Consider the following 57671-nt stretch of genomic DNA (forward strand, 5'->3'; position numbering starts at 1 on the left):
GATGTGGTGCTGGCAGTAAACTCCATCAGACTACGCTATAAAAACGTGAACTGAGCGGATTTTGTCTGACTCAGGATTATGATGATTATACTGATTAATTTGATTGATCATTTGGATTTTAAAGGATTTGGAGAGATAGGAGCGAATCCCTGATCCTTAAAATCTTTTAAAATCAAAAAAATAAAATCCAGTTAATCAGTATAATCATCATAATCCTGAGTCAGACAAAATCCGCTCAGTTCACGTTTTTATAGCGTAGTCTGATGGAGTTTACTGCCAGCACCACATCTGAGATGGCCATTACACCAGCGCCAACAATAGGGTTCAGGAAGCCAAGGGCGGCTACCGGTATCGCCACTACGTTGTAAATAAATGCCCAGAAAAGATTCTGTCTGATGGTGAGATAGGTATGTTTGCCAAGTCCCAGCGCCAGCGGCAGGGAGCCCAGGTTGTTATTAAGCAGTACCACGTTGGCGCTTTGCATGGCTACCTGTGTGGCATCGCTGAGAGAAATACCGATGGTAGCTTTTGCCAGCGCCGGCGCATCATTGATACCATCGCCCACCATAGCTGTCGGTGCGGCTTTCATAAGCGCGTCTATTTTCTGCAGCTTCTGTTCCGGCGACTGCTCCGCGTATACTTCCGTGATACCCAGTTTGGCAGCCAGTTCCCGGCATTTACGGGTAGTATCGCCACTCAGCAGAACGGGCTTAATGCCGGATTGCTGCAGCTGTGTGATCACCTGGGCAGCTTCCGGCCTTACCTCATCGGTAAAATCGATCCATCCTGCCAGTTGCCCGTTCTTTATTAGGTACAGGTTATGGCTGTCATCTTCCGTAGCTCCGCCCGCCATACGGAAAGAGCCTAACTGCCATTCATTACCTGCTTTATCGCTGGCGCGCATACCCAGTCCTTTGTGTTCCCGGACCTGCTGCAACGGCACTTCCCCGGCAGATTTCCAGAGCGCGGCTATGGAACGTGCAATAGGGTGCGAAGAATATTTTTCCAGGCTGTATACCACCTGTTTAAAATCTTCTTCCAGCATATCAAAAAAACGGTATTCGCCCAGCTGAAGCTTACCTGTAGTGAGGGTGCCTGTTTTATCGAATACTACCTGCCGGATGTCTTTAAACATTTCCAGGGTGTGCCCTCCCTTAATGAGGATACCATTGCGGGCGGCACGACCAAGTCCTACCATTACAGCCGCCGGTGTGGCCAGTCCCATCGCACAGGGGCAGGAAATAACCAGCACGGCTACACTGCGCATCATGGCCGTTGCCAGGGTAGTATGCCCTATAAAATACCAGCCCAGGAAGGTAACCAGGGCAATGCCTAATACCAGGGGTACAAATATGGCGCTGATCCGGTCGGCCAGCTTCTGCATGGGTGGTTTATCGGACTGCGCCTGCTTCACCAGCTCAATGATGTATGACAGCACGGTGTCTTTACCGGTGGCGGTGATGTATACTTTGATGGTCCCGTCTTCCAGTATAGTACCTCCTATCACTTTATCTTTTTCTTTTTTGCCGACAGGGGCGCTTTCGCCGGTGATCATGGATTCGTTGGCGTGGCCACTTCCCCAGTAGATGGTGCCATCCATTGGTATTTTATCGCCGGTATTCACCAATACGCAATCGCCTGTACGCAGGGTGCGGTTATCTACTTCACGGATGTGCTCATGGCCATGGCTGTCGTCGATAAGCCGGGCAGTGGTGATCTGCATGCGGGCCAGTTCAGCAATAGCGGTGGTGGTTTGCTTTACGGATCTTTCTTCCAGCAGGTTGCCCAGGAACACCAGGGTAATAATAGCTGCCGCGGTTTCATAAAACATGTAATCCGGATTGCCATACACCAGGGTGCCTACAAAGCTGTATACAAAAGCAGCAGTGGCGCCCAGTGATACCAGCACGTCCATATTGGCCATGCGGTTAATGATGGAGCGTATTGCGCTGCGGCCAAAGTGCCACATTCCCGTCAGATACACAGGCAGGGTAAGACCAAACTGTACCCATGGCTCATGTAACCAAGGCCAGCTAACCCACATATGCAGCAGCAGGGGCAATGTAAATATGAAACAAAAAATAAATTTGAATGTAAGTGTAGAATAGATCTTCTTTTCTGCAGGTTTATCTTCAGGCATCACCACGCGGTATCCCATTTGCGTGATCCCGTTGAGGATCTCCGTAGAGTTGGCGCCTTCCGGTGCCGTGAAGCTCACTTCTTCAGTGGCAAAGCTGACATTAACATCCTGCATTCCTTTTTTCTCCAGGTATTTGGAAACGCCGAGGGCACAACTGGTGCAATGCATTCCTTCTACCTTGCAATTAATGGCTATCATCTGACATCTCTCCGTTTTTTACAAAGGTAGCAGCGGATAAAATAGGCAGGGAAAATATTAATGCAACCAAGCGGCAGAACAGGCAGAGGAGTACCCGGAAACAGGCCAGACAAGGGCTTCAGCCTATTTTTGACGCATTGCTGCAACTTTTGCGATCTATTGCTTTCTCCTTATTTTTGGGGATGCAATGGACATTTACGCTGGATCAGTTGCCGGAAACCGCCCGGCAGTTCTGGGATCAATTCGCTGATAAACAGGTTTTCACGCTCGATGGCCCTATGGGAGCAGGGAAAACCACCCTGGTAAAGGCTTTATGCAGCGCCAAAGGCGTGCAGGACGCTACTGCCAGTCCCACGTTTTCGATCATTAATGAATATGCCTACACGGATACCCAGGGAAGGCCCCGCCGTATTTTCCACCTGGACCTGTACCGGCTCCGGGACGAAGACGACGCTATCAGCGCCGGCGTGGAAGATACCCTTTACCAGGATGCTATCTGCTTTGTGGAATGGCCTGCATTAGTAGCCCATATGCTGCCACCGGATACCGTTCACCTGCGGCTGGAAGTTCAGCCGGATCAAAAAAGGATACTGCGTGAAATCGCTTCATCTCTCAAATGATGTATCTTTGAATACTTCGATTTAAAAAAACTGAACACGCATATGGAGCAGAGGCAAAAACCTGTAGTAAGTGCCGGGTTTACCTATTCACCACTGGAAGAAACGCTGGATATTCCGCAGAAAAATTCCCGTTTGTTTATAGGTATCCCGAAAGAAACATCCTTCCAGGAAAACCGGATTGCCCTTACGCCCGATGCAGTGAGCATTCTAGCGGCACATGGACATCATATAGTAGTTGAGCATAAAGCCGGAGACGGCTCCCATTATTACGATACCGACTATTCAGAAGCCGGGGCAGAAATCGTATACGATAAAAAAGAGGTCTTTAAAGCAGAGATCATTGTAAAATCCGCGCCGCTGAACGATGAGGAGATAGAACTGCTGCACCCGCACCAGATCGTTATTTCCCCTATCCACCTGGCTGCCCTGAAAGCGCCACAGGTGCAGAAAATGATGGATAAACGCATCACGCTGCTGTCGTTCGAGAACCTGAAAGACGATGCAGGCACCTACCCTATTGTAAGGGCGATGAGCGAAATAGCAGGTGGGGCCTGTATGCTGATTGCCGGACAGTACCTGAGCAACGATAACAAAGGAAAAGGAATACTCCTGGGCGGTGTTACCGGCATCCCGCCTACGAAAGTAGTGATCATAGGCGCCGGCATCGTGGGTGAGTTTGCAGCCCGTACCGCACTGGCATTGGGATCTTCCGTAAAAGTATTTGATAATAACATTTACAAGCTGAAAAGGCTGCAAAACAACATCGGGGTACGTGTATTCACGTCCGTTATCCAGCCAAAGGTGCTGGCAGAGCAGCTTCGCAATGCCGATGTAGCCGTAGGAGCACTGTCATCACAAAGCGGCCGCACGCCTGTTGTGGTCAGCGAATCGATGGTGAGCAATATGAAAGCAGGTTCTGTAATTGTAGATGTAAGCATCGACCGGGGCGGCTGTTTTGAAACTTCGGAGATCACTACACATGAAAACCCGGTATTTAAAAAGTACGATGTAGTGCATTATTGCGTACCCAATATCCCTTCGGGGTTTGCCCGCACCGCTTCCGAAGCAATCAGCAACGTGCTGATGCCTTTACTGGTGGAAGCCGCCGACGACGGCGGGTTTGAAAACCTGGTATGGATCAAGCGGGGTGTACGCAATGGCATCTATTTGTACAAAGGCGCATTGACCAATTACCATCTCAGCGAAAAATTCAAACTGAAATACACCGATCTGGAGTTGTTGCTGGCGGTAAAAGGTTAATGCGGATGGGCATCGCCTTCGGCGATGAAATTGTCTTAGAGCAGGATTATGCTGATTTTTTGGATTAGATTGATTTTGATTTTTTGGATTTAAAAAGATTTAGAGAGGCTATTTATAATAGTTAGGGGAGATATAAGCGGATATGCTTGTATCTCCCCTAACTATTAAAATTTAAAATCTAAAAGTAAAAATCAATCTAATCCAAAAAATCAGCGTAATCCTGCTCCAAGACAATTTCATCGCCGAAGGCGATCTATACTTCGAGCTGATAACCCATCAGTATGGCTGCAATGATGATGATCCCCACCACGATACGATAGTAGCCCCACATTTTGAAACCGTATTTTTTTACAGCGCCAATAAAGAATTTGATGGCGCCCAGAGCTACCACAAATGCTACGACATTGCCAATGAGCAACAGTTTCAGGTTTTCCGGGTGCGCGGTTAGTAACTCCTTCCCTTTCAGGAGCTTATAGCCTGTTGCCGCAGCCATGGTAGGCACTGCCAGGAAAAAAGAGAATTCGGCCGATACATTGCGGGACAGCTTCTGCTGCATACCGCCAATAATAGAGGCAGCACTGCGGCTGGTACCGGGAATAAGCGCCAGGCACTGGTAGAATCCAATACGTAAGGCTGTGAAAATATCTATTTTTTCTTCTGTGAGAATAGTGGGCTCTTTAAACCAGTTATCTACAAACAGGAGGATAATACCACCTACCAGCAGGGTGATACCTACCGTAAGCGGGCTTTCCAACATGGCATCGATCTTTTTGCTGAACAGGAACCCGAGGATCAATGCCGGGATCACCGCTATGGCCAGTTTCAGGTAAAAGCTGAAGCGGTTTTTATCAAAAACCAGAAATTTTCTCCAATAAAACACCACTACTGCCAGGATTGCCCCCAGCTGGATCACTACTTCAAATAGTTTGGTGAACTCATCTTTACCAATACCCAACAACGCGCTCACAATAATCATATGCCCGGTGGAGGAAACCGGCAGAAATTCCGTTAAACCTTCCACGATGGCAATAATGATAGCCTGAAAAACATTCATCGAATTTAATATGGTTAAAAGTTAAAAAAAAAGCGATGAGGGATCATCGCTGTTAAAATACTTTTATAGTAGCCATTATGCCTTTGGTTTAGGACGGTGCATAATAGCATACACTTCTATCACCAGGCCCAGCACAATAACAATAGGCGCCAGGGTGATCCTGCGGAAGCTATACACCTGTTCCGGTTTGAAGCTGTTGGGATCGCTGGAATCGCCCCCCATCATAAGAAGGAAGCCCAGGATGATCACCACAATACCGGCCAGCATGAATTTGTAGTTTTCTTTCGGAAAAATAGGGCGGCTATCGGCCAACGCGTTTTCTGCCTCCTTATTTAAAGCTGTTTTAGCCATAGTGTTTGGTATTATATCTTCATTAAAGATGTTAAAATTAATACAGATCGTCCAGTTTCAGGCGCAGGTATTTCATTACAGAGCGGTGTGTGCTCACCAGTGAAATACTGATTCCTATCAGGATCATCCCTACGAAAAGAAGCGCTATCATCACGTTATCACGCAGCCCCGCCAGTTCAGGCAACAGCTTATCGGCTACAGACATAATGCCTATCAGGCCGGCTATAGCTATAACTGCAGCAATGGCGCCATTGGCAATACTGCGCAGGTCGAACGGTTTGGCGATAAACCAGCGGGTAGCCCCCACCATCTGCATGGTTTTGATCAGGAAACGGTTACTGAACATGGCCAGGCGGATGGTATTATCTATCAGGAATATCACCACCAGGCAAAGCAACCCGCTGATGATCAGGATAATTAATCCTATCCTGTTTACGTTTTCATTCAGTTTGCTCACCAACATGCGCTGATAGGATATTTCCCGCACAATGCTTTGCTGTGAGAGTTTATTTTCAATGATCTTCAGGCTGTCGTTGTTCACATAGTTGGCGTTCGCCTTTATGTTGATACTACTGTACAGCGGGTTATACTGCAGGAGGGTAATAAAATCTTCCCCGAAATCCTTTCTGAACCGTTGTGCAGCCATATCTTTAGACACATACTCAATGGACTTAATATATGGTTTGTGCGCCATGGAATCGCGCAGGGCTATGGCCTGTGCTTCCTTTACGTTATCCCTGAGGATCACCTGTATCTCTATGCTTTCCTTAAAGTACACACTCAGCTTATTCGCATGTATTACCACAAGGCCCAGTGTGCCCAGTAAAAACAATACCAACGCTACCCCAATGATGGAGTACAGGTAGGATGGTTTCGACTTCTTTGCTGATGATTTCCCGGATTGCGCCATTAATCTGCAGTTTATCGGCGAAAATAATAAAAATTAGTAGTTATGTGTTTAATTTTGCCAACCCGGTCAGGTAATACAGCTTTTCCGGGCAATAGAACAGCAATATAGAGAGATGTTGGGGAATGACATTGGAGTATTAATGAATTTAACATTATTTTGCTGAACAGGCATTATACAACTTTTTAAATTATAACTGATAACGCCTTAATGACCGGACGTATTGTTTATATCCGGACAATTAAGGTTCATCTACAACCGATATGGAATACAATTTCAGGGCAATCGAAAAAAAATGGCAACAACAATGGGAGCAATCGCATGCTTACCGGGTGAGTAACGACAGTCCAAAGCCCAAATGTTATGTACTGGACATGTTCCCCTATCCTTCCGGGGCCGGCTTACATGTGGGCCATCCGCTGGGATACATTGCAACAGATATCTATTCGCGCTATAAAAGACTAAAAGGCTTTAACGTGCTCCACGCAATGGGATACGATGCATTTGGTTTGCCCACAGAACAATATGCCCTTGAAACAGGTCAGCATCCCGCGGTGACCACCGAACAGAATATCAAAGCGTTCCGTGAGCAGCTGGATAATATTGGTTTTTGCTACGACTGGGACCGGCAGGTAACTACCAGCGATCCCTCTTACTATAAATGGACCCAATGGATTTTCCTGCAGATCTTTGAAAGCTGGTACAACCGCAGCACGAAGAAAGCGGAACCTATTGCTTCCCTGATAGCTATTTTTGAGAAAGATGGCAATGCCGGCCATATCTGTCCCGGCGACCGGAGCATACAATTCACAGCCGCCGACTGGAAAAGCTATAGTGAGAAAGAACAGCGCGACATACTGATGCAGTATCGCCTGGCCTACCTGGCGCATGCGGAAGTAAACTGGTGCGCGGCCCTGGGCACTGTACTCGCCAACGATGAGGTAGTGAACGGAGTGAGTGAGCGCGGCGGATACCCCGTGGTAAAAAAGAAAATGAGCCAGTGGTTCCTGCGTATCACAGAATACGCCAACCGCCTGCTGGAAGGCCTGGAAACAGTAGCCTTCAGCGATGCCATGAAAGAAATGCAGCGTAACTGGATCGGTAAAAGCCAGGGAGCGGAAATTAAGTTCGCCCTGAAAAATTCCACCGAACAGGTAGAAGTATATACTACCCGTCCTGATACTATTTTCGGCGTGGATTTCATGGTGCTGGCGCCTGAGCATGACCTGGTGGCGAAGATCACCACCCCGGAACAACAAGCTGAGATCGATAAATACCTCGAATATGTGCAAAGCCGTTCCGAACGGGAACGTATGGCCGATGTAAAACAAATTACCGGCTGCTTTACCGGCGCCTATGCCATTAACCCGTTTGATGGCCGCGAAATACCCGTGTGGATCGCGGAATACGTGCTGGCCGGCTACGGTACCGGCGCGATTATGGCGGTGCCCTGCGGCGATCAGCGCGACTATGGCTTTGCCAAACATTTCAACATCCCCATCACCAATATCATTGGCGACGCCTTTAACGGGCAGGAAGCCAATCCCACAAAGGACGCCAAACTGCAGCACAGCGGCTTCCTCGATGGCATGGACATGAAACCCGCTATGGATGTGGTGATCAGCAAACTGGAGGAAATGGGTATAGGCAAACGCCAGATCAATTATAAAATGCGCGACGCCGGCTTTAGCCGCCAACGCTACTGGGGCGAACCTTTCCCGATCGTTTACAAAAACGGGGTTCCATACGCAATGGACGAAAAAGACCTGCCGCTGGAATTACCACATGTGGAAAACTATAAACCCGGGGAAGAAGGTGAAGGCCCCCTGGCCAATATCACCGACTGGGTAAACGTAGCCCCCGGCGTGAAACGGGAAACCAACACCATGCCTGGCTATGCCGGCAGCAGCTGGTATTTCCTGCGCTATATGGATCCGCACAATGATAAAACCTTTGCAGACCGTAAAGCCACCGACTACTGGAACCAGGTAGATGTATACGTAGGCGGTACCGAACACGCCGTGGGCCACCTGCTTTATTCCCGTATGTGGACCAAGGTATTATACGACCTGGGACATATTGGTTTTGACGAACCGTTTAAATCGCTGATCAACCAGGGTATGATTGGTGGCAGCTCCCGGTTAGTGTACCGTGTCCGCGGAACACATCAGTATGTGTCACATGGTTTAAAAGACCAGTACGAAACAGATGAACTGCACGTAGATGTAAACATCGTAGATGGAGTGGAACTGGATACAGAAGCATTTAAAAAATGGAAGCCGGATTTCGCAGATGCCACATTTATACTGGAAGATGGCAAATATATCTGCGGCGTACAGCTGGAAAAGATGAGCAAGCGTTTATTCAATACCGTTAATCCAAATGACCTGGTAGAAAAATACGGCGCCGATACTTTCCGCATGTATGAAATGTTCCTGGGCCCGGTGGAACAATCCAAACCCTGGGATACCAAAGGTATTGAAGGCGTGCACCGCTTCCTGAAAAAGCTGTGGCGCCTGTTTGCCGATGAGCAGAAAGGCATCCTGGTGAATGAGCAACCTGCTACACCAGAGGAGCTGAAAATACTGCACAAAACCATACAGAAAATAGATCATGATACTTCCAGCTTTTCCTACAATACAGCGGTAAGCCAGTTTATGATCTGTGTAAATGAGCTTGCTACCCTGCGTTGTCACAAACGGAGCATCCTGCAACCATTGCTGATCCTGCTCACCCCATATGCGCCTCACCTGTGCGAAGAGCTGTGGCAGTATATGGGCAACAATGAAAGCATCCTGAATGCGCCTTATCCCGTATTTGAGGAGCAGTATACCAAAGAAAGCGCATTCAATTACCCGATTGCCATCAATGGTAAAACCCGCTCTGAAATGGGATTCCCATTGGATGCCGCTATCCCTGACATCGAGAAGGAAGTTCTGGCCAGTGAAATAGTACAGAAATGGCTGGAAGGGAAAACGCCTAAAAAGGTGATTATCGTAAAAGGGAAGATGATCAATGTAGTGATATAAGTATCATTGAATGATAAACAGGCTGTTATGCTCATTGCATAACAGCCTGTTTTATGTTAAGCCGGTGTATGTAATTAAAAATACCAATTAGAATGCAGGCACTACTTTAATAATATTAATTCCCGGGCGATCATTGCAAACAGGAAGATCATTCCAACAGACACCATAAAAACTTTGCCCAGGTGAACATTTATGAAGTAAAGAATGAGTGCTGCAATAAAATAAATTGTTGCCAGTAACAACGTATACATTTCCATGGCAAATATATCATGCCTGGTTCCTGCACTAAAAGCATACACATAAAAACCAAATGGAAGCAGCGATGCCGGTACCGCATGTTTTATAACGCTCTTCATAAATACATCTTACCTGATAACACTTATCCCGCTTAAAGCAATCCCGCATATAGATAGCCCTACCAGCAAAATAATCCCTGAAGAAAGCAACATTGCCTTTCCAACAAGGTTTTTATTGGCAATGATCAGGATTAGCCCGATTATAAAATAACCAGCCACCACTGCCAGGGCCAGGAGCCCCGCCATGAGCATGCCTTCATCACTGGTAACACACATCAACAGGAAAATACCAAGCGGAATGAGTGTAAACAGCAGTACATTTTTAAAAAACTCGTTCATACATCATCATTTAAATAATGGGAGTAAATGTCCGTTCTTCCTGGAGTTGCTTCAGATATGTTTCCTTATCATCGCGGTAAAACAGGTTCATGGTTTCAAACGGGATGATGCGGCCATCTTTATGAACAATATGCACGCAGGATTTCTTAATGGCCCGTACATCAAAATCGTATGCATCCAAAAAGCGCATGATCACGATGCGGAACAGGTTCGTATAGTCGAGGCCGGGTGCCTGCACCTGTGGCAGGCAACAAAGCAGCGACTGCATATCATTCACGGCGGCATCCGTAGAAATACCGGTACTGAATATTTTCAAAATGTGCTGATGCAGTCTTTCATCCTGCTCATACACAATGGTATTTTTTGAGTTGTTCAGTAGTATGGCCGGGTCTACATAGCGGGTAAGCGGGTACACCCGCCCGTCAATTTTGAGTGCATAGGCCATAGCAAGGGCATCAGGATTGCAGGGAACGGGAATAATATCATGATCATTCCAGATCGGTGATTGCTCCAGGATGCGCTGTCTTACTTCCGTTAACGTGATCCTGTCGGTGGCGGGATCAAAACCATCTGTACGACCGGCCACCTGTACCGGTTGGAAGGTAACGCCGCGGACACAACGCTGCTTCAGGGCATAATCAACGATAGCTCCCATTTCATCTTCATTCACACCGCGTTGCAGCGTAACTACCAGTGTGGTACTGAGATTCACCTCATTGAGATTTTCCAGCGCCTGTTTCCTCACATCCGTAAGGTCCTTGCCACGCATACGTTCCAGCGCCTCCGGCTTAAAGCTGTCGAACTGAAGATACACTTCAAAATCGGGCATATAGGTAGCCAGGCGGGCAGTAAATTCTTTGTCTTTCGCAATACGCACACCGTTGGTATTGATCATAAGATGCCTTATAGGCTTGCGTTTGGCGATATCCAGTATCTCAAAGAACTGGGGATGGATGGTAGGCTCTCCCCCGCTGAGCTGCACCACATCCGGTTGTCCTTCATTTTCCACGATGATATCCAGCATCTGTTCTATTTCTTCCAGGGTGCGGTGCCGGCCGTAATGCGGCGACGACATGGCGTAACAGGTAGGACAGGTAAGATTACAGCGGTCGGTTACCTCAATTACGCTCAGGCAGGAATGCTGTTCATGATCTTTACAGAGGCCACAATCATATGGGCAGCCATAATGTGTGCTGGTATTGGTTTTAAGCGGCGCTTCGGATGGTTTGTTATAGTTACGGGTGTTTTTGTAATAATTGATATCAGTGGCGATCAACACTTTTTCCATCCCATGATGCGGGCAATGTTTTATCATAAAAACCTTCTCATCTTCAAATATCACCTTGGCGTCTACACGACGTAAACAGGTACTACAGATACTGAGCGTAAAATCGTAGTAGGTGTAATTTTTTTCAGGCATATTGTTTTTGTGTTAGTCGTGATGGAAAAATGATTACCGGCGAATAATAAAGCAACCCGGCCAAACAGGCCAGCTGTATAGATCCCAGGCCGAAAGCAAAACGGTACCCGGGCTTGATAAAATCGAGCCCGAAACGGAACAGCAGGTAGCAGATCATGAAAAGTTTAAACCTTGCGCCGTTTACTAGGGGATAACGCCGGCTGGCAGTTCTTAACATCTGCCATAATAATATCAGGAAAATAATTTCGTAGAGAGATACAGGATGCCGGGGGATGCCATCGCCCAGATCAAGGCCCCAGGGCAATGAGGTGGGCAGGCCGTAGGTTTCTTCATAAACACCCATGGTAAAACAGCCTATACGGCCTATGATCATGGCCAGAATCAGCGGATATACAAAAAGGTCGCCGGTGGAATGCCGCTCTCCTACCGCTTTCTTGATCAGTTCCACCCCAATCAGGCCACCCAGCAACCCTCCTACAATGGTTTTATTCTGGTAGATGTAAAGCAGCAGGTTATCTGCCCGGTACAGGCCCGGGGGATTTTCCAGCGCCCCTAATAACCGGCTTCCCAGCAAAGCGCCAAAAATCGCCCCTATAATGGCCCAGAGGCGGTTATTGTTCTCTACCTGGTCGCCTTGCCGCTTGCGCAGGTACAAAAAATAGCGGAAGCCGATAAACATGCCCAGGGTTTCCGTTACCGCGTGCAGCGGAAGGTGTAAGGAAAACAAATTGATATAAACGGGGAACTGCAAAGGACCAGCATTATTTAATACACAAATTAATATTTATATTTAGACGAAAGTCAAGCTTTACAAAATATGTTACAGGAGGTTTTAAAGAAACACCAGTCCGCCTTCAAGCCGGTAATCCCGCTTTTGGGAGATCATGAATCCCTGCTGGTAATGGATTTCACCGCCAATAACACTACGCTTACAAAAAACATACTCCAGGATATCAACCGGTTTAGCAGGTATATCAACAATACGCTGGAACAGAGTGGCTGCCGGCTGGGTATTGGGGGTTATGCAGAACACCGTACCATTTACGCGGTAAGCCCTCATTTTGACGCGGGGGAAGAACCACGCCGCCTACACCTGGGCATCGATGTTTGGGGAGAAACCGGTACCAGGATTTACGCACCGATGAATGCACATGTACATAGCTTCCGTTTCAATGACCATTTCGGGGATTACGGCGCCACCATTATTCTACAACATCAACTCGACGGATACACTTTTCATACATTGTATGGTCACCTGAGTATTTCCAACCTGCAGGGATTGTATGAAAATATGCCTGTTACAGCAGGCCAGCCACTGGCATATTTCGGTACCCCGGCCGAAAACGGCGGATGGCCGCCACACCTGCATTTCCAGGTTATTGAAGATATGCAGGGATTCCGTGGAGATTATCCCGGTGTATGCCGCTACAGTGAAAAAGAAAAATACCTGCAAAACTGCCCCGACCCTGATGTGATCCTCCAGCTGAATCAATACACCCATTAGTAAGTAATTTCCGCGATATCATCTTATTGATAAATTATTCCTGCGCTATTAGGATTTATCCGTCCCGGTACTATTTTTACAGGCTAAAATTGAATTTGTATGAGAAGATTATGGCTGACGGCTTTTTGCGGCCTGCTGATGAATGCCCTTGCAGCACAGGTTCCATTGAAGGTAATGACTTTCAATATACGCTATAATAACCCGGGCGACAGTGCCAACGCCTGGCCTAACAGGAAAGATAAAGTAGCCTCCGAAATCCTGTTCCTCGGTGCAAATACACTGGGCGTACAGGAGGCGCTGAATGACCAGGTGCAGGACCTTCAGCAAAGGTTGCCACAGTACAAAATGATTGGCGTGGGCAGGGATGACGGAAAAACAAAAGGAGAATACTCCGCTATATTTTATGATACCGCCCGTTTACAATTATTAAAGAGCGAAACTTTCTGGTTGTCGGAAACACCAACAGTAGCAGGTCACATAGGATGGGATGGCGCCTGTACCCGCATTGTAACCTGGGGAAAATTCAGGGATAAGAAAACGAACAAAGTGTTTTATCATTTCAATACCCATTTTGATCATATGGGAAAAATTGCGCGCAGGGAAAGTGCGAAATTGCTGTTGCAGAAAGTACATCAGATCACGGGGAAAGATGCGGTTGTTATCACCGGCGATTTCAACGCCGTTCCTTCTGATGAGCCTATTCAGATTATTATGAATCCTGATAACCCGCTGCATTTAACAGACAGCAAAGCTATCAGTAAAACGCCACACTTCGGGCCTGCCGGTACTTTCAACGGATGGGATATTGCAGAAAAGGATGACCAGCCCATTGATTATATCTTTCTCAAAGGAAAGTATGATGTTTTAAAACATGCCAGTATCTCTGAAACCTGGGGAGGAAGATATGCTTCCGATCATTTTGCCGTATACGCGGAGATCAATATCAGGTAGTAAAATAAATAACGGATCTGCAGGGAGATGCTTACAGTTTATCTCTCCACAGATCCGTTATTAAAGGTTTTTGCTGATTAGTCGTGGGTATGTTCCACCGACATGCTGTTTTCCAGGGCGTCTACCACTTTGTTGTGGAGATTGCCGTTAATGTCTACACTGATCTGTAACTTACCATTGGCAAAGGAGCCGGTAAAGTCGCCGATCTGCAGTTTGGTGAGGATGAGGTCCATAGAAATTTTGAGGGAACCTTTCCAATCGATCTTGGTATCAGTTACCACTACATCTTTTCCTTTGGCCTGCAATTCAATTCTACCGGAGAGAAGGATTTCCACCGGTATTTTCTTGCTGTCCCAGGTAATAAATCCTTTCAGTCTTACAGCAGGATCTTTCTTATCTCCTTCCACTCTTGCATACACTCTTACCTGCTGGTAAGTTCCTTTGGGAATTTTAATAGCGCCAATGATAGCAGGCACCTGTTTAAGGTCAATCTGCCTGTCTGTTTTCAGTTTGAATTCCACTTCGTCTTTACCGCGTTTGGCGTCGAAGCGGATTTCCCTTAAGCGTGCGGTAGCGGTGTCCCAGGTGATGTCGAAACCACCAGACGCTGCTTTAGCCATGGATGCGTCGCCGGTGATCGCCGACAGGCGTCCGGAGGCATCAGGTGATAAAGTAGCGGTTGGGTTGATCGCTGAGATTTCGTAGTTCACGCTGGCAGCGTCCGCGTCGTCAATTGGTTGATTAGTATCTGGTTTCGCCATGTCCGTATTGGCGCACGAGGATAACAAGATACTCGCAATGCCTATGGCACCACAGAGGTGTAAGATTCCGGTTTTCATATCGATATGGTTTTAATGACTAAGGGGAAAAATCGTGGGCTAAATTTAACAAAGAATTTGGAGAAAAAAATAAGTTCACTGTTAATTAATAAAGAATGATCCGGCTGAGCTTCATTCAACCGGATCAATATATGATGTCATTTCTTTAGTTGCTCCTTTTCAATTCGTGTAGGCGTATCCGTTCCATTCACGATAGAACCTGCGCTGATGGCTATTGCCTTAATAATATCCGTAATATTCCTGATATCCAGTGTTGCCAGTTCATCTCTTACGGTATGATAATAGGTGTCTTTATCTATCTGGGTGGTGGAAATGGTATGCGCCGGAACTCCCTGCCTGGCGAGGGTTGCATTATCTGACCGGTAAAACAGGTCCTGCTCCGGATACGGGTCCGGATGGAAACTGAAGGTAGATCCTTTAAGGTTGCGCTGGAGGATAGGGCCAAAATCGGACCGTTCAAACCCGGTAATAAAGGCGCTGTTCTTGCCAAATTTGGACTCCTTACCAATCATCTCGATATTAAACATGGCCATTACTTTCTCAGGATCCTGGTGCTCAGAGAAATAACGGGATCCATGCCCGCCGGATTCCTCTGCGGTGAAGGCAACAAAGATCACCGACCGTGCCGGCGGATGCTTGCTGAAATACTTCGACAGCATGATCACAGCAGTGGTACCGGAGGCATCATCATCTGCGCCGTTGGCGATACTGTCGCCCGCCTCCGGAGGCAATATGCCCAGGTGATCGTAGTGACCGGAGAAGATCACGAACTCATCCGGTTTTGTTTTCCCCCTGATCATGCCAGCCACATTGGCAAAATGCCGGGCCGTAATTTCCCTGCGGATATGGATGCTCCAGGAAGCAGTATCGGGCACATCCCTGGGGGCAAATACAAGTATGACCTGCTTTCCGGCTACAGGTACAGCTTCCAGTTCATCTTTTGTATCGTAGCTATGTTCGGAAAAGGAAGCAGTAATGCCGCTGAGGTAACCATTCATAGCTGCTCCCACCCAAATGAGTGTATTTTTCTCCACCGCGGCGGGGTTACGCAATATCTTCATCAGCTCAGCGGGGTCGTTGGCATGCACAACATCGAAGCTGCTGTCTTTTTCCCAGTCGAAACTCCGGCCGGTGCCCACCGGAACAACGGGCCAGTCTTTCGCCTCCCCACTAACGGTAAAGGATACACTGGTCGTTTTCAGGTTAAACTTACTGAATTCCTGCAGGAAGCTTTTTTCGCCGGGTAGCGGCTGAAGCGCTGCTTTGGCAAATTCGCTGCTGATAAACTGTGCGGCTTTTTCAATACCGGGCGTCCCCGGGAAGCGGCCCTGCATATCATCTGCGGCCAGGGTGCTGATAATGCGGGCTACTTCTTTTTCTTTAATTTCCTGTGCAAAGCCGGTAACAGAAAGGCTGCCGGCAGCCAGTAATAATAACAATGATTTCTTCATATAAGCAGTTAGTCCTTTTTCTTGTTGTCTATTCTGATGGGTGGTTGATGCCCTTTTTCATTTACAAAATAAGCTTTACTATATGTTTGCAGGATGGCAGCATAGTCTGCTCCAAACTGCAAGTCTAACATTTTCCCGTCAGGTGAAACTAACACTTTGGTAGGATAACCTCTTATTTTATATGATTCTTCTATCCGGGTATTGGAATGGGCTGCAGGAAAAACGTATTTATTGGCAGCTATAAAATCGCGGGCCGTTTCCAGCGGCTCGTGGCAGGAAATAGCCAGGATGGCGTTCTGCGGGCGTTTTCCTTCATTTATTTCTACTGCCAGTTTATTGAGATGTGGCAGGTCTTCCCGGCAAGGTGCGCACCAGGTGCCCCAGAAGTCGAGCAACAGCCATTTTCCCCGGTAATCCGCCAGGCGGATGTCTTCATTATTCATGCCTTTCAGGGTAAAATCCGGTGCGTCTTCCCATTCTTTCAGCAATACGTTCCTGAAATAATCATTAAAGGATTTACCTGGAAAGTGTGCATTAAAAAAAGCTCTTGTGCTGTCAAGCATATCCGGCTGCACGGCCAGCTGCTTCGACAACACCTTCATGGCTTCTTCAGGCTGGCCTAAAGCTTCCAGCTCTTTGGCGAAGCGGGTACTGTAATTTTCTTCAGACTGAAGAAATGACCGGTCGTAGAAGCTTTCGTATGTTTTATCTGCATTGCTTTTTGGTGCTGTGGCTGCCGCCATGGCCAAATAGTTTAGCGCTGCTTTCTTGTCGCTTGATTTTGTGGTTTCGTATTTGAGATAATAAGCGTGCGACAGCAGGTATTTATTAGCCCCCCTTTTTTCTTTCAGTTCCGGGTGCGCTGTCCAGAAAGCAGTATCTGCCTGGTTTATTTTAAGATCATTCAAAGCCTTATCCAGCAAGGCGTTTGCGGCAGCGGGCATATTAGCCTTCCGGAGTATATCCTGAACCAGCAGCTCATACCTGGCAGCTTTCCCCAACGTCATTTCAGCGGCGCCAGGGTTACCAAAGTCTGCTGCGATGCTTTTTAATATAGCCGTATCCGTTGTATACATGGCTTTGTTCCATAAGGACATGGGCCTTACGGACGCCTGTAATACACTGTCTTTTTCCGCCAGCAGCCGGTTCATCAGCAGCTGTGCGCCGGCTGGTGCTATCCTGCTTTCTTCAAAAATCTCCGCAATACGGGCTTCGGAAACGCCGTTGTCCCGGAACTCCTTTCCCGCCGCTGTTGTATCAAATTCATGCCTGGGCAGGTATTGTGCAAAAGACTGATCCAGCCAGGAATTGAGCGATGATTGGTTGGCGGATAATAGTTTGATCAATAGCATTGCGCTATCCACGTTTCTATAGTAGGTTGCCTGCAGTTTATTAAACAAGTGTGAGAATGACCCGGCCAGCGCTGTTATAGGCACATCTTTCAGTGCTTTCCCGTATTCTTCGTACATATATTCAGAACCATGGCCGTAAATATCGAGTTTTGCCAGTTTAAAGGTCTGCCGGTCTCCATACCGGGGTGTATTCACTGCCAGGAATTGTGCAATTTTTGCAGAATCAGCTTCGCTATTCACCATCAACCAGTTGCTGTAGCGGCTCATACGCACCAGTGTATTGAACCAGGCGGTATCGGCGGGTAAAGGCTTTGAGGTAACAGGCATCACGGTCACATCTTTCTCCACCAGGGCAGTACCATCCGGTCGCAACAACAGGCTCCGTAATTCCAATGTGTGTACATTGTGCTTATTACGGGATCGGCTATACGAAAAACTGCCTGTGACCCGTATACTGTCTTTATTATTTTTTTCCGGTACACCGGTAACCCTTACCAGGTCTTTATCTGCCCCGGTAATACGGAAATTCCAGGGATGTTCAGTCCATGTTCCGTTTATAGCAGTTTGTGTTGGCCTGGCCGGGAAAAAATACTTCAATTCAGCCTGCATGAATGGCCAGGTATATGTAAGCACCCCCTTTATGTTATCTGTGATTGCCACTGAAGCGGCGGCGGCTTCAGCATTGGCCATGGCATTAACAGGAGCACTGATACTGTCGTTGGGAAATATTTTAAACACTAACGGCCGGTGCAGTAACAGCATGAACTCCAGCATATACAGGTTGCCGGTATATGTGCCTGGGTTCTCTGAATTAAAATCGAGCCCGGGCCTTTTCATGGCAACGCCTTCCAGTTCATAGGCAACAGTAGCGCTGCCATCAGGCTCCGTAGCGGTAATGGTAAGTCGCACGGTTTTAGTTATATGCGTGGCCTGGTTACCGGGAACACTGTCTTTTGTAATCACCTGGTATCGCCAAAAATCATTCTTTTTAAACTTTGACTGGGCGGAAATGGTAAGGGAGCAGCTTCCCATGGCCAGGTAAACAAGGAGCAACAGGCACTTTTGCATATAGGGGCGCGTGGTTTTAGATACTTAAATTACACATATAAAAATGAACCAGCAATAGCTGCCTGCTACCTTTGAATATTTGTGTATTTTTGGGCATATACAATTATGTCCAATCAGCCTTTAAGACCAGAAGAGAGTAAGCTCAGCGCTGCTGACAAAGAGTTCGAAAATAGTATACGTCCGCGGGAGATCATCGATTTTTCCGGGCAGGACCAAATTATCGAGAACCTGAAGATATTTATTAAAGCAGCGAAAATGCGTGGGGAAGCGCTTGACCATGTGTTGTTCCATGGCCCTCCGGGCCTGGGCAAAACTACTTTGTCCCGTATTGTGGCCAATGAACTGGGTGTAAATATCCGCGAAACCTCGGGACCGGTAATTGAAAAGCCAGGCGACCTGGCCGGCTTGTTAACCAACCTGGAAGACAAAGATGTGCTGTTTATTGATGAGATTCACCGGTTAAGCACCGTGGTGGAAGAATACCTGTACTCTGCCATGGAAGATTACCGTATTGATATTATGATCGACACTGGTCCGAGTGCCCGTGCCATCCAGATCAACCTGCTGCCGTTTACGTTGATCGGGGCCACTACCCGGTCTGGATTGCTTACTGCGCCTTTATTATCACGGTTTGGCATCAAATCAAGGCTGGAATATTACAGCGCAGCCACCCTGCATAAAATATTGTGGCGGGCTGCGGGTTTGCTGAATACAAAGATCACTTCGGATGCAGCGGGTGAAATAGCGCGGCGCTCACGTGGCACCCCCCGTATTGCCAATGGGCTGCTGCGCCGGGTACGCGACTTTGCCCAGGTAGTAGGGAACGGGGTAATTGATATGGAAATAGCCCTACTGAGCCTGAAAGCGCTGAATGTGGATGAATATGGCCTTGATGAGATGGATAACCGTATCCTCAATACCATCATTGAAAACTTCAAGGGGGGGCCGGTAGGTATCACCACTATTGCTACGGCCGTAGGAGAAGAAGCAGGTACCCTGGAAGAAGTATATGAGCCGTTCCTGATCCAGGAAGGGTTTATTAAACGTACCCCGCGGGGAAGAGAGGTAACAGAGAAAGCATATATCCACCTGGGCAAAACGTCCTTCAGGGGTGGGTCCAATTTATTGTTCTGACGCGCGGATTTTGTCTTGGAACACTGATTACGCTGATTATAATGATTAGCCTGATTTTATTTTTTGGGATTTTATAAAAGATTAAGGGAGATAAAAGCGGATCTGCTTATATCTCCCTTAATTATTTCAAACTATAAAAATAAAATCAGGCTAATCATTATAATCAGCGTAATCAGTGTTCCAAGACAAAATCCTAATCTTTTACTACCAGGCGGAAGCCGTTACCGTGAATATTTACGATTTCAATGTTGGTGTCTTCTTTAAGATATTTGCGCAGTTTGGCGATGTATACATCCATACTGCGGCCATTGAAATAAGTATCGCTACCCCATATTTTCTTCAGTGCCAGTTCACGTGGCAGCAGATCATTTTTATGTTCACACAGCATGTGCAGCAGTTCGTTTTCCTTGGGGGATAACGTATGTGTTTCACCGTTATGCGCCAGGGTGCGCAGGCGGGAATTGAAGGTATAGGAACCGATCACGAATTCGTGTACCTCTTCTTCCTTATTGTTCAGTTCCTGGTTGCGTTTCAGGATGGCTTTGATCTTCAGCAGCAGCAGTTCGCTGTCGAATGGCTTGGAGATATAGTCATCTGCACCGAGTTTATATCCCTGGATAATATCTTCCTTCATGGTTTTGGCAGAGAGGAAAAAGAGGGGAATGTCCGGATCTACGTCCCTGATTTCTTCCGCCAGTTTAAACCCGTCCATATTGGGCATCATAATGTCCAGCAGGCAGATGTCAAATTTTTCGCGGCGGAAGGCTGCCAGGGCCAGGATACCATCGCGGCATAATTCCACATCATAGTCATTCAGCTCCAGGTAATTCTTCAGCACCATGCCCAGGTTGGTATCATCCTCAGCCAGTAATATTTTCGGTTTACGTTCTTCCATAATCATAAAGGATTGATTATAACAAATATAAAGTTTTCTGCGGCACGAAAGGTCGGTAAAATTTGGGGGCCGGCCCTCAAATGAATTGTTAAACTTGCGGGGTAGTGGGCGGCTTAAGCCTTACTATTTCTTGTTTAGCAGCGAAGTGAAGGGATAACGGAGATTGGAGTAATTAACCATATCTACCACGATATTCCCTACAGATATAGGGCTTTCAATGCGAAGGGGCACTTTATTGGCATCGTCGCTTACCCATACCGTCATTTTTTCACCGCCTTCGAAAATGGTTCCCTTGATGAGAAGGGGTTTAAATTTAATGGCCCGGAATTTCCCGAACTTGGTATTTACCTCTTCTTTACCCATGTACCTGATGTAGATATTATACACCTGGTCGTCGAGGAACATAGCGAAGGGTATTTTATCACCGGAATTGTATTTGTTAAAGTCGATGTTACGGGCATAATAGATTGCGCTGATCACGTCCTGCACGCAGGGAGGCACGGTAAAGGTGCCGTTTGTGCTGATGGCCTGGTGGGCAGCCTGGTTAAACACCACATTATTAAAAATCTTATACCCGCCTTCGTTTACATTCCGGATAAATTTGAGGGGTTGCAGGGTAGCGGTATCTATGTAGCTTTCGTATTTATCCCGTACTTTAAAGATCCAGTCATAGGCCCGGTAGGTTTTTCCGTCGCCGGTAACATGATAAACATCGCGGTTGGCGAAGCGTTCCAGGGCCACATTAAAGGTAGCTTCGCCTGCGCCCACATACATTTTGCCGAGGTTATAGAATACTTTCAGGGTAATGCTTTCACCGGTATTAAAGCTGGTGTTACGGATGGAGCAAAAATCGTTTTGTGCTTCAACGGGTTGAATACAGGAGAGCCCTAAGATTATGAGTAGCAAATACTTCATGGATGGAAGCTATTTTTCCTTAAAAATTTTTACTCCTAACAACAGCACACTTCCCAAAACGGCCGGCAGTACCAGGTTAATCAGCCATATACCTACAGTGGCCGCTACGATGGCCACGGTATTGGAGCTAAGCAACCCAAGAAAAAAGATACTTACCTTTCCGCGAACGCCTAATTCAGCGATGGCGATGGTAGGAACTCCTGCCATTACCAGGTAGATGACACTGTTGAGCAGGAAGGCCTGCCACCATAGAAATTCCATGCCAAGTGCGTCCAACAAAATCAAATACTGTGCCGAGAAGACTACGTAGCGGAGGGCTGAAAGCAGCAACAGGTAACGTAAATCGCCGGATGAGTACTTAACAATGATCTGCACAAATACCTTCGCTTTCCGAAGGAAAGGTATCTTTTCAAATACAGACAGAATGATTTGTAGCCGAAAATATAACAATATCGTCAGGCCACAAATTACTGTACCGGTAATCAGCAGTAATTTCTGCCATAAAGAAGACGTAAGGAAGCCGCTTTCTTTTGCCAGTGCGAAGTTGTTGATATAATAGAGCAAACCAATTAACCCAAAAATAATAGTGACGATCAGCTGGCTGAAGCTTCCTACAATGGTAGCCGCAATGGCTTTCAGCTTATTGTGGTTTTTGAGGTAAAGGATCCGTCCACCGTACTCGCCTACACGATTTGGGGTATTAATAGAGAGGGATACACCGGAAAGGATAGCACTGAAAGACCGCAGGAAAGAAACCTCCTCCAGTGGTTTCACCAGCTTCTGCCACTTGCGGGCTTCCAGCCCCCAATTGAAGAGCATAAGTACCATAACGAGGAAAATACCCACCCAACCTCTTTCCTGTAGCGCTCCCCACATATGCCGCACAGATTCCTGCAGGTTATCACGATGGATGAGTTGCGAATAGATAGAGTATGCCAGCCAAGTAAAAAGCCCCGCCCCTAACAGGTAATTGAGAATTATTTTGGTACTTTTGTTCAGACAGTCAAATTTTGGCAAAAATAAACTCCTGTTGGCAAACAAGTCAAAAATAATTCTCGGCATTGACCCAGGCACCCTTGTAATGGGCTATGGGCTTATACTTACGGAAGGGAAAAAGGCCAGGCTCCTGGAAATGAGCGTATTGAAACTCTCCAAATTCAAAGATCACTACGAAAGACTACAACTGATTCATTGCCGGGTACAGGAACTGATTCAACAGCATAAACCCAGCAGCTTTGCCATTGAAGCGCCTTTTTTTGGTAAAAATGTGCAAAGTATGCTAAAACTGGGCCGTGCCCAGGGTGTGGCCATTGCAGCGGCCATTCAGGCTGGCCTGGAGGTCACCGAATACTCCCCGAAAAAAGTAAAACAATCTGTTACAGGCAATGGTAATGCAGATAAGGAACAGGTTTGGCTGATGCTGCAACGCATCCTCAGTATCTCAGAACGCCCTGATTACCTTGATGCTACAGACGCCCTCGCAGTGGCAGTATGCCACTTCTACCAGGAAAGTAATCCGCTTGCAGGAATCACCAGGGCAAAAGGCTGGGACAAATTCCTTCAACAGCACCCTGAAAGGATTTCAAGGTAAAAAACACCCGGTCAAAAGGTTATTTCATAAATCCGTAAATTGTAGTTACTTTGGTTGAAATTCAAACCCAATTAAAAGCTAACGGCCATGCGTCCGGATAACAGCTTAACTATGAAAAGTGACCATCATTTGTTATACAGCAATCGTATAACAAGCTTTTTTATATTAATCAGCATCAGGCAGATATGAAAGCAAGAATCCTATTGGTGGAAGATGATCAAAATATTGGTGCGGTTACGAAGAAACGATTGGAAGAAGCGGGCTATGATGTAGTGCACAGTATAGACGGCCAGGCAGCCTGGGAACAATTCCAGTTACGCTCATTCGATATTTGCTTGCTGGACGTGGTAATGCCCAAAAAAGACGGCCTACAACTGGCGCAGCAGATCCGCGAACTCAATGACCATGTTCCTATATTATTCCTCACTTCTAAAAATGAAAAAGAAGACAGAATAGCCGGGCTCCAAACCGGTGCGGATGACTATATCAGTAAACCCTTCAGTATGCAGGAACTGATCCTTCGCATAGAGGTTTTCCTGAAACGTACCATGAGCCGGAAAGATAAGTCGAACCTGTATACCATAGGACTACTGACCTTTGATTATGAAGATCTGCGCCTCTATACTTCCAGTGGCGATATATCCATTTCTGTTACACAAAAAGAAGCAGACCTGCTGAAGTACTTCTGTAATAATCCCAATAAAACACTAAAAAGAGAAGACATCCTTTCCAATGTATGGGGAAAAGACGACTATTTCCTCGGACGCAGTATGGATGTATTTATCACCAAACTGCGGAAACATTTCAAATCAGATCCGCAAATCAAGCTGGAAACCGTGCATGGCGTAGGTTTCCGCTTCAATATTCCTTCAAAATAACTATTACATTGCAGCGATAATCTGCGCCTGTATTGCCTTAAATTCTTCTACAGACAGCTTTAGCTTACTGCGGGAAAAATTCATATCATCTGCGGAATTGATCGGGATCAGATGCATATGTGCATGCGGTACTTCCAGGCCTACCACACTAACGCCTATACGATTACAGGGGACCACTTTTTCTATGGCCTGTGCAATAGGCTTGGCAAATAATAACCATTCCTGCAACAGGTTGTCGGCTACATCAAAAAACTTATCCGTTTCAGTTTTGGGTATCACCAGGGTATGTCCCGGTACCAGCGGAAAAATATCCAGGAAAGCATAGAAATGCTCGTTCTCCGCAATCTTATAACTCGGAATCTCGCCTTTGATAATTTTCGTGAAGATGGTCATAGTATGTAGTTCTTAGTAACATGATAAAAAAAGAAACAGGGGCTGCAAATGAATGCATCCCCTGCAAATATCATGAAAAAGTAGGCTTATGCAGTTATACTATCGATCTTAAATTTAATCTGTCCGTTTGGCGCCTGTACTTCCGCTACTTCTCCTACATGCTTGCCCAACAGGCCTTTACCTATCGGGGAGGTCACTGAAATTTTGCCTGCCTTCAGATCTGCTTCCGTTTCGGAAACAATCTGGTACGTAAAGGTCTTCTTATTAGCTACATTAGTGATGGTTACCTTACAAAGGATAGACACTTTTGATGTATCAATTGCATCTGCACTCACTATCCGGGAAATAGCAATAGCATTTTCCAGTGCGGCAATTTTTGCTTCATGCAAACCCTGCGCTTCTTTGGCGGCATCATATTCGGCATTTTCCTTTAAGTCACCCTTTTCCCTGGCTTCTGAAATAGCACGTGCAATCTCTGCCCTTCCCTTTGTTTTAAGTAAGGTCAGCTCATTCATCATTTGATCAAGGGTTTCTTTCGTAACGTAATTTATGCCAGACATAACCTGTTGTGTTTTTTTGGTTATAAGAAAAAAAAATCAACGCCTCCATTTGCACAGAAGCGTTGTTTACTGGTATTATTGCAAATATAATGAAAATTGTATAAAGAAAAAACCTCCTTATTTCGGTTATAAATAAATTGAAAATCAATCATTTATATCCGAAAAGCAACCTGTAGGGCCAGGTTTAAAGAATATTCAGTTTCTCCAGTACAACACGGGCCATTTTGATGCTTGCCTGATGAGAATACCCTGCTATATGCGGGGTTACCACTACATTATCAGCCTTCAGCAACCAGGCCAGTTGTTCTTTTTCTTCTTCGTTATAAGTAGCCAGTTTTTCATTTTCCAACACATCCAGGCAGGCTCCTGCCAGTACGCCATTGGTGAGCGCGGCGATCAGGTCGCGGTTATTCACCAGCTTGCCCCTGGCCACATTCATAAACCACACCGGCCGGGCAAAAGAGGCAAAAAAGGCCGAATTGCCCAGGTATTTTGTTTCAGCAGTAAGCGGCAGGTGCAGGCTAACTACATCTGCTTCCCGGAATATCTCCTCCATGGTAGCCTCTTTCACGGCTGCTGTACCAAAACCCGTTTTATATTTGTCGTATGCGAGGATGTTAACGTCGAACCCCTGCAACTTATGCGCGAAAGTACTACCAGTATTACCATAACCGATGATCGCCACCGTTTTACCATTCAGCTCATATCCCCTGTTCCCGTCGCGCTCCCAGATCCCCTGCCGGAGCTCCAGGCTACTTTTAAGCACATTATTCAAGAGGCACAATAACATGCCTACAGCCTGTTCGCCCACTGCATCGCGGTTACCTTCAGGGCTGCTCACACAACGAATCCCTTTACTTTCTGCATAAGGCACGTCTATCAGCTCCATTCCGGAACCCAAACGGCCGATCCACTGAAGCTGCCGGGCCTGGTCAATCATCTTTTTATCTACATGAATACGGGTAGTAACAATCAGCCCGGTACATTCCCCGATCTCCCGGTATACTTCATCATATGTAACAGCCGGCAGGTAGGTCACTTCGTATCCTTTGTTTTCCAGCTGTTCAATTAAATACGGATGTGTTTTCGCTGTAACTAATACTTTTCTGCTCATATCATCTTGTGGGATAATGCTGCAAAATCGGCCACGCTCAACTCTTCTGCTCTTTTTGTAAAGATGGGATCCTGTGCTAACAGTTCCTTGTCGAACATCGTTTTCAGCGGATTACGCAGTTGCTTCCGGCGCTGGCCGAAAGCCGTTTTCACCAGTACAAAAAATTTGCGCTCAGAGGCAATGTCTGCCGGTTGTTCCAGCCTGGTAAGGCGGATCACGGCAGATTTTACTTTTGGCGGCGGATTGAAGCAGTTTTCATGTACTTCAAACAAATATTCAATCTTGTAATAAGCCTGTAACAATACGCTCAGGATACCATATTCCTTGTTCCCATGAGGCGCTGCAATACGTTGTGCCACTTCTTTCTGGAACATTCCCACTACTACATCCACCTGCTGGCGCCAGTCGAGCACCTTAAACATGATCTGGGTGGAAATATTATAGGGGAAGTTGCCGATCAGGCGGAATGGGCCATCAAAGGGCAGGGCGGCATCCAGGATGCTCTCATTGATCAGCTTACCCCTGATGGCAGGGTAAGTTTTTTCCAGGAATTCCACCTTTTCCTTATCCAGTTCTATGGCTTTGAAACGGATACCAGGCAGCTGCAACAGGTATTTTGTGATGGCGCCCCCACCAGGGCCCACCTCCAGCACTTGCTGGCCGTCGATTACAGGTAGCGACTCCACGATCTTCCTCGAGATGTTTTCATCCGTGAGAAAGTGCTGGCCGAGTGATTTTTTTAGTGTATACATTGTGAAGCGCAAAGATAAAGCATTATTAGCTTTTAGCCCCTGCCTTTTAGCTTTTGGGCAGGCCACCGGCTAAAAGCTCCAAGCTAACCGCTAAATACTTTATATTTGCCATTCATTGAGGCAATTCAGCATGAGTACTACCCAGATCAACAAACCGGTAATCGGTATCACCATCGGTGACATCAACAGCATAGGCGCCGAAATCATCATCAAAACCTTTATGGACACGCGCATGATGGAATTTTGTACGCCGGTGATCTTTGCGTCCAACAAAACCATCAACTTTTACCGGAAGCTGATGAATGAAAATAATTTCAACTACCAGAGCATTAAAGACTTTACCCGGCTTAATCATAAGCAGGTGAATGTGTATAACTGCTGGGAAGAAGAAGTACAGATCACTCCGGGAGTGCTGAATGAAACCGGCGGCAAATACGCTGCACGGGCGCTGGAAGCAGCTATCAACTGTTTAAAGGATGGATATATCTCCGGCCTTGTAACAGCCCCTATCCATAAAAACAATATTCAAAGCAGTACTTTTAACTATACCGGTCACACTCCTTACCTGAGAGATTCCTTTAATGCAAAGGATGTACTCATGTTTATGACCGCAGATAATATGCGTGTGGGGCTCCTCACAGAGCATGTGCCCCTGGCCGATGTAGCAAAATATGTCACCAAAGAAAATATCCTGGGCAAACTGCACCTGATGAGAGACAGCCTGGTAAAGGATTTCGGTATAGATCAGCCACGGATCGCCGTTTTAGGGCTTAACCCGCATGCTGGCGACGAAGGGCTGATAGGCCGTGAAGAAATTGATCATATTATCCCTGCCATCCGGCACGCCAAAGGCAATGGAATTCTTTGTTTCGGACCATATAGTGCCGATGCCTTCTTTGCAAGGGAAATGTTCAGGCAGTTTGATGGTGTACTGGCTATGTACCACGATCAGGGCCTTATTCCATTTAAGTCACTGGCCAGTGGCAATGGTATTAATTATACCGCAGGATTGGGTATTGTACGTACTTCGCCGGATCATGGCACCGCTTTCGATATTGCCGGTAAAAACATGGCAGACCCTGATTCTTTCAGACAAGCCATCTTCACCTGCCTGGAAATACTGGAGCAGCGGCATCGCTATGCAGAAAACACCCGGAACCCGCTGAAGAAAACAGAGCTGGCGTCTGAATAGATTTATGACTTTCCAGCCTTCAGGTAAGACTGAATAGAAGTAACATAGTTCCCGAAGGCCTTTCTGCCGGCGGGCGTTATTTTGCAGATGGTTTGCGGATAGTTGTCTTTAAACTGTTTCACCACTGAAATATAATCTGCATCGCGTAACTTATTAATCTGTACGCTCAGATTACCTGCAGTAGCATTTGTTTTTTCTTTCAGCAATGTAAATTCTGCTTCTTCTTCACTGATCAACACGGACATAATAGCCAGCCTCAACTGTGAATGCAATACCGGGTCCAGATCTTTAAAGTCCATGAGTTTAATTTTCTTATACGGTTATTTTGATATTTAGCTATTTTGTTTCCATGATAAATACCAGGGAAACAAAATAACTAAATATCCGGTAATATACTACCCTGCTATTTCTGGCTTTGTTCGAGCAGCTTACGGGTATATGCTTCTCCCCAATGTGGCGCGATACCGCTTTCCGGCTTGAATGCCGCAAATTTTTCCAGTGCCAGTTCCAGTGTTGTTTTCGCTTTTGATTTACTGCCCCCCCATTGTTCCGGTGTAAATAATAATGATTGTCCTTCTAACATGTAAATCCGCGGGTTCTCCGGATTGAGGCTTTTCGCCTGTTCCAGCTGGGCTGCTGCTTCCGCCCCAAACTTCATACCACGGGTCATAGGATCTACTGTTAACCGGGCGGTAGCCACCAGTGAGCGGATACAGGCAATTTCAGAATTCTTCGGGCTCAGTGCTTCTGCTTTATCCAGGTTGCTTTCTGCCTTATCTGCCAATGGATCTATCTGGCTTTTATCTTTCAATGTAAACGCCTGCATTACCTGCATGTAAGCTGCATAATAATAAGGCAGCCACTGGCTTTTTTCCGCATCGGCAATGCGTTCAAAAGTGTTGGCCTTTTGTTGCAGCGCCTCGGGGGTAAAAGTGCTGCTGCTATCCAGGTCCGAAGTTTGTTTGGTCATAGCATCTGTGTATTGAGCGCTTTGGGCCATAGCAGCGGTAGCCAGGCTACCGGTAAATAAAAAAGCAAGAAAGAGTCGTTTCATATTTATTGTGATTAGAGGTTATTAATAACATCCTGTCTTCTGTCGATCCCGAAATTCATGAACATACCCAGGTAAATAAACCTTGGCACATTGGGTACTACCTCATCCCTGCGCAAACCATCAGAGGAGTAATGGTAGCCGAACACCTGTTTATTGCCCAGTACATTGCTTACAGACAATACAAAAATGGTAAACGCTTTCCGGATGCTGGTCAGGTAACTTGCGCTTACTCCCACAGAGTTATAGGTCATTGTCCGGTCGGACATGAACTTATCTGTGGGTTGATTTGGATTATAATAAGGGCGGCCGGTTGCAAATGAATACGTTAATCCCAGGTTGGTACTGAGTTTAGGCAGGAAATGCTTATACACAATACTGGCGGTATGATTGGCTGCGAAATCAGGCTGCACCCGGAACGGGTAGTTCAGGTAATCCCGTTTTGTATCCAGGTAAGAATAGGAAATCCAGTAATCCACATTTTTAAAAGTTTTCCTGTCGCGCCAGAACAATTCCACACCCTGGGCGTATCCACTACCGTTGTTACTATACGTTGGCGCTGTTTTTACCAGGTCGGCATACTTCTTATAAAACACTTCTGTACGGAAAGTATAATCACTGGCTACGCGCTGGTAACTGAGAATGTAGTGCGTGGCTTTCATATAGCCAAGGTTACGGTCGAACCGGATATATTGTGGCTCCGGCTTCTGGTAATAATCGCCATAAGCCACGGAGAACTGGCTGAAGTTATTTACTTTATATGCCAGCGATACACGGGGCGCAAAGTTCATGTCGCCAAGAACAGAGCTGTATTCCGCGCGACCGCCTACACGCCCTACAAAACTGGGTGTGAAATAAATATCCCCTTCTGCAAAGGCAGCCGTGTAATTATCAGTAAAGTTGGCTTTGTTCCCGTTAAAGGCAGATCTCTCTTCTGCATACTGGTATTCACCACCGAAACGCAACACGGAGAAGCGGCCGAGGTTCTTATAAAGCATTACCCTGCTCTGGCTCAGGTTCGATTGTACCTTGATCAGCGAAGGCGCAGGATTTTTCAGCAGGGTATCTGCATCAATGTTATCGGTATTACTGCTGAAAGAAGCCCCTACGTAAAGGTGCCAGTCGTGGCCAATATTTTCCCGGTAAGTAAGATTCGTATATACGTTATTGTTACGCAGCTGAAAAGACTCCGTATACCCCGGGTATTCCAGGCTGTTGGAGTTGAATCCCATTTTTGTCCAATTTCCGTAGCCATAAAATTTGAGCATGCCGGTACGGGAAGTTTTGCGGCGGAAATTAACGGAAGTGCCAATAATTTCCGGGCCGAGATTAGGTGCGTTCCTGGGCTTAACAACATTAAAGTAGGGTGCGATATTCGTATAGTCCGCCTCTATTCCATAAGATGTTTTTTTATCTTTTGAGAGATTGTCCAGCCCTGCATTTACCCCTATTACAGATACACCCACCGTAGAAGAAGATCTTTCAGGCAAATCGATAGACTCCAGGATCAGTGCAGACGACAGTCCCTGGCCATATTGAGCGGAATAGCCACCGCTGCTGAAGGTGGTGCCTTTAAACAGGAATGGGGAAAAGCGGCCACGGCCCGGGATATCCGGCAGGCTGCTGTAAAAAGGATTCCTTACCAGCATACCATCAATCAGGGTTTGTGTTTCATAGCCGGTACCACCGCGTACAAACAGTCCTTCACGGTCGTTGGTTTGCTGGGCGCCTGGTAATGTTTTAATGGCATTGGCAATATCAGCACCGGCGCCGGCTGTAGTTACAATATCCAGCGGTTTCAATACTGTGCCCTTCTTATCATCGCTGGCTTCAAAGCTACCGGCAGAAATGGTCACCACGCGTAAGGCATTTACTGCATTCTTCAGCACGATGTTCAGTTGCTCCCCCGTTGTGGCATTTATTTTTAGTTCAAGCGTCTGGTAACCGGTAAGCGAGGCCGACAATAGCTGATCGCCGGTGGCCGTGGTGGTAAAGGAAAAAGAGCCGTCGGCCGCAGTGGTAGCGCCGTCGTAAGAACCTTTTAGTGCGATGTTCACGCCTGGCAAGGGATGTTTTTTGCTATCGGTCACTTTACCGCTGATCTTATTTTGCGCCAATGAGAATAAGGGCGTAAAAATGAGGAGATATAGATACCGGCTGATATTGGACATACGATGGGATTAATTACACATCAAACATAAACTAGTTTATATTATAAACCAAATATAATAAAAGAATCAGGGCAAATTACCCGGTTTCTTCCATAATTACGGGTTTTTCTCTAACGACGCGGCTCAATCCGGCCTTTATAACTTCGGTCATCCGGTGTATTCAGCTTGAGTATGTACTAATAAGTGCCTCCTCCCCGGGCTATTCGTTCCGGTATTCCATATCTCTTCAACAGCTATAAGAATTGGGATATCTCCGGATACCGTGATGATGAATTTATCATTCTTTCCATCGCCGTTAGGCGTAATCAGGTTCGGCGCGGGGATATCATCGCCGGTAACGGCAGCTACGATGTATGGCAGGGATCATAACTGTAAGATGATGAACAGGTCAGGAATCCTGATGAATAGATTTCAGTATGCTATAGCAGCAAATTTGTGGAGCATTTACATATAAAAAATCCCCTCTGCCAGATGGCAAAGGGGATCTGTATTTTTAGCGATAAACGCAGTTATTATGCGAATCTTGGTTTCAGTTCATTAGCCAGTGTAACCATTTTCTTCAGGCCATCTTCAGGCAGGTTACCTTTCTTGAACTCAGCGAGTACTTCCGGTAAACGCACCTGCATTTCGTTCAGGAACGCTTCTTCGAAAGCACGTACCTGTTTAACAGGAACGTCGCGCAGCAAACCGTTGGTACCCAGGTAGATTACCGCTACCTGTTTTTCCACGGCGTAAGGGCTGAACTGGGCCTGTTTCAGGATCTCCACGTTACGCGCACCTTTGTCGATAACCGCTTTGGTAGCAGCATCCAGGTCACCACCGAATTTGGAGAAAGCTTCCATTTCACGGTATTGTGCCTGATCGAGTTTCAGGGTACCGGACACTTTCTTCATGGATTTGATCTGAGCGTTACCACCCACGCGGCTTACAGAGATACCTACGTTGATAGCAGGACGGATACCGGCGTTGAACAGGTTACCTTCCAGGAAGATCTGACCATCGGTGATGGAGATTACGTTGGTAGGGATATATGCAGATACGTCACTGGCCTGTGTTTCGATGATAGGCAATGCAGTCAGGGAACCACCACCTTTTACCAGGTGTTTGATAGATTCAGGCAGATCGTTCATCTGTTTGGCGATAGCATCATTGTTGATGATCTTCGCAGCACGCTCGAGCAAACGGCTATGCAGGTAGAATACGTCACCAGGATATGCTTCACGTCCGGGAGGGCGTTTCAGCAGCAGGGATACCTCGCGGTAAGCAACTGCCTGTTTTGACAGATCATCATAAACGATCAGTGCAGGACGGCCTGAATCACGGAAGAACTCTCCGATGGCAGCACCGGCAAACGGAGCGTAGAACTGCAGCGGAGCAGGATCAGCAGCGTTTGCAGCTACAATGGTAGTGTAAGCCATAGCACCTGCTTCCTGTAATGTTTTCATTACACCGGCAACAGTAGATGCTTTCTGGCCAATAGCTACGTATATGCAATAAACAGGTTTACCTGCATCATAAAATTCTTTCTGGTTGATGATCGTATCAATACAGATAGCTGTTTTACCTGTCTGACGGTCACCGATTACCAGCTCACGCTGTCCGCGGCCTACAGGGATCATGGCATCGATCGCCTTTACACCTGTTTGCAGTGGTTCTTTTACCGGTTCACGGTACAGTACACCGGGCGCTTTACGCTCCAGTGGCATTTCGTACAGTTCACCTTTGATAGGGCCTTTACCATCTACCGGTTCGCCCAGTGTATTGATTACGCGGCCAACAACACCTTCACCCACGTTAATGGATGCGATTTTGTTGGTACGGCGTACTTTATCACCTTCTTTAATACCTGCTGACTGACCCATCAATACCACACCCACATTATCTTCTTCCAGGTTCAGTGCAATTGCTTTTACACCATTGCTGAATTCTACCAGTTCACCGTAGCCTACATTGCCCAATCCGTATATGCGGGCAATACCATCACCCACCTGCAATACAGTGCCCACCTCTTCCAGGTCGGCAGAAGCATTGAAGTTGCTTAACTGCTGGCGTAAAATCGCCGAAATTTCATCAGGTTTAATATCAACCATAATTATGATTTTAAAAAAAGTCGTTAAAGAAAATTAGTATAACGACAACAGCTTTGCGTGTACGCAGCGGCTGCTGTATTGATTAACGTAATTCAGATACGTAAATATTCTTGTTAAACTGTTGTTTGATATCCTTCAGATCGCGCAGGATAGAAGCATCAAACAACTGGTCGTTGGCTTCAAGTACAAAACCGCCGATCAGTTCAGGATTCACGGCTGTTTCCAGCTGTACCTGCTGAGTGGTTTCACTGGCGATCTTCTGTTTGATCACATCCAGTGTGGCGTTATCCAAAGCAACAGCAGTGGTGATTTTCACCGGGCTGATGTTTTTCAGTAACATGTACTGGCGTGTAAATTCGGTGGTCATTTCAGCCAGCGCGCTTTCACGGCCTTTGTTTACCAGCAGGTTTACAAAAGAACTGGTAATATTACTGATACGACCTTCAAATATGGCGGCCAGTATTTTCTGTTTCTTATCGGCCTTTATGATAGGGCTTTTAAGCAAGCTCACCACATCAGGGTTGCTTTTCATCACCTGTTGTAAGAACAGCATGTCTGTATGCACCACTTCCAGCTGGTTCAGTTCCTGAGCCAGGCTTATCAATGATTTTGCATACCGGGATGCTAAACGGGGATTCTGCATATTAAAAAAGCTTTTAGCTTGCAGCGTTCAGCGTTAGCTGTTTAACAGCCGGCGCCAGCCGCTGGTATCTTAGTTCAATTTGATTTCTTCTGCCAGTTGTTTCACATAACCTTCCTGTGCTGTTTTATCAGCCAGTTCTCTTCTCAGTACTTTTTCAGCTACTTCGATCACGAGATTGCCTACCTGGTTCTTCACATCCGTTAAAGCGGCCATTTTCTGGTTTTCGATAGCGGTATATGCTTCACTGATGATCTTCTTTGCTTCCGCCTGCGCCTGGGTTTTGGCTTCGCTGATGATCATGTCTTTCGCGTCTTTTGCTTCTTTCAGGATCTTGCTTCTTTCAGCTTTAGCTTCCGCCAGCACATGTTCATGTTCAGCTTTCATCTGGGCCATTTCTTCCTTCACTCTTTCTGCAGTGGCAATAGACTCGGAAATGGAACCTTCCCTTTCTTTCAGTGTAGCGAGGATAGGGGTCCAGGCAAATTTTTTCAGGATCAGGAAAACGACGATGAAAATGAATAATGAAATAAGAAACAAGCCTAACGCGGGTTGCAACAGATCCATATAATTAGAATTTTATAATTTTTTTATGTTGATATTTTCTGGATTCAGGTAGATTGATGATTTGTCTGTAATAGAGATTACTGCATCCATTGCCCTGTGCGCCGGATGCAGTAAAAAGTTTGGCTTACAGAACTACCGCCAACAGACCAGCGATTACACCGAAGAGAGCAACACCCTCAACCAGCGCAGCAGCCAGGATCATGTTCGCACGGATGTCGTTAGCAGCTTCTGGTTGACGAGCGATAGACTCCAGAGCGCTCTTACCGATGTTACCAACACCAATACCAGCAGCGATAGCCGCGATACCAGCACCAACAGCACCACCAGCTTTAGCCAGACCAGATGCAGCAGCAGCCTGCAATAAAATAGACAAAAGTGCCATAATGAATATGTATTTGAATTATAAAAAATTTCGAACTAATAAAGCGGTTGGCATTTAACTTTCGGGCAAAGGCTCAAAGCTAATTCCTTATGCTTAGTGGTGTGCTTCATCATGTGCACCTTCCATGGCCTGACCAATAAATACGGCTGTCAGGTTGGCAAAGATGAACGCCTGGATAAATGCTACCAGCAGTTCCAGCATCATCATCACAATATTAAACAGCACAGTGATAGGCAGGAAGCCATAACCGGCCACCTTATTTAAAGACCCAAAAATGAACACCAGGGATATAATACTCAGGATAATAATGTGACCTGCCAGGATATTGGCAAATAACCTGATCATCAGTGATACCGGTTTGGTAAACACACCGATCAGCTCTACCGGCGCCAGGATGAACTTAACGCCAAAAGGAACCGGAGGGTTGAAAATGTGACCCCAGAAATGTTTATTGGTGCTGAACATGGTAGCAATAAAGCTGATGATAGCCAGTGCTGCCGTTACCGCCAGGTTACCTGTTACGTTGGCAGAGCCAGGCAACAGTCCCAACAGGTTGTTGATCAGGATAAAAAAGAATATTGTCAGGATAAAAGGCGTATACCTTTCTGCATGCTTACCGGGAATGTTAGGCTTTACCACTTCATCACGCATAAAGATGATCACCGGCTCGATAAGGCTCTGGAAACCTTTCGGGGCTTTCTTTGAACCGCGTACCCTGTAGGCCTTTGCTACGCTCAGCATCAGGATTACCAGCAATACAGCGGCAATGATCATGGAAGTGATATTCTTGGTCATTGAAAAATCGTAGATCTTTTCGTCGGTAGGATTGCCGCTGGCATCTACTGCAATCACTTTACCATCCATGTATTTGGCCGGATCCAGCCCTTTTTCATGCAGGTAGTGCGCATTTACCAGCTGGTAACCATCGTACGCCTTATGACCGTGCTCAAATTTAGAAGAGGAAAATACAGAAGTACCACGTGCAGGATTGTAAATGATCACCGGTAACGGAATGGTTACATGGGTTTCTCCCATACTGAACAGATGCCAGTCGTGGGCATCCTTTACGTGTCCGAGAATTACTTCCTTAGCATCAAATTTTTTAGTCTCACCTTCTTCTCCTCCCTTACCTTCTTCTCCTTCATGAGGTGCAGCTGCCGCTGTTTCATGGTGGGAAACCTCCTGTGCAAAGGAAAAATTACTAAAACTGTGAAGGCCTAAAACCATCACAAGTGCTACCATTCTATGTTTGAACCAATTGAAAGAAATCACCGTTTTCTGAAATTTTGCGCAAAGATACTCGTTTTTATCTTCAAAATTAAGCGACTACGGAAAAAAAGTAAGATATATTGTAATTATATTGATAACCAGGTTATTGCAGGCTAAAAATGGCCCTTTTTTTTATTGAAAAAGGCCGTCGAAATCGACAGCCCGGGCAACTATTTCATATTAACATTTTTATCATTTATTAAACTCCGGCTTTATGTATTCCTGCCATTTATTCCAGCTGGTATACAAATGATATCACCACCGCTTCTTACACCTTACTCACATTAAACTGCATACTATGCAATTTGAAATAAAACCCTTCCAGCTTCAGTAGCTCATCATGGGTACCCATCTCCTTGATTTCCCCTTTATCCAGAACGATAATTTTATCGGCCTTGCTGATGGTGGAAAGCCGGTGGGCAATAATAATAGCCGTACGGTCGGCAATGAGCTTATCGATTGCCCGCTGGATCATCATTTCTGATTCGGTATCCACGGAAGAAGTAGCCTCATCCAGCACCAGGATAGCAGGGTCGTACAACAATGCCCGCACAAAAGAGATCAGCTGCCGCTGCCCCAGGGAAAGCGTGCTTCCCCGCTCCATTACCTGGTAATCGTATCCGCCAGGCAGCTGCATAATGAAATCATGGATCCCTATCAGCCGGGAAGCCTCTTCTACCCTTGCCCTGCTGATATTGCTGTTATGCAGCGTAATGTTGTCATAAATAGACCCGGCAAACAGGAACACATCCTGCAATACCACCCCTATTTTACTGCGCAACGATTCCAGGGAATAAGCCGGCAGCTCAATATCATCTATCTTAATACTTCCCTTCTGTATTTCATACAACCTGTTCAGGATACTGATAATAGTGGTTTTACCGGAACCGGTATGCCCTACAATGGCTACGGTATCGCCCGGCTTTGCATGAAAACTGATATTTTTCAGTACATAACGCTCATCTATGTACGCAAAGCTCACATTGTCAAAAGTGATAGCCCCTTTCATGTTTTCTGCCGACTGATGCCCCCTGTCGGGAATATAATCCTGATTGTCGAGCACTTTGAATACCCGCTCACTGGCCACCATCCCCATTTGCAGCGTATTGAACTTATCGGCCAGCATCCGCAGCGGCCGGAACAACATATTCAGGTACATGATGAAAGCGATCATCACCCCCTGGGTAACCTCGTAATTCAGTACCTTGTTGGCGCCCCACCATACCATTAATCCCAGTGAAATGGCCAGGATAATTTCCACGACCGGGAAAAAGACGGAATAGGCAAAAATGGCATCGATATTGGCTTTGCGGTGTTCCTTGTTGATATGCTTGAAACGGGCAAACTCCCTTTTTTCGGCAGTAAAAGCCTGTACCACCACCATCCCGGTAAGGTGCTCCTGCACAAAGGCATTCAGGGCCGACACCGCGTTACGTACCCTGTAAAACGACTTATTCACGCTTTCCTTAAAGATATAGGTGGCGAAGATCAGCACAGGGAAAGGCGACAGGCTGATGAGGGTCAGCCGCCAGTCTTCCATAAACATCACTACCAGTATGGCAATGATCATCAGCAGATCTGCCACAATAGAAATGATGCCCTCGGAAAACACGTCATTGATAGCCTCAATATCATTGATGGTCCTGGTAGTAAGCGTACCAATAGGGGTTTTATCAAAAAACGCCAGGTTCAGGTGTACAATCTTTCTATATACCGTTACGCGCAGATCTTTCACCACAGATTGCCCCAGCCAGTTGGTGAGATAGGAAAAATAGAACCTCACCACTGTTTCCAGCAATAACAGCCCTATTTGTACAACCGTTACCAGGATCAGCATCTGCATCAGCTGGCCTGCTATATACTTATCTACTGTTACCTGGATCAGGTAAGGGCGTAAAGGGGAAATAGCGGCCAGTACCACCGTTAATATCATGGAAATGTAGAAGGATCGTTTGTAAGGGGCCGCGAATGAGAAGATGCGCCGTAATAAACTGAAGTCAAATACTTTCTTTACCGCAAGATTTTCCAATGTGCCAGGTTTAAACTACCCGGCAAACCTACGATAAAAAATAATTACGCAGGACTTACCGGGAAGCCGGGGCATACAAAAAAAGGCGCAGGAATCCTGCGCCTTCCGGGAAAATATTTATGAATTTTATTTCTTTTCGTCCTTCATGATCTGCTTGTAAGCCTTAATGAATATGGCGCCCAGGTTTTTATGCGGGGGCACATAATCGCTGAAAAGGTCTTTGTTGCGGGCATCCCCGGCAAACCGTTTGGTGAGCTGCGCCCACATGATTACCCAGTCCACATTTTTGCCGGAACGCACCTGGTCTTCCAGGCTGTGGATGATGGGCTCGTTTACAAAACGGGTTCCCACCTGTTTGGAGGAAATAATATGCGCCTCCGGCGATTTTTCCAGTACGGTAGCCAGGTTATGATAACCGCCGCAGGAACCCAGCACTACTATCTTGGCAGAGCTTTGCAGGTTATCCAGGGTGGTATTGATATGATAGCTGTGCCCGCGGTGAATGAAGATAGTAGGATGGATATCGTTCTCATCCAGGTATTCAGACAATTTGGAAATAGCTTCTTTATCGGCAGGCTCATCTGTTGGAAGGTTTGCATAAATAGTGGTGGGCTTGCCTTTCAGCGAAGTGATGGTAGTCCAGTATTTATTTTTGCTTACTCTCCAGTCGGACGAAGGGAAGTTGGTCATGAAGCTGGCGTACGATTCCTGCCCGTCTTTATCTCCATAAAAAAACACCTGCTGGTACACCCTTCCGCTATCGCTTTCCAATGTGTTAAAAGTAACATAGTTGATAGGTGGCAACTGGAGCTTCGCAGCCATATCCGTGGCTTTGGACGAATCGTTCTCTGATTTTGATTCGGTTTCAAACAGGCTGCTGAGCAGCTGGTAAATAACGGTTCCTCGTTTATCGTTATGCTTTCTTACATAGTTCAGGTTCTTCTTTACCTCCACACGAAGGAATTCCAGCAGTTTCTCGTCGCGGATACTGCCGAAGGAATTAGCCACATCCACCGCATCTTCCAGGTCTTCGGTTTTTTCCAGGTTCTGCACATATTTCTGCATGAGGTAATTGGAATTTTCCGGGGCCATGGATTTCAGGAAATTATCCAGCGTATTAAAACCTGCGGCCATGGCGATGAACTTTTTGAAACGGTCGAAATTCACCATCATCAGTAAGCTGTCGCCCCGCGGAGGCTTCATACGGAGCATCATCTGGTCGTACAGGCCTGCATTGTTGTGATTGGTATAACTGGAAGTATACAGTTCTTCCTGGCCGTTGATGATCAGGTAATACAGTTCTTCCGGCGTAAAATTCTTAACGATGGCAAACCTCACCGGGGCGGGTTCTTCATGCAGATCGTTTACAGAGCGGATATACAGCAGCGATTTTGCCTGCATGTTTTCCATCATAGCTTTCAGACCATATGGGTTTTGTCCGTCGCTTTTCATCTTCTGCAAGGCGATAGTGGACTTTACCATCTGCCTGAAATACTGGTAGTCGTTGTCCACTATGGGCTCCAGTTTTTCAACGGTAGTGGTACCAGCCAGGAGTTCGTCGATGAAAGGCAGTATCCTGGTGCTTTGGGGCGACTGCCCTATGCGCACAATCTGTTGCACGATCGGATCCTGGTTACGTTTAATGGCAGTAGCCATGGGAGTATAAGAAGTGGCATAGGTAAGTATCTGGTTCGGATATTTACGTGCCACAGCTGCTATAACGGAATCGGTGCCCGGGTAATTGAGATAATCCACCAGTTTAGGCATTACAGTTTCCAGGTTATTAAAGGCGTATTTGGTGAACACCTGTCCCCTGGCTTCTTTGTAGCCGGGGTTATCCTGGAAGGATTCGATGATCCTTTCGGAAGCATCATAGGAAAGGTGGTTGATATAAGGCAGGATACTCTGCCCCTTGATATCGGCATGCATCATATTGCGGAAAGCAGCCACCATGGCGGGGGCTTCTTCCGGATCTATTTTACTGCGCGCACGTTTCTGGTTATAATCTTTCACCATTACATAAATAGCAGAGAGGTATTTTACTTTCAACCGGTGATCCAGTGAATCGTTGTCCTCTATTTCCTGCTGCATATCGTCTACCTCTTTTATCAGGGCATTGGTTACCTGCAGGTTGGTGGTCTGATCCTCTGAAACTTTCACGAGATCATCCGCTTTCCCATCGAACTTGGCTGCAGCAGCCTGTTCTTTATCAATGTTGTCATGAAATCCCTGTCTGCTGATTGGAATCGGGTGGTGACTGCTTTGCGCCTGCATCTGGCTGGTTGCCAGTACTATCAGCGCAGTTATTAATAAAAATCTTCTCATACTAATGTGATCTTTTCGCAAGGACCAGATAGCAAATTTACAACCAAATACAGAGTTTGCCAGCATTTGGTTATTATCTGCTGTTCTTTAGCAAGAAACATATTTACAATATTTTATCTATAAACGGGTACTGTGGCCGGCCTGATATTATCTTCATAAAAACACAGAATGAGTTATTTTTTTAATAATCATATAGCTATGAATAGCGAATAGTTGACATATTGATACTGCATTGTTATTTGACGTACCTTGCCGTGGAACGCGGAAAACCAGTCTGATATTGAATTAACAATTTCATAATGTTAATTTTCCATTAATCACGGAGATGGCTTTATAATTTTGTCCCGTCTTTTTAAAAGCAAAATTTATGATTGACCAAGCGGTTGCAGGAAAAATTCTGGTAGTAGATGACGAGTTGGATATTCTGGAAATTATCAGTTACAATCTTAAAACAGCGGGTTACGATACCGTAACAGCGAAAGACGGCAGCGAGGCTATCCAGAAAGCAAAGATATTCAGACCGGATCTGATTATGCTGGATATCATGATGCCGAACAAGAACGGGATCGATACCTGCCGCGAAATCAGGAAAATCCCTGAGTTTAAAGACACGATGGTATTGTTCTTAACTGCGCTCAATGATGAAAAATCAGAAGTAGACGGGTTAAATATGGGAGCAGACGACTACATTGCCAAACCTATTAAACCCAAATTGCTGGTAAGCCGTATCAATGCGCTTTTCCGCCGTTTGCACAAACCAGAGGAAACCCGCGTAACGCTGGGCGACCTGATCATCGACCGGGAAAAATTCACTGTTACATACAAAGGGCAGGAAATCATCCTGGCAAAGAAAGAGTTTGAGCTGTTGCAGTTACTGGCATCAAAACCCGGCCGTGTATTCCTGCGCAACGAAATCCTCAACCAGGTATGGGGTACTGAAGTGATTGTGGGCGACCGTACTATTGATGTGCATATCCGTAAGATACGCCAGAAAATAGGCATTGATTTAATCACGACTGTAAAAGGTGTAGGCTATAAATTTGAAATGTAGTCTTCCCCCGTTAGCCTTTAACTGCGGCATTCCCGCCGCAGTATACTCAAATCCCACCAAAACATATTCACCTGCAGCCAACACTGCTGGTTAAAAGCTATTACTGTTGTCAAGTAAAAAATTTAAAGTAATTTCCCATTATTACCTTAATTACTCACTTTGGAGTATGTTTAAAGCAAAAAACCTGTCCCCCCAGAAGTTAGCGGGGTTTACAGCCCTTATCATATCTGCCGTTATAGCATTGGGCAGCCTGGTAATAGATGGTAACTGGAAAGTGGTAGTGGGAGCTTTTGTGCTTACTTTCCTGGTATCATACTATCTCTATCTTTATACCCTGCAGAACTTCATTTACAGGAAAATAAAGCTGATCTACAAATTCATTTACCAGACCAAGGCGTCGAAGCGGGAAGAGTTCTTCCAGAAAAATATTCTTCCTTTGAAAACCATTGAAGAAGTAAGTGAAGATGTAGAGAAATGGGCCAGCCAGAAAAAAGAAGAACTGGAAAATCTCCGCCGGAATGAAGAGTTCCGTAAGGAATTCCTGCTGAACCTTTCCCATGAGCTGAAAACGCCCATTTTTGCCGTTCAGGGCTATATTCACACATTGCTGGACGGCGCACTGGAAGATCCCAATGTAAATAAGCTGTTCCTGAAAAACGCCACCAAGAACATTGACCGCCTTTGCCGGCTGATCGATGACCTGGATGAAATATCCAAACTGGAAAGCGGGGAAATGACGGTGAATGCAGAAGTATTCGTGATCCAGGACCTGATCAGGGATGTATTTGATACGCTGTCGCTGAAAGCTAATACCAAAGGCATTAAGTTCAGTATCAAAAAAGGCTGCGAAGCGCCACAGCCGGTGTATGCCGATAAAGAAAAGATCCGGCAGGTGCTTATTAACCTGGTCGATAACTCAATTAAGTACGGCAAACCCGACGGTCATACCATTGCCAGCATTTACAGCATGGACGGCAAAAGAGTACTGATAGAAATTTCCGATGATGGCATAGGAATGGCGGAGGAACACCTGCCTCGTGTATTTGAACGGTTTTACCGTACCGACAGGGCGCGTAGCCGCGACATTGGCGGTACCGGCCTGGGCCTGGCCATTGTTAAGCATATCGTGGAAGCCCACGACCAGTCCATAACCGTACGCAGCAAGCCCGAGATAGGCAGCACATTCGGGTTTACGATGGAATCAGGAAGAGAATAATCATTTCAAATAAATGGAATGGGCCAACGGGATAAGTACCTGTTGGCCCATTCCATTTTATAAGCAGTGCTGTTAAAAACGATACTGCATCCTGCAGGTAAGCACATTGTCCGGCAGGTCGTCTTTAAACCCTTCCAGTTCCGTGCTTTCATTGGTCACCCAGTCGTAATACACCATGAACTTCAGGTGTTCATTGGCATAATAGAGGTAACCGATGCCTACCGTGTTATAGCGTATATCCGCCGGGGTGAGCCCTGCACCCGGAGCGCCGATCTCTTTGCCTTTTACCTTTGTATTGGGATCGTACCAATCGTATTTCAATACTGCCTGGTGTTTTACGCTTCCGAGATTTTGAATATAATAAAGATAGGCACCGTCAAAATTGCGGATATACAGCGGTTGTAAACTTCCGTCTGCCGCTACGGGAATAGTGCCCGGCGTTTCAGTGGTGAGGGCGGTGGCTGTTTGTTTTCCCCGGAGATACTCTGCGCGGAACTGGGTATAGCCCTTCTTTTCACCATTGAAGATCTTCCATTGTACATCCGCCCCGAAATAATGCCGGGGAGCGATTTTTCCTACATTGGCCACCGAAGAATCTACCATGAAAACAGGCTTCCCACTGGTTGCTCCCATGGTATAAATCTCTTTGGTAAACTGCTGCATCCCGCCATACAACACCGAGACCCCGCCCGATAACTGGCTTTTTGTTCCCTTGATCTTCTGAGGCTTTATAGTGATACGCCCGATAAAATCTTTATGACTGTCGAAATCAGTGGTAGCTGTTAGTCCCTGCCCGTTAAAAGCGCCTGCATCTATTTTCAGGAACCGCAGAGGATGATCTTTGCGGCGGGGCTCAAAGGAGATCATTGCTCCCAGGTCCCGTTCTGTTTTCATCAGGATCTGTGACATCCGCCCACGCTCAGGGGTTTCACGATCGGCCGACGACAGGTTTACCTCATAACCAAACGGACGGGCGAACATTCCTCCCACCAGTGAGAACAAATTAAATTTTGTCTCAAAAAAACGACCATAGAAATCCCGGATGTTTACTCCCCTTTCGGTACCATCAAACTGGAAGGCAAACTGCACCACCGGCATATCTTCCTTGTTATAGCGTTCGTAATCCACCCGGATACGTCCGCGGCGCAGGGTAAAGCGGTTATCGGAGGCCGGGGCGAAATTCCCCGCCGCATAGCCCTGGGCCCCTCTCGATTGCGCCATCTGGAACTGCGGTTGAATATACCCGCTGAACCGCAGGGCATCATATTTCATATACATGGATATCATACCCTTTCCCAGTTCGGTGGTGGTATCTATCATATCCATCAGAAATTGCGCACGGGCAGTTCCCGTGAAACATAACATCAAAATAACGATCGGAAAAATTCTGGCAGTGCGCATCAGGTTCTGGAATTATTGCGCAAAAGTATAGAATTAGCTATTATTTAATCCAGTAGTTTATGCTTTGAGCAGGTAAATCGTTAACGGCTCGTTAATCCATTCCTGTTGCGACCGGCTAATCTGTTGCCTTCAGGCTTTAGCCTAAATTAGGTAACTCCAAAATTAAGCCTCATGAAACCATCAACTTTTAACCATTGGGACAAGAAAATACAACTGGCCATTTCACTGTCGCATGACGATCCGCAGGGCGACCGTGGCCTTAAAGAAGTAGCGGCCCTGATCAGCGAATCTGTCGACAATTTCTCGCATAAATTTACAGAGATGTATGGCACCTCTTACATGCATTTCATGAAAAGACGGAGAGTGGAAGCCGGCGCAGGATACCTCCGGCACAGTGATTACAGCGTAGGAATGATCAGCGAAATGTGTGGATATACACAATCCAGCTTTACAAAAGCATTCCGGGAATTCTTTAACGAAGCCCCCATCAGCTTCCGCAACCGGCCTTACCTGGAAAATGAGAAAAATACACTGGAACGCACCAAAATAGCCTCTACACCACACGATGACCCGCAGCATCTCATTTTCACCACAGACCGTACAGAAGACATACAGCTGCAGGATTACCTGCTGTATTATAATATCCTTCCCAGGAACGGTGACCCGATAAGAACAATGGTGGAATACCTCAGTAATTACCAGCAACAGCTTTACGCCATTAAAATATCCCTGGAACTGCCCGGCGCCATGATCATCACCGGTACCCTGGATATAGTGCCGGTTACTGATTATTCAAAAATGATGATGTATGTGGGGATTATGATTCCTATGCACAACGAATACAATAAGGCGCATAACCAGGTACGCAGCTCATTCCAACAGCCATACAGTCTCTTTACGAAACGTGTTCCCGGTGGCTATTACAAAAAACTGCCGGTGCCCATGAACTTCGCTGCTGCAGGCCTGCCCATGTATGAATTTATTAACAACAGCTGCCGCGCAGGATACTTCAAAATGAGCGGTAACCATTTCTTTATTTCACTAACAGGCGAGAATGATTCTGAAATCTATATCCCCTGGCAGAAACGGTAAAGCATATTAAAACTGGAAATAAATCGGGATCATGGGTTGGGTACTTTTCACCTGCACCAATAACCAGATGAAAGCTACCATGATGGCTACACTACCCGCCACAGGAATACGACCCAGTATTTTCTCCAGGGAAAACTCCACCCTGGAAGGCAGGAAGTGCAATATAAAGCCGAGTATCATTACCCAGAACACAGCGGTATAACCATTATACAGCTCCAGGGCAATCTCCGGCTGGAAATCGTATGCCACCTGGTGTAACAGCGACCATGCATCATGAAAAGTGGCTGCCTTGAAAAACACCCAACAGAAGCAAACAAAGTGGAAAGTAATAAGCACTCCAAGTATCTTAAAGAAAGTAGCTTTCCACCCTGTGATCACTTTTTTGCTCTTCTTCAGGTAATCGATCCGCACCTTGTCAACAGCCAGCGCACTACCATGCATGGCTCCCCAGAAAATAAAGTTCCAGCTGGCGCCATGCCAGAAACCGCCAATCAACATGGTGAGTGCCAGGTTAATATACTGGCGCACCTTTCCCTTACGGTTACCTCCCAATGGTATGTACAGATAATCCCTTAACCAGCTTGATAATGAAATATGCCAGCGGCGCCAGAATTCTGTGATGGAAGAGCTCTGGTAGGGAGAGTCAAAATTGGGAGGAATTTTAAAGCCTGTCCACCGCGCAATACCCAGCGCCATATCGGAATAACCGGAGAAGTCGCAATAAATCACCAACGCATAACCATATACGCCCATTAAACATTCCAGGCCGGTATGCTTACTTGGATCATCAAAGATATATTGTACGAAGTTCTGATAAATGAAATCCGAGATTACAATCTTTTTAAATAATCCCCCCATGATCAGGTACATTCCCTTACCAATATCTTCTGAACTGAGGCGGTAAGGCATAGAGATCTGCGGGATAAAATCAGCAGCGCGCACAATAGGCCCCATCATGAGTTTGGGGAAGAAAGACAGGAAGAAAAGATAATCCATAAAATTGTCCACGGGCTTGATTTCATCCCTGTACACATCTATGGTATAGCTAAGGTTTTCAAACGTATAAAAAGAAATACCAATGGGCAGGATCAGCTTCAGGGTGGAAATATGCCCGGCTGTGATGTCGTTAATGATCCCGATAAAGAAATTGGTATACTTGAAATAAAACAGCAACCCTATATTCAGGAAAATACTCAGTATCAGCAGTGATTTCTTCACCTTTTTATCGGGGCTTTCATGGATCCATCTCGATAAATTAAAATCTACAATCGCTGAAAGTATGACCAGTCCTACGTAATAGCCGCATGCCTTATAAAAGAAATAGAGGGAGAATACCGTATATACCCATACCCTGGCGGTTTTGTTCCTGCTTACCAGCAGGTAACACATCAGGAATAGGGCAAAGTAATAAAAGAAGAACCCACTGTTAAAAAGAACCGGGTCTGACTCATGGTACGACAGTTGGTATAACAGTTTATTAATGTCGATCATCGGAGGTTAATGGATTTTTCTTTGTTTGCTGTAGATAATGTGTATAAGAACGTTGCAGGGCTTCGTATAATAACTGTCCCTGTAACTGGTATCCTCTTGCATTAAAATGAATATGATCAGGGGCCCAGGCTCCTGCAAATCTACCTTTCTGCGCTTTATTTACCGCATTAAAATTCCAGCAGGCAATACCGTGCTGCCGCGCATATCCCATGATCTGCTGGGTCACCATCGATATATATGGATTAGGATAATAAGCAGTGTGGTATACTGTTCTGTATTTCTTTTTACCTACTTTTCTCCGGGTAGCCTTCTGTACTGCTCGCATACAATCCGGGGGAGTAGTAAGCAGGATATTTACAGAGGGGTCCTGTTTGCGGAGCAACGTTACCGCTTTGTCTATTTCATCCCTGAAGGCCAGGGGATCCATTCTGCCACCATAGGCCTCGTTAGTGCCCAGGGAAATGATAACCAGCCTGGGCTTCAGCACTGCCATCTGCGCCAGCAGGATATTGCTGATCTCATTGTAGTGCTGGAACATGGCTCCATTGATACCAACGCTGTGATACAACACCCCATTGCGGCTGTTTTCCATAACAGCGCCATAAAACCGGAATGGCCCGTTGCCGGTGCCTTCCCATCTTGCCTGGAAAGATTGCGACGTTTGCAGGAAATCGAGGGTAGCTTTGCTCAGGGTAGGTGAACCAGGAAAAGGGGCTGGCGTTATCGTGACGGTAGCATCCGGCACTACCAGGGTGTTAGTGGTATTTCCAGCATCATACAGCAGGGTTACTTTACGGAAATTATTATCCATTGCACCATCCGTTTTACCGGTGAACGACAGCGTAGGCGCATCATTCTGGGAAATGATGGCAATACCTCCGGGACCCAGTACATCAGATTTATTCCGGTCCACCACTCTTTCAGAAGCCCATTTCACGGTGCTGTTCCACTTAAAATCTTCCGGTCCGTTGGTGCCTGCCAGGTTGTATGGAAAAACATATCCCCTGCCTGCATAACCAAACTGGTTTTGCAACAGGGTAGCTACAGTAAGAGGGAAATAACCTGCCTGTACGTGGGAATCGCCCAGGTGCAGGATGGATATTACATTACTGTCTGCTTCATGAAGCGAGGAAAAAACATTGTACAAAGCAGTGTCCTGCTGGATACTGCCGGCATCGGCCATCTGTTGTGCATAAGTTGTAAATCCACTGAGTATCAGTAAAAGCACTGCCACCCATTTTGCGCTAAGGTTGTTGTGCCTGACTGTATTCATTCATAATAGCTTTATAAAGCAGCGCCCCAACTTTGGCTGCTCCCGTTCTGTTAAAGTGTGTATAGTCCTTGTTGGCCATCACGGTGTCTCCTTCTACCCACTTTACCATAGCGCCTTCGCCGCCCATGGCGGCAAAAAGGTTCCAGTAGGCGGTACCATGGCCGGCGGCGAGGTCGTGCTGTACTTTCAGCAGTGCTTCCACGCCGGGTGCGGTAATATATTTATCGGCTTTTCTGTAAGATTTATCGGCGGTACCGATGATGAGGAATGAAGTGGATGGCAGGTCCTGCCGGAGTGAGTCCATCACTTTCTTCATCGGGCGCTCATACCAGCTGTAGTCGGTAAGTTCCGGGCGGAATAATACATTGGCGCCATAGTGCATCACCACCAGGTCGTAAGGACGCTCCTGCTGCATGCGACGGACCATACTGGCAGACAAGCGGCCAAGTTCCACTCCACTGATACCCCTGAACGAATAGTTATCTACATAGATCCCATTCCCGTTCTCAAAACAAACGCCATAAAAAGGCATAGCGCTGCCAGTGTTACGGATCACTACGGAAGCAGTTCCGGTATCCTGCTGCAGATCCAGCCTGTTCACCGGTTGATTGCCTGAAAGCGTATAGGCCTTATCGTTAATAGTGACAGCCCCTGATTCAGCAGGGCCATATAACACAGACACTTCGTTGAATTTATCAAGCAACGGTTTCTTTACAGGTGAATACTTCACCCAGCTGTTTCCGCCAGGATAAAAAGTATGCCCGGATAATCCCAGGATAACATCAGATGGCGGTGAATTCTTATAATGATAATCTTTCCAGTCGGTAGAAAAAGTATGTGTAATGGTGGTTCTGAAAGACGCCACCACAGAGGTAACAGGCACAAATCCCACACCGCCTCCACCAAAATAATGTTGCAGGCTGTCGCGCAGGTCACCGGTGATCAGGTCTCCTTCAATCATGGAGTCGCCGAAATAGGCAATCCTTACCTTCCGGCGTTTGCCTGCCTTCAGCTCTTTAAGTGCAGTGAGAAATTGTTTCATCCCAACGATAGAGTCGCCGGGTATGGGGGAAGCATATTCGAGGATACCGGTATACGACATGAAATCATGAGTATGATCCGGGTTAGGTACATGCGGGTTACCGGCGGCGCCGGTGCTGTCTAAACCAGAAAGCTTACTGCTGTCGTTGCCGCCTGCAGTAAGCTTTTGATCGTCCGTGGAAGTGGAAGTTGTTCTCAGTTCTGATAACATATCCAGCTTCCGGAATTGAAAGTCTTTATATGAAAAGCTGTAATTGAGCTGTGACAGCCCCACTACGCAAACTAAAGTTCCCAGAATAATATAGAACGGGTAGGCAGACTTATTTTTGCCGGACATAGTTTAATAATCTGTAGCACATCACTGTTCGCCTGCTGCCGGCATGCCTACGGTTAACCATTTTTGTGATTCCGTGGCCACGCTATCCATACCTGCGTCCAGCTTATACAATTTATAGCGGTTAATAATGTTTGTCACTCGTTTAATCCATTCATGGCCGGCGGATGAATAACCGCTGTGGTTCATCTTTTTGAGCCATACGGTAAATTCGGGGTTACCTTTTAGTTCGCCAAACCATTGCTTACGTGCCAGTACTTCCACAAAATGCTCATAGGAAGCCATGTCTGATACGTATTGTTTGTACACAGACCTTGCTCCCGGTTTAACCTTGGAAATATTATTTTTTCCAACGATACCAAAGTGGTTGTGCAATAATTTTGCGTTCCTGCTTGTTCCGGTGCCTGATTCCAGCATCGCTATCCCAAGGATAACGCTGGCCGGGATACCGGTTTCCTGCATTAATTCTACAGAAACCGGTTTAAATTTCTTCAGATAATTGTTTGTGGATTGTTGTGCAAACCCAACATTGCTGAGCATTAGCAATAGTAACACCGCACATAACCATACTGTCCTCTTAAAGAATGTTGAAATTCTCATGGTAGTATTTTTTGATACAGGTGATAGTTCCTTCTTTGTTTTCAGCATCATTTTCTTACCTCACATATCAACGATGATCACACCGCAATATTACTTTAAAAATTTAAATAATACGATCTCCTCTTTTTCTTATCTAACCCGTTAATCTCTTGTTAAAAAAAATTGTACCTCATATTTGTGCCAATCCCCCTTGATGCGGCATTTTGCCATATCAAAGGGGATTTCAGCGACAAAAGCATTCCTTCATGCAAAGACTATGCCGGTAAGCCTTTTTTTCGCGGAAAGCATGTTAGCAACTTGTTAAACATGCCTCATGAAGCGAACTAGTTATGACTTAACCAGGCTGATCTTCAATTCGTTAAGCTGTTGTTGATCAATTGCAGCAGGCGCATCCAGCATCACATCACGCCCGGAGTTATTTTTCGGGAAAGCGATAAAATCACGGATACTTTCACTGCCACCCAACAGCGAACACAGGCGGTCAAATCCGAAGGCAATACCTCCATGCGGTGGTGCACCATATTCAAATGCACCCAACAGGAAGCCAAATTTGTGTTCTGCCTCTTCCTTGCTCATTCCCAGGGCGGCAAACATTTTCTGCTGCAGGTCGCGCTGGAAAATACGGATGGAACCACCCCCTACTTCTGTGCCGTTTAAAACTATATCGTAGGCGTTAGCCTTAATTTTGCCGTATTGTGAAGGATCATCCATCAGGGCTATCTGCTCTGGCTTTGGCGACGTAAACGGATGGTGACGGGCCACCCAGCGGTTCTCTTCTTCAGCGTATTCAAATAACGGAAAGTCTATAACCCACAACGGTTTAAAGTCGTTTTTGTTGCGTAAGCCGAGGCGTTCTCCCATTTCCAGGCGGAGCTCGCTGGCAGCTTTACGGGTACGCTCTTCCTTGCCAGCCAGCACCAGGATTAGATCTCCGGGTTGGGCCTGACATTTTTGCGCCCATAATTTCAATTGTTCTTCGTCAAAAAACTTATCCACAGAGCTCTTTAAGGTACCATCTGTGTTATAACGTACATAGATGAGCCCGCTCATGCCGATCTGTGGGCGTTTCACCCAATCCGTCAGTTCATCCAGCTGTTTACGGGTATACTCTGCACAACCTTTGGCAGCAATAGCCACTACCAGTTCCGCATCATCAAATACTTTAAAGCCCTTGTTCTTAGCAGTATCATTCAGGTTTACCAGCTTCATTTCGAAGCGGATATCCGGTTTATCGTTTCCATAATATTCCATCGCATCATCAAAGGTCATGCGTGGGAAAGCATCAGGAAATTCAATACCTTTTATTTCCCTGAAGATGTGCTTGAGCATATCCTCAAAGGTATTCAGGATATCTTCCTGGTCTACAAAGCTCATTTCACAGTCGATCTGGGTAAACTCCGGCTGCCTGTCGGCACGCAGATCCTCGTCCCTGAAGCATTTCACTATCTGGTAGTAACGGTCGTAGCCACTCACCATCAGCAATTGCTTAAAAGTTTGGGGCGACTGTGGCAGCGCATAGAACTCGTTGGGGTTCATGCGGCTGGGCACTACGAAATCGCGGGCGCCTTCCGGGGTGGATTTGATCAGGAAAGGCGTTTCTATATCCATAAAACCGGCTGTATGCAGGTAGTTGCGTGCAGCACGCCCTACCTGGTAACGTAATTCCAGGTTTTGTCTTACAATATTACGGCGCAGGTCAAGGAAGCGGTATTTCATCCGCAGCTCATCCCCTCCGTCGGTATCATCCTGCAGGGTAAACGGCGGCGTTTTAGCTGCATTAAGGATGGTAAAATCACTCACAGTGATCTCTATATCACCGGTAGGGATATTTTTATTTTTATTAGAACGCTCGGTTACGGTGCCCTTTACCTGGATAACAAACTCACGGCCCAGCGGCTGCGCATCCAGCTTAGCATTCAGGCTTTCCCCGAATAATAATTGAGTAATACCATAACGGTCCCGCAGGTCAAAAAAATTGATACTGCCAAACTTTCTTACTGTCTGTATCCATCCGGCCAAAGTTACTTCCTGGCCCACCTGTTCCATTCGTAATTCCCCGCAAGTGTGCGTCCTATACATGCGTAAATAGTTGATTTAGTTAGTTTTATGGTTGAATTACGGGATAAGCAATCACCACTATCCAGTTGTTCACTTATGCCCATAAGGGGGGCAAAGATACGGTTTGAATCGGGCATTTTATGCCCGGTGTGTGTTAAAATATCGTTTGAGGTCTATTTCCTGCATCAGCGGTGCATTGGCAACAAGCGCATCCCTGAAATGCGCTGCCATAAAAGGTGCCAGCGAACAGCCTTTTGTTCCCAACCCGTTAAAAAGCCCTACAGGCGGCAGTCCGGGGTGAAAACCGGCTATCGGGCGGCGGTCGTTCCCCGATGGCCTCACTGCCGCAAGCTGATCCACTATTTCATAAGGCACTTTCAACAACTGAGCAAGGCTTTTCTCCAATATTTCCCGCTGCTTCAAAGTAGGATGGTCATCTTCATAGTCCCACACGAAAGAAGAGCCTGCCCAGAATAACCCATTGTCCTGCGGCACCAGCGTGATCCCCTTCTTAATAATATCTCCCGTTTCCAGCCCGGGTATCTTCACCAGCAACACTTCTCCTTTATTGGGTAAAAATTTTATCTCCTTAAAAAAAGGAAGCCCTATGGTACCTGCTCCATCACAAAAAATAATTTTAGTGGCAGATATATCTCCATAAATTACCCCATTCTCCCTGATCTCCAGGCGGGCAATGTCCAGGTGGGTTTCCACCAACGCATCGCGGTCCTGCAGATAACGGCGATAGGCCGGCAACAGCGAACGCAGGTTCACCGTGGCGCCACGAACAATGGCCGCCCCGTAAGGCTGATCCAGGAAGGCGGTATATTTAAGGTCAGCAGGTAGTTGCGTGTATTCATTACCGTTAGTTTTATTCAGAAAGGCTTCCCTCATCTGCATCGACGGAAAAACCGTCCACAGCTCACGCTCCGTAAAAACCGGCACCTGTAGTAAGGCCGACAGCTGCTCATAAGTAGTTTTGGCAAACGGGTAAATAGTATCATACATCCAGGCCGGCTCAAACCTGCGGCCGGATACGGGGTTGATGATGCCGGCGGCTACCCTGGAAGCGCTGTTGGGTTTGGCATCGTCTATAACAATTACTTTTTTACCTGCCTGCAACAGGAACCAGCTTAACATGGTACCAGCTATTCCTTGTCCTACAATAACATAATCTGCATTCCTCATACCTTCAAAAATAGCAATAAAAAAAGGGCTGATGGATATGTTCATCAGCCCCTTTACAAAACGATATCACAATTTTACTCCGTCACTTTTACATTGAGCCCGCTGCTATGCGCTGAAAACTCAGGCGCATACATGCATTGGGCAGTGCTGATACCATTGGAAAATTTACCTGAATGGGTAACAAACAATGTATATTCAAACACATAGGTTCCTTTTGGCAGATAGCTGAAAAAGAAATCTGTAGAAGCATCCCGGGTACTTTCGTAGTAGCTTAATCCGTCCTGCCATTTGCTGGTGCTGATTACGTTGGTCGGCTCAAAACAAGCTGCCCGCATGTCTTTCAGGTGGATGTACTCCATCTGCCTGTCGGCCCGCAACACTATTCTTACCTTCACTTTATCACCCACTTTCAGCTCATTGCCTTCGTTGATTTTTGTGAGCACCGGTCCTTTGTCGCTGTTCACTTCTTTAAACAGTTCTTTTTCCAGTACCAGTGGCGTAGCTGCCGCAGTAATTTTATCCAGGTCTTCAAAGTACTGCCAGTACACGGCTCCCCAGGATGGCTGTCCTTTACTATCGCTCACGGTTACGCTGATATTGCCCATATCCGGTTTCACGGCTTTCGCAGCTATTTTTTCTTTAAAATAACCAGTGCCTGCTTCCCGGGCGGCGGGTTTCACCGGGGTATTTCCAAGTTGTATGGCTACTTCGGGAGAAGCGGCCAGCCAGTTATCGCCCTGGAGCAACATGGCATAACAGGCGTCTGCTGTAGCTTTGGTGGTATGCCAGTTATTGGTTTGCTTATTTTTCAATAACCAGGTTTTCATATCTGCCACGGCGGCGGCATCCTTACCGGCTACCTGGAAAGCTTCTATCAGGAGCGACTGCGTTTCAATGGGCGCCTGGTACCAGTTATAACCACCGGTTACATCTTTCCAGTACATTCCCATTTCTTTACTGTTCATGGCATTTTCCTTCAGTGATTTCAGTATAGCCGCCGGCGTTACCTGGTCGTTCTTTTTAAACTGCGATAAGGCAATCATTCCCTGTGCATAACGGCTTTGCTTTGTCCAGTATTTTTGCTGCTGCGCATAATAGAAATCAAATGATTTCTTCATGGCGGCAGGCACTGGTTTATCGAAGAAGCTGCGGGCGTACAGGTAGTGGATCTGCACCTGGTCAATCTGCTGCTCTTTCATATTGGCCTTTGTTTTCAGCAACCTGTAATAATCTTCATCCAGTTCTTTATCCAGGTAATCGATCGCTTTCATTGCCATGGCTGTAGCGGCCGGATCTTTTTCCCCGGTAAGTTGCTGTAAATGTCCTAAACCAGCTACGATATATTGGGTAAGGAACCTGTCTTTCCACATACCGGTAAACCATGGGAACGAGCCATCCGGCAACTGCTGGGCAGTTAGCTTGTTCAACGCTGATGTTCTTTCTTTCTGCATCCGTTGCAGATCGAACAACAGGGCGATATTCTTTTTCTGTTGCGCTTCATTCTTTGCTTCCAGCACCCATGGTGTTTGCTGCAGCAATACCGATTTCAGTTCCTCATTTTTTGCAAGGTTGCTTTCCAGTGCTGCTGTATCGGTAATTTTCCATTTATCGAAAATGTTTTTTAACCCCGGTGTAGCATTGGTAATATGAGTGGCCAATGCGTTGGCATAATAGCGGTTAAACACCTGTTCCGCGCATTCGTACGGGAACTCCATCAGGTAAGGCAATGCCTGAACTGCATACCAGGCGGGGTTGCTGGTATACTCTACGGTAACACCATGTTGTACGATTGTTTGTGAAGAATCGCTGTGCAATAGTTTATCAAAGGTAAAATCATGTTTGCCATCGCCGCGAACCGGTAATGGAAGCGATTCTGTTACCAGCATCCGGTTGGTTAGCACCGGTAAGGCGTTTTCTTCTCCATCGCTGAAATTCCCTGCCTGTGCGGTCACCCTGTAAATGAGCGCGCTCTGGAACCCGTGCGGGATCTGGATCGGGAAACTCACCACGGTACTTTGCCCTGCCTGGGCGGTGAAATGCTGCAACGGAAATATGTTCTGGAACCATCCGTCTACCGGCTGCATGGTAGCTGCATCCAGCAATTCCAGGTGGGCCTGGCCTATCAGCTGGGAATCCGACAGGTTGCTCACTTTAGCAGTGAATTCCATTTTATCGCCCTCGCGCACAAACCGTGGCGCGTTAGGCTGTACCATCAGCACTTTTTGCGTTACAATGCTGGCGCTGGTGTAACCGAAAGCCAGGTCTTTGGTATGTGCCAGGCCCTGGAAGTTCCATTTGGTAAGCGCTTCCGGCACAGTGAACTCAAAGGTGATATTACCCTCTTTGTCCGTGTGGAGATCCGGGAAGAAGAAGGCAGTTTCCTGGAAGTTTTTACGGATAGAAGGTGTGGCAGGTTCTTTTTCTTCTGTTGGTGCCACTTCTCCAACGGTTTTGTTAGCAACAGCCGCATCTGCCCTTGCCTCATCAGCTAATGCCGCGGGAGCAGGAGCCATGGCCATTTCCTGCAGAACTGGTGCATTGCCTGCCTTTGCAGCAGCCTTCAGCCTTCTTGTGTCTGTATACCTTAACCCTCCACCTGAATAGCCGCCCATGTCCCAATCGAACAGGTTCAGCATTTCATACGTTTTTTCTTCTGCGGTATGTGATTTTTGTTCGGGATCATAAAGTCCTGCAGACACATCCATCTTAAAATTATCCCGTCCGTTAAACGTAAGCAGATTATATACATATGGATAGATAGAAGGCTTATACCACTTATGTGATACAAATTCATCGAGGGAGGCATCATACATAGACGCCAGCATTTCGGCTGCTGCTTTCTCATTTTTATAACCGGAGATCTGTGCGGTCCATTTTTCTTTTTCCCCAGGTAATAATTTATCACGATGGGTGCCCAGCTTTATTTGCAGATCCTTGTTATCCCAGGGCACTGTTATGGTTGGGCCTTCCGTGAACACCCGGTTATCTTTCACAAATACATAAGCCAGCGCTATATTTCCCCGTTCATTTTCCGTTACAGGAAAATCAAGCTGCTTTATACCGGAGAACTCCAGCGAAGAAACTACCTCTTTCGTGGTTGCCGTTCTCCTGGTCTGGATCAGGTGAATATTACCGGCGGCAGAACCCAGCAGAATGGTAGCTGTTTTCCCCGGCGATACGGTAGCCGCGGCAGGATAGCTCCATAAATAAACCGGTGCAGGCAAAGTCTTCGGATGGGCATCCACTAATTCAAAAGTCGCTTTTTGTACAACAGGCTCATTGTTCCTGTCTTTTGCGCTTACCTCCAGTTCATAAAATCCCGGTGCCAGCTTCCTGGTGTCCAGCGTCACTTTCCCTTCCGGGTCGCCGGCAATGGTTTCCTTTATCACTGCTGCCTGGCGGGGCCAGTTCCTGCGATCGTCTTCATCTTTATAGATATCTACCGGGAACGCCTGTACGTAGCTGGCTTCATCCATTACAAACTGATCTGGCGCTTCCCAGTAACGGGGACGTAACAGACGTTTATTGGGCGTAAGCGGTTTTATGGCTATAGTAAGACTGGCAGGTTCAAATCCACCATTCAGGTTACGGGAGTAGATCCTCAGCGTTTTAAGATCTTCCTGTTGCAGGCGATCAGGAACGTTCACCGCAATTTCCATAGCCTGGTAACCCACACTGATGGTTTGACTGCCACTGCGGGTTTCGCCATTCAGATCTGTTACATCGGCGTATACCACATAAGTAAATACCGGTTTGGTAGCCGCGTCCACAGATTTATCGTTAAGCGCCGGGAATTTTACCTGGAAAGCGCCGTTGGCGTCTGTGGTAGTTTCGCCATGACTAATTTCCCTGGAAGATCCATACGGCACAGCTATCTTATAAAATAACCAGGGGTAAGGGTACCTCACTCTCCTTTCCACCCGGTAAGTAACTTTGGCGCCGTCGATATTGTTACCCGCAAAAGCCAGGGCTTTGGCATTGGCAGTAACGGTATCCCCTATACGATATGTACTTTTCACAGTGTCGAACTGCACATAAAATTTAGGGCGTTTGTATTCTTCCACCTGGAAGGCGAGATAGCCGCTTCCTGCTTCATCTCTCAGGCTGTAAGCCCCGTTCATACGGCCTTCCGGCAATGTAAATTTCCCGGAATAGGCGCCATACCCGTTGGTGGTTAAGCTGATGGAATCTGCCTTATC

Annotated in this window: 48 protein-coding genes (1 of these 48 running past the window's edge); 12 read left to right on the plus strand and 36 right to left on the minus strand. The window is 46.5% G+C overall.

Annotation, left to right across the window (positions count from 1 at the left end):
- Positions 1-235: 235 nt before the first annotated feature.
- Positions 236-2338, minus strand: a complete 2103-nt coding sequence (locus VIM72_RS13435) for a cation-translocating P-type ATPase (protein ID WP_332003342.1) — start codon at positions 2336-2338, stop codon at positions 236-238.
- Positions 2339-2520: 182 nt separating this feature from the next.
- Here VIM72_RS13435 and tsaE point away from each other — a divergent pair, with 182 nt between their 5' ends.
- Together tsaE and VIM72_RS13445 are read left to right on the plus strand one after the other, a co-directional pair.
- On the plus strand, positions 2521-2958 hold the full coding sequence (gene tsaE / locus VIM72_RS13440) for a tRNA (adenosine(37)-N6)-threonylcarbamoyltransferase complex ATPase subunit type 1 TsaE (RefSeq protein WP_332003343.1): 438 nt from the start codon (positions 2521-2523) through the stop codon (positions 2956-2958).
- Positions 2959-3000: 42 nt separating this feature from the next.
- Positions 3001-4218, plus strand: a complete 1218-nt coding sequence (locus VIM72_RS13445; RefSeq protein ID WP_142685673.1) for an alanine dehydrogenase — start codon at positions 3001-3003, stop codon at positions 4216-4218.
- A gap of 253 nt (positions 4219-4471) precedes the next feature.
- Here VIM72_RS13445 and VIM72_RS13450 read toward each other — a convergent pair whose 3' ends face one another.
- The 3 genes from VIM72_RS13450 to VIM72_RS13460 form a co-directional block, all read right to left on the minus strand.
- Complete coding sequence (locus tag VIM72_RS13450) at positions 4472-5272, minus strand: undecaprenyl-diphosphate phosphatase (protein WP_332003344.1); 801 nt, start codon at positions 5270-5272, stop codon at positions 4472-4474.
- A gap of 75 nt (positions 5273-5347) precedes the next feature.
- Complete coding sequence (locus VIM72_RS13455; protein WP_209856939.1) at positions 5348-5623, minus strand: DUF3098 domain-containing protein; 276 nt, start codon at positions 5621-5623, stop codon at positions 5348-5350.
- Between the two features lie 37 nt (positions 5624-5660).
- On the minus strand, positions 5661-6533 hold the full coding sequence (locus VIM72_RS13460; protein ID WP_332003345.1) for a cell division protein FtsX: 873 nt from the start codon (positions 6531-6533) through the stop codon (positions 5661-5663).
- Between the two features lie 260 nt (positions 6534-6793).
- Between VIM72_RS13460 and leuS the strand changes: the two genes are divergently transcribed.
- Complete coding sequence (leuS, locus tag VIM72_RS13465; protein ID WP_332003346.1) at positions 6794-9559, plus strand: leucine--tRNA ligase; 2766 nt, start codon at positions 6794-6796, stop codon at positions 9557-9559.
- 101 nt (positions 9560-9660) lie between these two features.
- On the opposite strand, the gene VIM72_RS13470 is transcribed toward leuS, so the two are convergent.
- The 4 genes from VIM72_RS13470 to VIM72_RS13485 are packed head-to-tail and all read right to left on the minus strand — an operon-like array spanning position 9661 to position 12365.
- A complete protein-coding gene (locus tag VIM72_RS13470) occupies positions 9661-9915 on the minus strand; it encodes a hypothetical protein (RefSeq protein WP_332003347.1) in 255 nt (84 codons plus the stop codon).
- Between the two features lie 9 nt (positions 9916-9924).
- Complete coding sequence (locus VIM72_RS13475) at positions 9925-10194, minus strand: hypothetical protein (RefSeq protein WP_332003348.1); 270 nt, start codon at positions 10192-10194, stop codon at positions 9925-9927.
- 10 nt (positions 10195-10204) lie between these two features.
- Positions 10205-11614, minus strand: coding sequence for a radical SAM protein (locus VIM72_RS13480; RefSeq protein WP_332003349.1), 1410 nt, complete (start codon positions 11612-11614; stop codon positions 10205-10207).
- Entirely contained in the window at positions 11607-12365 is a 759-nt protein-coding gene (locus VIM72_RS13485) for a prolipoprotein diacylglyceryl transferase (protein WP_332003350.1), read from the minus strand. Before VIM72_RS13485 ends, VIM72_RS13480 begins: the two co-directional genes overlap by 8 nt.
- A 66-nt stretch (positions 12366-12431) precedes the next feature.
- On the opposite strand from VIM72_RS13485, the gene VIM72_RS13490 reads away from it, so the two are divergent.
- Positions 12432-13118, plus strand: coding sequence for a peptidoglycan DD-metalloendopeptidase family protein (locus tag VIM72_RS13490; RefSeq protein ID WP_332003351.1), 687 nt, complete (start codon positions 12432-12434; stop codon positions 13116-13118).
- 99 nt (positions 13119-13217) lie between these two features.
- The gene (locus VIM72_RS13495) at positions 13218-14069 is read left to right on the plus strand and encodes an endonuclease/exonuclease/phosphatase family protein (RefSeq protein WP_332003352.1); all 852 of its coding nucleotides are present in this window, start codon (positions 13218-13220) and stop codon (positions 14067-14069) included.
- Between the two features lie 77 nt (positions 14070-14146).
- On the opposite strand, the gene VIM72_RS13500 is transcribed toward VIM72_RS13495, so the two are convergent.
- The 3 genes from VIM72_RS13500 to VIM72_RS13510 form a co-directional block, all read right to left on the minus strand.
- Complete coding sequence (locus tag VIM72_RS13500) at positions 14147-14908, minus strand: hypothetical protein (RefSeq protein WP_332003353.1); 762 nt, start codon at positions 14906-14908, stop codon at positions 14147-14149.
- A gap of 137 nt (positions 14909-15045) precedes the next feature.
- On the minus strand, positions 15046-16359 hold the full coding sequence (locus tag VIM72_RS13505; RefSeq protein WP_332003354.1) for a M28 family metallopeptidase: 1314 nt from the start codon (positions 16357-16359) through the stop codon (positions 15046-15048).
- Between the two features lie 8 nt (positions 16360-16367).
- Positions 16368-18779, minus strand: a complete 2412-nt coding sequence (locus VIM72_RS13510) for a TlpA disulfide reductase family protein (protein WP_332003355.1) — start codon at positions 18777-18779, stop codon at positions 16368-16370.
- 105 nt (positions 18780-18884) lie between these two features.
- On the opposite strand from VIM72_RS13510, the gene ruvB reads away from it, so the two are divergent.
- Positions 18885-19913 carry a Holliday junction branch migration DNA helicase RuvB gene (gene ruvB / locus VIM72_RS13515; protein ID WP_332003356.1) on the plus strand — a complete coding sequence of 343 codons (1029 nt, stop codon included), beginning with the start codon at positions 18885-18887 and terminating at the stop codon, positions 19911-19913.
- A gap of 193 nt (positions 19914-20106) precedes the next feature.
- Here ruvB and VIM72_RS13520 read toward each other — a convergent pair whose 3' ends face one another.
- From VIM72_RS13520 to VIM72_RS13530, 3 genes are all read right to left on the minus strand, one after another.
- The gene (locus VIM72_RS13520) at positions 20107-20808 is read right to left on the minus strand and encodes a response regulator transcription factor (protein ID WP_325645600.1); all 702 of its coding nucleotides are present in this window, start codon (positions 20806-20808) and stop codon (positions 20107-20109) included.
- A 123-nt stretch (positions 20809-20931) separates the two neighbouring features.
- Entirely contained in the window at positions 20932-21723 is a 792-nt protein-coding gene (locus VIM72_RS13525) for a DUF3108 domain-containing protein (RefSeq protein WP_332003357.1), read from the minus strand.
- 9 nt (positions 21724-21732) lie between these two features.
- On the minus strand, positions 21733-22740 hold the full coding sequence (locus VIM72_RS13530; RefSeq protein ID WP_332003358.1) for a lysylphosphatidylglycerol synthase domain-containing protein: 1008 nt from the start codon (positions 22738-22740) through the stop codon (positions 21733-21735).
- A 13-nt stretch (positions 22741-22753) separates the two neighbouring features.
- Here VIM72_RS13530 and ruvC point away from each other — a divergent pair, with 13 nt between their 5' ends.
- Both ruvC and VIM72_RS13540 read left to right on the plus strand, forming a co-directional pair.
- Complete coding sequence (gene ruvC / locus VIM72_RS13535; protein WP_332003359.1) at positions 22754-23314, plus strand: crossover junction endodeoxyribonuclease RuvC; 561 nt, start codon at positions 22754-22756, stop codon at positions 23312-23314.
- Between the two features lie 185 nt (positions 23315-23499).
- Positions 23500-24192, plus strand: a complete 693-nt coding sequence (locus VIM72_RS13540) for a response regulator transcription factor (protein WP_332003360.1) — start codon at positions 23500-23502, stop codon at positions 24190-24192.
- Positions 24193-24195: 3 nt separating this feature from the next.
- On the opposite strand, the gene VIM72_RS13545 is transcribed toward VIM72_RS13540, so the two are convergent.
- The 4 genes from VIM72_RS13545 to rsmA all read right to left on the minus strand — a co-directional run bounded on the left by VIM72_RS13545 (position 24196) and on the right by rsmA (position 27011).
- Positions 24196-24585 (minus strand): HIT family protein, encoded by a 390-nt coding sequence (locus VIM72_RS13545; RefSeq protein WP_332003361.1) that lies wholly within the window; start codon positions 24583-24585, stop codon positions 24196-24198.
- An 86-nt stretch (positions 24586-24671) separates the two neighbouring features.
- Positions 24672-25145: a transcription elongation factor GreA gene (gene greA / locus VIM72_RS13550; RefSeq protein WP_332003362.1), complete on the minus strand. Its 474-nt coding sequence runs from the start codon at positions 25143-25145 to the stop codon at positions 24672-24674.
- A gap of 184 nt (positions 25146-25329) precedes the next feature.
- Positions 25330-26259 (minus strand): NAD(P)-dependent oxidoreductase, encoded by a 930-nt coding sequence (locus tag VIM72_RS13555; RefSeq protein WP_332003363.1) that lies wholly within the window; start codon positions 26257-26259, stop codon positions 25330-25332.
- Positions 26256-27011, minus strand: coding sequence for a 16S rRNA (adenine(1518)-N(6)/adenine(1519)-N(6))-dimethyltransferase RsmA (rsmA, locus tag VIM72_RS13560; protein ID WP_325638433.1), 756 nt, complete (start codon positions 27009-27011; stop codon positions 26256-26258). Before rsmA ends, VIM72_RS13555 begins: the two co-directional genes overlap by 4 nt.
- 130 nt (positions 27012-27141) lie before the next feature.
- Here rsmA and pdxA point away from each other — a divergent pair, with 130 nt between their 5' ends.
- A complete protein-coding gene (gene pdxA / locus VIM72_RS13565) occupies positions 27142-28203 on the plus strand; it encodes a 4-hydroxythreonine-4-phosphate dehydrogenase PdxA (RefSeq protein WP_332003364.1) in 1062 nt (353 codons plus the stop codon).
- Positions 28204-28205: 2 nt separating this feature from the next.
- On the opposite strand, the gene VIM72_RS13570 is transcribed toward pdxA, so the two are convergent.
- The 10 genes from VIM72_RS13570 to VIM72_RS13615 all read right to left on the minus strand — a co-directional run bounded on the left by VIM72_RS13570 (position 28206) and on the right by VIM72_RS13615 (position 40727).
- Entirely contained in the window at positions 28206-28502 is a 297-nt protein-coding gene (locus VIM72_RS13570) for a transcriptional regulator (RefSeq protein WP_332003365.1), read from the minus strand.
- A 104-nt stretch (positions 28503-28606) separates the two neighbouring features.
- On the minus strand, positions 28607-29257 hold the full coding sequence (locus VIM72_RS13575; RefSeq protein ID WP_332003366.1) for a hypothetical protein: 651 nt from the start codon (positions 29255-29257) through the stop codon (positions 28607-28609).
- 11 nt (positions 29258-29268) lie between these two features.
- Positions 29269-31425: a TonB-dependent receptor gene (locus tag VIM72_RS13580; protein WP_332003367.1), complete on the minus strand. Its 2157-nt coding sequence runs from the start codon at positions 31423-31425 to the stop codon at positions 29269-29271.
- Between the two features lie 512 nt (positions 31426-31937).
- Positions 31938-33515 carry a F0F1 ATP synthase subunit alpha gene (gene atpA, locus VIM72_RS13585; protein WP_332003368.1) on the minus strand — a complete coding sequence of 526 codons (1578 nt, stop codon included), beginning with the start codon at positions 33513-33515 and terminating at the stop codon, positions 31938-31940.
- Between the two features lie 82 nt (positions 33516-33597).
- Complete coding sequence (gene atpH, locus VIM72_RS13590) at positions 33598-34158, minus strand: ATP synthase F1 subunit delta (protein WP_332003369.1); 561 nt, start codon at positions 34156-34158, stop codon at positions 33598-33600.
- A gap of 69 nt (positions 34159-34227) precedes the next feature.
- Entirely contained in the window at positions 34228-34722 is a 495-nt protein-coding gene (atpF, locus tag VIM72_RS13595) for a F0F1 ATP synthase subunit B (RefSeq protein WP_332003370.1), read from the minus strand.
- A 124-nt stretch (positions 34723-34846) separates the two neighbouring features.
- Positions 34847-35104, minus strand: coding sequence for an ATP synthase F0 subunit C (atpE, locus tag VIM72_RS13600; protein WP_079471016.1), 258 nt, complete (start codon positions 35102-35104; stop codon positions 34847-34849).
- A gap of 93 nt (positions 35105-35197) precedes the next feature.
- Positions 35198-36346, minus strand: coding sequence for a F0F1 ATP synthase subunit A (gene atpB, locus VIM72_RS13605; protein WP_332003371.1), 1149 nt, complete (start codon positions 36344-36346; stop codon positions 35198-35200).
- Between the two features lie 295 nt (positions 36347-36641).
- Complete coding sequence (locus VIM72_RS13610) at positions 36642-38402, minus strand: ABC transporter ATP-binding protein (protein WP_332003372.1); 1761 nt, start codon at positions 38400-38402, stop codon at positions 36642-36644.
- Positions 38403-38528: 126 nt separating this feature from the next.
- On the minus strand, positions 38529-40727 hold the full coding sequence (locus VIM72_RS13615; RefSeq protein WP_332003373.1) for a hypothetical protein: 2199 nt from the start codon (positions 40725-40727) through the stop codon (positions 38529-38531).
- 367 nt (positions 40728-41094) lie between these two features.
- Between VIM72_RS13615 and VIM72_RS13620 the strand changes: the two genes are divergently transcribed.
- Positions 41095-41778 carry a response regulator transcription factor gene (locus VIM72_RS13620; protein ID WP_079471020.1) on the plus strand — a complete coding sequence of 228 codons (684 nt, stop codon included), beginning with the start codon at positions 41095-41097 and terminating at the stop codon, positions 41776-41778.
- A gap of 166 nt (positions 41779-41944) precedes the next feature.
- The gene (locus tag VIM72_RS13625) at positions 41945-42994 is read left to right on the plus strand and encodes a sensor histidine kinase (protein WP_332003374.1); all 1050 of its coding nucleotides are present in this window, start codon (positions 41945-41947) and stop codon (positions 42992-42994) included.
- A gap of 72 nt (positions 42995-43066) precedes the next feature.
- On the opposite strand, the gene VIM72_RS13630 is transcribed toward VIM72_RS13625, so the two are convergent.
- Positions 43067-44314: a porin gene (locus VIM72_RS13630; RefSeq protein ID WP_332003375.1), complete on the minus strand. Its 1248-nt coding sequence runs from the start codon at positions 44312-44314 to the stop codon at positions 43067-43069.
- 252 nt (positions 44315-44566) lie between these two features.
- Between VIM72_RS13630 and VIM72_RS13635 the strand changes: the two genes are divergently transcribed.
- The gene (locus tag VIM72_RS13635) at positions 44567-45487 is read left to right on the plus strand and encodes a helix-turn-helix transcriptional regulator (protein ID WP_332003376.1); all 921 of its coding nucleotides are present in this window, start codon (positions 44567-44569) and stop codon (positions 45485-45487) included.
- 6 nt (positions 45488-45493) lie between these two features.
- Here the strand turns inward: VIM72_RS13635 and VIM72_RS13640 are convergent, their stop codons facing one another.
- The 7 genes from VIM72_RS13640 to VIM72_RS13670 all read right to left on the minus strand — a co-directional run.
- Positions 45494-46978 (minus strand): MBOAT family O-acyltransferase, encoded by a 1485-nt coding sequence (locus tag VIM72_RS13640; RefSeq protein ID WP_332003377.1) that lies wholly within the window; start codon positions 46976-46978, stop codon positions 45494-45496.
- The gene (locus VIM72_RS13645) at positions 46965-48251 is read right to left on the minus strand and encodes a GDSL-type esterase/lipase family protein (RefSeq protein WP_332003378.1); all 1287 of its coding nucleotides are present in this window, start codon (positions 48249-48251) and stop codon (positions 46965-46967) included. The genes VIM72_RS13640 and VIM72_RS13645 overlap by 14 nt, the downstream gene beginning before the upstream one ends.
- Positions 48223-49629 (minus strand): hypothetical protein, encoded by a 1407-nt coding sequence (locus tag VIM72_RS13650; RefSeq protein WP_332003379.1) that lies wholly within the window; start codon positions 49627-49629, stop codon positions 48223-48225. The genes VIM72_RS13645 and VIM72_RS13650 overlap by 29 nt, the downstream gene beginning before the upstream one ends.
- Before the next feature lie 21 nt (positions 49630-49650).
- The gene (locus VIM72_RS13655; RefSeq protein ID WP_332003380.1) at positions 49651-50226 is read right to left on the minus strand and encodes a glucosaminidase domain-containing protein; all 576 of its coding nucleotides are present in this window, start codon (positions 50224-50226) and stop codon (positions 49651-49653) included.
- 327 nt (positions 50227-50553) lie between these two features.
- Entirely contained in the window at positions 50554-52305 is a 1752-nt protein-coding gene (gene aspS, locus VIM72_RS13660; protein WP_332003381.1) for an aspartate--tRNA ligase, read from the minus strand.
- 117 nt (positions 52306-52422) lie between these two features.
- Entirely contained in the window at positions 52423-53517 is a 1095-nt protein-coding gene (locus VIM72_RS13665; RefSeq protein WP_332003382.1) for an FAD-binding oxidoreductase, read from the minus strand.
- A 29-nt stretch (positions 53518-53546) separates the two neighbouring features.
- Positions 53547-57671, minus strand: partial view of an alpha-2-macroglobulin family protein gene (locus VIM72_RS13670; protein ID WP_332003383.1) — the 3' portion only. 1890 nt of this gene lie beyond the right edge of the window; only the last 4125 of its 6015 coding nucleotides appear in the window; its start codon lies beyond the right edge, outside the window; its stop codon occupies positions 53547-53549.

The organism is Chitinophaga sp. (assembly GCF_036569185.1).
Lineage (GTDB): Bacteria > Bacteroidota > Bacteroidia > Chitinophagales > Chitinophagaceae > Chitinophaga.

Bases quoted from the DNA above. Each gene is read 5' to 3' on its own strand.
- VIM72_RS13575 (WP_332003366.1), bottom strand. From the start codon at position 29,257: ATGAAACGACTCTTTCTTGCTTTTTTATTTACCGGTAGCCTGGCTACC.
- VIM72_RS13625 (WP_332003374.1), top strand. From the start codon at position 41,945: ATGTTTAAAGCAAAAAACCTGTCCCCCCAGAAGTTAGCGGGGTTTACA.
- tsaE (WP_332003343.1), top strand. From the start codon at position 2,521: ATGCAATGGACATTTACGCTGGATCAGTTGCCGGAAACCGCCCGGCAG.
- VIM72_RS13490 (WP_332003351.1), top strand. From the start codon at position 12,432: ATGTTACAGGAGGTTTTAAAGAAACACCAGTCCGCCTTCAAGCCGGTA.
- VIM72_RS13455 (WP_209856939.1), bottom strand. From the start codon at position 5,623: ATGGCTAAAACAGCTTTAAATAAGGAGGCAGAAAACGCGTTGGCCGAT.
- VIM72_RS13620 (WP_079471020.1), top strand. From the start codon at position 41,095: ATGATTGACCAAGCGGTTGCAGGAAAAATTCTGGTAGTAGATGACGAG.
- VIM72_RS13475 (WP_332003348.1), bottom strand. From the start codon at position 10,194: ATGAACGAGTTTTTTAAAAATGTACTGCTGTTTACACTCATTCCGCTT.
- VIM72_RS13545 (WP_332003361.1), bottom strand. From the start codon at position 24,585: ATGACCATCTTCACGAAAATTATCAAAGGCGAGATTCCGAGTTATAAG.
- VIM72_RS13640 (WP_332003377.1), bottom strand. From the start codon at position 46,978: ATGATCGACATTAATAAACTGTTATACCAACTGTCGTACCATGAGTCA.
- atpF (WP_332003370.1), bottom strand. From the start codon at position 34,722: ATGGATCTGTTGCAACCCGCGTTAGGCTTGTTTCTTATTTCATTATTC.
- VIM72_RS13480 (WP_332003349.1), bottom strand. From the start codon at position 11,614: ATGCCTGAAAAAAATTACACCTACTACGATTTTACGCTCAGTATCTGT.
- VIM72_RS13655 (WP_332003380.1), bottom strand. From the start codon at position 50,226: ATGAGAATTTCAACATTCTTTAAGAGGACAGTATGGTTATGTGCGGTG.
- ruvB (WP_332003356.1), top strand. From the start codon at position 18,885: ATGTCCAATCAGCCTTTAAGACCAGAAGAGAGTAAGCTCAGCGCTGCT.
- VIM72_RS13495 (WP_332003352.1), top strand. From the start codon at position 13,218: ATGAGAAGATTATGGCTGACGGCTTTTTGCGGCCTGCTGATGAATGCC.
- VIM72_RS13615 (WP_332003373.1), bottom strand. From the start codon at position 40,727: ATGAGAAGATTTTTATTAATAACTGCGCTGATAGTACTGGCAACCAGC.
- leuS (WP_332003346.1), top strand. From the start codon at position 6,794: ATGGAATACAATTTCAGGGCAATCGAAAAAAAATGGCAACAACAATGG.
- VIM72_RS13635 (WP_332003376.1), top strand. From the start codon at position 44,567: ATGAAACCATCAACTTTTAACCATTGGGACAAGAAAATACAACTGGCC.
- VIM72_RS13540 (WP_332003360.1), top strand. From the start codon at position 23,500: ATGAAAGCAAGAATCCTATTGGTGGAAGATGATCAAAATATTGGTGCG.
- VIM72_RS13650 (WP_332003379.1), bottom strand. From the start codon at position 49,629: ATGTCCGGCAAAAATAAGTCTGCCTACCCGTTCTATATTATTCTGGGA.
- VIM72_RS13570 (WP_332003365.1), bottom strand. From the start codon at position 28,502: ATGGACTTTAAAGATCTGGACCCGGTATTGCATTCACAGTTGAGGCTG.
- VIM72_RS13630 (WP_332003375.1), bottom strand. From the start codon at position 44,314: ATGATAGATACCACCACCGAACTGGGAAAGGGTATGATATCCATGTAT.
- VIM72_RS13460 (WP_332003345.1), bottom strand. From the start codon at position 6,533: ATGGCGCAATCCGGGAAATCATCAGCAAAGAAGTCGAAACCATCCTAC.
- atpE (WP_079471016.1), bottom strand. From the start codon at position 35,104: ATGGCACTTTTGTCTATTTTATTGCAGGCTGCTGCTGCATCTGGTCTG.
- VIM72_RS13520 (WP_325645600.1), bottom strand. From the start codon at position 20,808: ATGGAAGAACGTAAACCGAAAATATTACTGGCTGAGGATGATACCAAC.
- VIM72_RS13450 (WP_332003344.1), bottom strand. From the start codon at position 5,272: ATGAATGTTTTTCAGGCTATCATTATTGCCATCGTGGAAGGTTTAACG.
- rsmA (WP_325638433.1), bottom strand. From the start codon at position 27,011: ATGTATACACTAAAAAAATCACTCGGCCAGCACTTTCTCACGGATGAA.
- pdxA (WP_332003364.1), top strand. From the start codon at position 27,142: ATGAGTACTACCCAGATCAACAAACCGGTAATCGGTATCACCATCGGT.
- aspS (WP_332003381.1), bottom strand. From the start codon at position 52,305: ATGTATAGGACGCACACTTGCGGGGAATTACGAATGGAACAGGTGGGC.
- atpH (WP_332003369.1), bottom strand. From the start codon at position 34,158: ATGCAGAATCCCCGTTTAGCATCCCGGTATGCAAAATCATTGATAAGC.
- VIM72_RS13665 (WP_332003382.1), bottom strand. From the start codon at position 53,517: ATGAACATATCCATCAGCCCTTTTTTTATTGCTATTTTTGAAGGTATG.
- atpB (WP_332003371.1), bottom strand. From the start codon at position 36,346: ATGGTAGCACTTGTGATGGTTTTAGGCCTTCACAGTTTTAGTAATTTT.
- VIM72_RS13435 (WP_332003342.1), bottom strand. From the start codon at position 2,338: ATGATAGCCATTAATTGCAAGGTAGAAGGAATGCATTGCACCAGTTGT.
- greA (WP_332003362.1), bottom strand. From the start codon at position 25,145: ATGTCTGGCATAAATTACGTTACGAAAGAAACCCTTGATCAAATGATG.
- VIM72_RS13555 (WP_332003363.1), bottom strand. From the start codon at position 26,259: ATGAGCAGAAAAGTATTAGTTACAGCGAAAACACATCCGTATTTAATT.
- VIM72_RS13445 (WP_142685673.1), top strand. From the start codon at position 3,001: ATGGAGCAGAGGCAAAAACCTGTAGTAAGTGCCGGGTTTACCTATTCA.
- VIM72_RS13645 (WP_332003378.1), bottom strand. From the start codon at position 48,251: ATGAATACAGTCAGGCACAACAACCTTAGCGCAAAATGGGTGGCAGTG.
- VIM72_RS13470 (WP_332003347.1), bottom strand. From the start codon at position 9,915: ATGAAGAGCGTTATAAAACATGCGGTACCGGCATCGCTGCTTCCATTT.
- atpA (WP_332003368.1), bottom strand. From the start codon at position 33,515: ATGGTTGATATTAAACCTGATGAAATTTCGGCGATTTTACGCCAGCAG.
- VIM72_RS13525 (WP_332003357.1), bottom strand. From the start codon at position 21,723: ATGAAGTATTTGCTACTCATAATCTTAGGGCTCTCCTGTATTCAACCC.
- VIM72_RS13505 (WP_332003354.1), bottom strand. From the start codon at position 16,359: ATGAAGAAATCATTGTTATTATTACTGGCTGCCGGCAGCCTTTCTGTT.
- VIM72_RS13510 (WP_332003355.1), bottom strand. From the start codon at position 18,779: ATGCAAAAGTGCCTGTTGCTCCTTGTTTACCTGGCCATGGGAAGCTGC.
- VIM72_RS13580 (WP_332003367.1), bottom strand. From the start codon at position 31,425: ATGTCCAATATCAGCCGGTATCTATATCTCCTCATTTTTACGCCCTTA.
- VIM72_RS13500 (WP_332003353.1), bottom strand. From the start codon at position 14,908: ATGAAAACCGGAATCTTACACCTCTGTGGTGCCATAGGCATTGCGAGT.